Source organism: Streptomyces sp. NBC_00448, assembly GCF_036014115.1.
Classification (GTDB): Bacteria; Actinomycetota; Actinomycetes; order Streptomycetales; family Streptomycetaceae; genus Actinacidiphila.
This window is the reverse complement of the sequence record NZ_CP107913.1, coordinates 2,405,894-2,463,564: the sequence shown is the minus strand read 5'-3', so window position 1 is coordinate 2,463,564 and position 57,671 is coordinate 2,405,894. Positions and strand designations below refer to the sequence as shown.

41 protein-coding genes and 1 tRNA gene (2 of these 42 running past the window's edge) are annotated in these 57,671 nt (G+C 71.7%); 29 read left to right on the top strand and 13 right to left on the bottom strand.

Translation table 11 applies throughout. The features are described from left to right. Positions 1 to 2,065 carry the end of a glutamate synthase large subunit gene (gene gltB, locus OG370_RS10450; RefSeq protein ID WP_328462871.1) on the top strand. It extends 2,540 nt beyond the left edge of the window, so only the last 2,065 of its 4,605 coding nucleotides appear in the window; the start codon falls outside the window, past its left edge; its stop codon occupies positions 2,063 to 2,065. Next, a complete protein-coding gene (locus OG370_RS10445; protein WP_328462869.1) occupies positions 2,058 to 3,521 on the top strand; it encodes a glutamate synthase subunit beta in 1,464 nt (487 codons plus the stop codon). Before gltB ends, OG370_RS10445 begins: the two co-directional genes overlap by 8 nt. Before the next feature lie 189 nt (positions 3,522 to 3,710). Here OG370_RS10445 and OG370_RS10440 read toward each other — a convergent pair whose 3' ends face one another. After that, positions 3,711 to 4,637 (bottom strand): hypothetical protein, encoded by a 927-nt coding sequence (locus OG370_RS10440; protein ID WP_328462867.1) that lies wholly within the window; start codon positions 4,635 to 4,637, stop codon positions 3,711 to 3,713. Between the two features lie 140 nt (positions 4,638 to 4,777). On the opposite strand from OG370_RS10440, the gene pepN reads away from it, so the two are divergent. Further along, the gene (gene pepN, locus OG370_RS10435; RefSeq protein ID WP_328462865.1) at positions 4,778 to 7,282 is read left to right on the top strand and encodes an aminopeptidase N; all 2,505 of its coding nucleotides are present in this window, start codon (positions 4,778 to 4,780) and stop codon (positions 7,280 to 7,282) included. 116 nt (positions 7,283 to 7,398) lie between these two features. Here pepN and OG370_RS10430 read toward each other — a convergent pair whose 3' ends face one another. Then, a complete protein-coding gene (locus tag OG370_RS10430; protein WP_328462863.1) occupies positions 7,399 to 8,139 on the bottom strand; it encodes a hypothetical protein in 741 nt (246 codons plus the stop codon). 325 nt (positions 8,140 to 8,464) lie between these two features. Here OG370_RS10430 and OG370_RS10425 point away from each other — a divergent pair, with 325 nt between their 5' ends. Together OG370_RS10425 and OG370_RS10420 are read left to right on the top strand one after the other, a co-directional pair. After that, the gene (locus tag OG370_RS10425) at positions 8,465 to 9,850 is read left to right on the top strand and encodes a pyridoxal phosphate-dependent decarboxylase family protein (RefSeq protein WP_328462861.1); all 1,386 of its coding nucleotides are present in this window, start codon (positions 8,465 to 8,467) and stop codon (positions 9,848 to 9,850) included. Then, the gene (locus OG370_RS10420; RefSeq protein ID WP_328462859.1) at positions 9,847 to 11,283 is read left to right on the top strand and encodes a lysine N(6)-hydroxylase/L-ornithine N(5)-oxygenase family protein; all 1,437 of its coding nucleotides are present in this window, start codon (positions 9,847 to 9,849) and stop codon (positions 11,281 to 11,283) included. Before OG370_RS10425 ends, OG370_RS10420 begins: the two co-directional genes overlap by 4 nt. On the opposite strand, the gene OG370_RS10415 is transcribed toward OG370_RS10420, so the two are convergent. After that, positions 11,252 to 13,087, bottom strand: coding sequence for a bifunctional metallophosphatase/5'-nucleotidase (locus OG370_RS10415; protein ID WP_328462857.1), 1,836 nt, complete (start codon positions 13,085 to 13,087; stop codon positions 11,252 to 11,254). The genes OG370_RS10420 and OG370_RS10415 overlap by 32 nt on opposite strands. Positions 13,088 to 13,401: 314 nt before the next feature. On the opposite strand from OG370_RS10415, the gene pyk reads away from it, so the two are divergent. The 6 genes from pyk to OG370_RS10385 all read left to right on the top strand — a co-directional run bounded on the left by pyk (position 13,402) and on the right by OG370_RS10385 (position 21,389). Continuing rightward, a complete protein-coding gene (pyk, locus tag OG370_RS10410; RefSeq protein ID WP_328462855.1) occupies positions 13,402 to 14,838 on the top strand; it encodes a pyruvate kinase in 1,437 nt (478 codons plus the stop codon). Positions 14,839 to 15,373: 535 nt separating this feature from the next. Continuing rightward, the gene (locus OG370_RS10405; RefSeq protein ID WP_328462853.1) at positions 15,374 to 16,624 is read left to right on the top strand and encodes a branched-chain amino acid ABC transporter substrate-binding protein; all 1,251 of its coding nucleotides are present in this window, start codon (positions 15,374 to 15,376) and stop codon (positions 16,622 to 16,624) included. A 190-nt stretch (positions 16,625 to 16,814) separates the two neighbouring features. Further along, positions 16,815 to 17,744, top strand: a complete 930-nt coding sequence (locus OG370_RS10400) for a branched-chain amino acid ABC transporter permease (RefSeq protein WP_328462851.1) — start codon at positions 16,815 to 16,817, stop codon at positions 17,742 to 17,744. A gap of 5 nt (positions 17,745 to 17,749) precedes the next feature. Further along, on the top strand, positions 17,750 to 19,642 hold the full coding sequence (locus OG370_RS10395; RefSeq protein WP_328462849.1) for a branched-chain amino acid ABC transporter permease: 1,893 nt from the start codon (positions 17,750 to 17,752) through the stop codon (positions 19,640 to 19,642). Positions 19,643 to 19,650: 8 nt separating this feature from the next. Next, a complete protein-coding gene (locus OG370_RS10390) occupies positions 19,651 to 20,676 on the top strand; it encodes an ABC transporter ATP-binding protein (protein WP_328462847.1) in 1,026 nt (341 codons plus the stop codon). Then, positions 20,673 to 21,389 carry an ABC transporter ATP-binding protein gene (locus OG370_RS10385; RefSeq protein WP_328462845.1) on the top strand — a complete coding sequence of 239 codons (717 nt, stop codon included), beginning with the start codon at positions 20,673 to 20,675 and terminating at the stop codon, positions 21,387 to 21,389. The genes OG370_RS10390 and OG370_RS10385 overlap by 4 nt, the downstream gene beginning before the upstream one ends. A gap of 95 nt (positions 21,390 to 21,484) precedes the next feature. On the opposite strand, the gene OG370_RS10380 is transcribed toward OG370_RS10385, so the two are convergent. Next, positions 21,485 to 22,123 carry an ANTAR domain-containing response regulator gene (locus OG370_RS10380; RefSeq protein ID WP_328462843.1) on the bottom strand — a complete coding sequence of 213 codons (639 nt, stop codon included), beginning with the start codon at positions 22,121 to 22,123 and terminating at the stop codon, positions 21,485 to 21,487. A 104-nt stretch (positions 22,124 to 22,227) separates the two neighbouring features. Here OG370_RS10380 and OG370_RS10375 point away from each other — a divergent pair. Together OG370_RS10375 and OG370_RS10370 are read left to right on the top strand one after the other, a co-directional pair. Next, positions 22,228 to 22,302: transfer RNA gene (locus OG370_RS10375), tRNA-Leu, on the top strand. Positions 22,303 to 22,407: 105 nt separating this feature from the next. Continuing rightward, the gene (locus tag OG370_RS10370; RefSeq protein WP_328462841.1) at positions 22,408 to 23,157 is read left to right on the top strand and encodes a transcriptional regulator; all 750 of its coding nucleotides are present in this window, start codon (positions 22,408 to 22,410) and stop codon (positions 23,155 to 23,157) included. A 14-nt stretch (positions 23,158 to 23,171) separates the two neighbouring features. Here OG370_RS10370 and OG370_RS10365 read toward each other — a convergent pair whose 3' ends face one another. Continuing rightward, on the bottom strand, positions 23,172 to 23,651 hold the full coding sequence (locus OG370_RS10365) for a PaaI family thioesterase (RefSeq protein WP_328462839.1): 480 nt from the start codon (positions 23,649 to 23,651) through the stop codon (positions 23,172 to 23,174). Positions 23,652 to 23,767: 116 nt separating this feature from the next. Beyond that, on the bottom strand, positions 23,768 to 26,053 hold the full coding sequence (locus OG370_RS10360; RefSeq protein ID WP_328462837.1) for an FdhF/YdeP family oxidoreductase: 2,286 nt from the start codon (positions 26,051 to 26,053) through the stop codon (positions 23,768 to 23,770). 192 nt (positions 26,054 to 26,245) lie between these two features. On the opposite strand from OG370_RS10360, the gene polA reads away from it, so the two are divergent. Together polA and OG370_RS10350 are read left to right on the top strand one after the other, a co-directional pair. Further along, complete coding sequence (gene polA / locus OG370_RS10355) at positions 26,246 to 28,912, top strand: DNA polymerase I (RefSeq protein ID WP_328473964.1); 2,667 nt, start codon at positions 26,246 to 26,248, stop codon at positions 28,910 to 28,912. 375 nt (positions 28,913 to 29,287) lie between these two features. Beyond that, positions 29,288 to 30,544: a lytic transglycosylase domain-containing protein gene (locus OG370_RS10350; protein ID WP_328462835.1), complete on the top strand. Its 1,257-nt coding sequence runs from the start codon at positions 29,288 to 29,290 to the stop codon at positions 30,542 to 30,544. A gap of 143 nt (positions 30,545 to 30,687) precedes the next feature. Here the strand turns inward: OG370_RS10350 and OG370_RS10345 are convergent, their stop codons facing one another. Next, entirely contained in the window at positions 30,688 to 33,273 is a 2,586-nt protein-coding gene (locus tag OG370_RS10345; RefSeq protein WP_328462833.1) for an ATP-dependent RNA helicase, read from the bottom strand. Next, positions 33,270 to 34,103 carry a class I SAM-dependent methyltransferase gene (locus OG370_RS10340; protein ID WP_328462831.1) on the bottom strand — a complete coding sequence of 278 codons (834 nt, stop codon included), beginning with the start codon at positions 34,101 to 34,103 and terminating at the stop codon, positions 33,270 to 33,272. The genes OG370_RS10345 and OG370_RS10340 overlap by 4 nt, the downstream gene beginning before the upstream one ends. Before the next feature lie 296 nt (positions 34,104 to 34,399). Here OG370_RS10340 and rpsA point away from each other — a divergent pair, with 296 nt between their 5' ends. After that, positions 34,400 to 35,899: a 30S ribosomal protein S1 gene (gene rpsA, locus OG370_RS10335; RefSeq protein WP_328462829.1), complete on the top strand. Its 1,500-nt coding sequence runs from the start codon at positions 34,400 to 34,402 to the stop codon at positions 35,897 to 35,899. A gap of 79 nt (positions 35,900 to 35,978) precedes the next feature. Here rpsA and OG370_RS10330 read toward each other — a convergent pair whose 3' ends face one another. Beyond that, entirely contained in the window at positions 35,979 to 37,019 is a 1,041-nt protein-coding gene (locus tag OG370_RS10330) for a right-handed parallel beta-helix repeat-containing protein (protein ID WP_328462827.1), read from the bottom strand. A gap of 212 nt (positions 37,020 to 37,231) precedes the next feature. On the opposite strand from OG370_RS10330, the gene OG370_RS10325 reads away from it, so the two are divergent. The 4 genes from OG370_RS10325 (at position 37,232) to OG370_RS10310 (ending at position 40,376) form a co-directional block, all read left to right on the top strand. Further along, entirely contained in the window at positions 37,232 to 38,167 is a 936-nt protein-coding gene (locus OG370_RS10325) for a PAC2 family protein (RefSeq protein ID WP_328462825.1), read from the top strand. 43 nt (positions 38,168 to 38,210) lie between these two features. Then, complete coding sequence (coaE, locus tag OG370_RS10320; RefSeq protein ID WP_328462823.1) at positions 38,211 to 38,822, top strand: dephospho-CoA kinase; 612 nt, start codon at positions 38,211 to 38,213, stop codon at positions 38,820 to 38,822. Between the two features lie 185 nt (positions 38,823 to 39,007). Further along, entirely contained in the window at positions 39,008 to 39,373 is a 366-nt protein-coding gene (locus OG370_RS10315) for a tetratricopeptide repeat protein (RefSeq protein WP_328462821.1), read from the top strand. A gap of 28 nt (positions 39,374 to 39,401) precedes the next feature. Then, positions 39,402 to 40,376 (top strand): slipin family protein, encoded by a 975-nt coding sequence (locus OG370_RS10310; protein ID WP_328462819.1) that lies wholly within the window; start codon positions 39,402 to 39,404, stop codon positions 40,374 to 40,376. Between the two features lie 59 nt (positions 40,377 to 40,435). Here OG370_RS10310 and OG370_RS10305 read toward each other — a convergent pair whose 3' ends face one another. Together OG370_RS10305 and OG370_RS10300 are read right to left on the bottom strand one after the other, a co-directional pair. Beyond that, entirely contained in the window at positions 40,436 to 42,796 is a 2,361-nt protein-coding gene (locus OG370_RS10305) for an alpha-L-fucosidase (protein ID WP_328462817.1), read from the bottom strand. A 231-nt stretch (positions 42,797 to 43,027) separates the two neighbouring features. Next, complete coding sequence (locus OG370_RS10300) at positions 43,028 to 43,555, bottom strand: methylated-DNA--[protein]-cysteine S-methyltransferase (protein WP_328462815.1); 528 nt, start codon at positions 43,553 to 43,555, stop codon at positions 43,028 to 43,030. Between the two features lie 141 nt (positions 43,556 to 43,696). On the opposite strand from OG370_RS10300, the gene uvrB reads away from it, so the two are divergent. The 5 genes from uvrB (at position 43,697) to OG370_RS10275 (ending at position 51,249) form a co-directional block, all read left to right on the top strand. Continuing rightward, positions 43,697 to 45,793 carry an excinuclease ABC subunit UvrB gene (gene uvrB / locus OG370_RS10295; protein WP_328462813.1) on the top strand — a complete coding sequence of 699 codons (2,097 nt, stop codon included), beginning with the start codon at positions 43,697 to 43,699 and terminating at the stop codon, positions 45,791 to 45,793. Positions 45,794 to 46,010: 217 nt separating this feature from the next. Beyond that, positions 46,011 to 46,589, top strand: coding sequence for a TerD family protein (locus OG370_RS10290; RefSeq protein ID WP_328462811.1), 579 nt, complete (start codon positions 46,011 to 46,013; stop codon positions 46,587 to 46,589). A gap of 82 nt (positions 46,590 to 46,671) precedes the next feature. Next, positions 46,672 to 48,630, top strand: coding sequence for a TerD family protein (locus tag OG370_RS10285; protein ID WP_328462809.1), 1,959 nt, complete (start codon positions 46,672 to 46,674; stop codon positions 48,628 to 48,630). 256 nt (positions 48,631 to 48,886) lie between these two features. Further along, positions 48,887 to 49,990 carry a TerC family protein gene (locus OG370_RS10280; protein ID WP_328462807.1) on the top strand — a complete coding sequence of 368 codons (1,104 nt, stop codon included), beginning with the start codon at positions 48,887 to 48,889 and terminating at the stop codon, positions 49,988 to 49,990. A 149-nt stretch (positions 49,991 to 50,139) separates the two neighbouring features. Beyond that, entirely contained in the window at positions 50,140 to 51,249 is a 1,110-nt protein-coding gene (locus OG370_RS10275; protein WP_328462805.1) for a cytochrome c oxidase assembly protein, read from the top strand. A gap of 31 nt (positions 51,250 to 51,280) precedes the next feature. On the opposite strand, the gene OG370_RS10270 is transcribed toward OG370_RS10275, so the two are convergent. After that, positions 51,281 to 52,273 (bottom strand): helix-turn-helix transcriptional regulator, encoded by a 993-nt coding sequence (locus tag OG370_RS10270; RefSeq protein WP_328462803.1) that lies wholly within the window; start codon positions 52,271 to 52,273, stop codon positions 51,281 to 51,283. 39 nt (positions 52,274 to 52,312) lie between these two features. On the opposite strand from OG370_RS10270, the gene OG370_RS10265 reads away from it, so the two are divergent. Continuing rightward, entirely contained in the window at positions 52,313 to 52,792 is a 480-nt protein-coding gene (locus OG370_RS10265; protein WP_328462801.1) for a hypothetical protein, read from the top strand. Further along, positions 52,789 to 53,268, top strand: a complete 480-nt coding sequence (locus OG370_RS10260; protein ID WP_328462799.1) for a hypothetical protein — start codon at positions 52,789 to 52,791, stop codon at positions 53,266 to 53,268. The genes OG370_RS10265 and OG370_RS10260 overlap by 4 nt, the downstream gene beginning before the upstream one ends. Positions 53,269 to 53,321: 53 nt before the next feature. Here OG370_RS10260 and OG370_RS10255 read toward each other — a convergent pair whose 3' ends face one another. After that, positions 53,322 to 53,978 (bottom strand): MBL fold metallo-hydrolase, encoded by a 657-nt coding sequence (locus OG370_RS10255; protein WP_328462797.1) that lies wholly within the window; start codon positions 53,976 to 53,978, stop codon positions 53,322 to 53,324. Between the two features lie 246 nt (positions 53,979 to 54,224). Here OG370_RS10255 and uvrA point away from each other — a divergent pair, with 246 nt between their 5' ends. Next, entirely contained in the window at positions 54,225 to 57,194 is a 2,970-nt protein-coding gene (gene uvrA / locus OG370_RS10250) for an excinuclease ABC subunit UvrA (protein ID WP_328462795.1), read from the top strand. A 142-nt stretch (positions 57,195 to 57,336) separates the two neighbouring features. Continuing rightward, positions 57,337 to 57,671: the 5' portion of a Rieske (2Fe-2S) protein gene (locus OG370_RS10245; RefSeq protein WP_328462793.1), read on the top strand. 97 nt of this gene lie beyond the right edge of the window; the window shows 335 of its 432 coding nt (coding positions 1-335); the start codon lies at positions 57,337 to 57,339; its stop codon lies off the right edge, out of view.

The window sequence follows — 57,671 nt, the reverse complement described above, 5'->3', positions numbered from 1 at the left end:
CACCCGCACCCGGCGCTACGACATCTTCAAGCAGTACACCTCGCGGGTGAACGAGCAGTCCGAGCGGCTGATGACCCTGCGCGGCCTGTTCGGCCTCAAGCAGGACCGCCCGGCCGTCCCGATCGACGAGGTCGAGCCGGTCAGCGAGATCGTCAAGCGGTTCTCCACCGGCGCCATGTCGTACGGCTCGATCTCCCGCGAGGCGCACGAGACGCTCGCCATCGCGATGAACCAGCTCGGCGGCAAGTCCAACACCGGCGAGGGCGGCGAGGACCCGGAGCGGCTCTACGACCCGGCCCGGCGCAGCGCCATCAAGCAGGTCGCCTCCGGCCGGTTCGGCGTCACCTCCGAGTACCTGGTCAACGCCGACGACATCCAGATCAAGATGGCGCAGGGCGCCAAGCCCGGCGAGGGCGGCCAGCTGCCCGGCCACAAGGTCTACCCGTGGATCGCCGGCACCCGGCACTCCACCGCGGGCGTCGGCCTGATCTCGCCGCCGCCGCACCACGACATCTACTCCATCGAGGACCTCGCCCAGCTCATCCACGACCTGAAGAACGCCAACCCCAGGGCGCGGGTGCACGTCAAGCTGGTCTCCGAGGTCGGCGTCGGCACCGTCGCGGCGGGCGTGTCCAAGGCGCACGCCGACGTGGTGTTGATCTCCGGTCACGACGGCGGCACCGGTGCCTCCCCGCTCACCTCGCTGAAGCACGCCGGCGGTCCCTGGGAGCTCGGCCTCGCCGAGACCCAGCAGACGCTGCTGCTCAACGGGCTGCGGGACCGGATCGTGGTGCAGACCGACGGCCAGCTCAAGACCGGCCGGGACGTGGTGATCGCGGCGCTGCTCGGCGCCGAGGAGTTCGGCTTCGCCACCGCGCCGCTGGTCGTCTCCGGCTGCATCATGATGCGGGTGTGCCACCTGGACACCTGCCCGGTCGGCGTCGCCACCCAGAACCCGGTGCTGCGCGACCGGTTCTCCGGCAAGCCCGAGTTCGTGGTGAACTTCTTCGAGTTCATCGCCGAGGAGGTCCGTGAACTCCTCGCCGAGCTGGGCTTCCGCACCATCGAGGAGGCCGTCGGCCACGCCGAACTGATCGACGCCGGCCGCGCGGTGGACCACTGGAAGGCGCAGGGCCTGGACCTGGCCCCGCTGCTGTACGTGCCGGAGCTGCCCGAGGGCGCGGCGCTGCACCGCATCACCGGCCAGGACCACGGCCTGGACCGCGCGCTCGACAACGAGCTGATCCGGCTCGCCGCCGAGGCGCTGGAGTCCGGTGCGCCGGTCCGCGCGCAGGTGCCGATCCGCAACGTCAACCGCACGGTGGGCACCATGCTCGGCCACGAGGTGACGAAGAAGTACGGTGGCGCCGGCCTGCCCGAGGACACCGTCGACATCACCTTCACCGGCTCCGCGGGCCAGTCCTTCGGCGCGTTCCTGCCCAAGGGCATCACCCTGCGGCTGGAGGGCGACGCCAACGACTACGTCGGCAAGGGCCTGTCCGGCGGCCGCGTGATCGTCCGCCCGGACCGCGGCGCGGACCACCTCGCCGAGGAGTCCACCATCGCGGGCAACACCATCGCCTACGGTGCCACCGGCGGCGAGCTGTTCCTGCGCGGCCGCACCGGCGAGCGGTTCTGCGTGCGCAATTCCGGCGCGACCGTGGTGGCCGAGGGCGTCGGCGACCACGGCTGCGAGTACATGACCGGCGGCCGGGCGGTCGTGCTCGGCACCACCGGCCGGAACTTCGCGGCCGGCATGTCCGGCGGCATCGCCTACCTGCTGGACCTCGACCCGGACTGCGTCAACCCGGGCATGGTCGAGATCGAGCAGCTCACCGCCGACGACATCACGTGGCTGCACGACGTGGTGCGCCGCCACTTCGAGGAGACCGGCTCGACCGTCGCCGAGCGGCTGCTCGCCGACTGGGGCGGTGCCCTCACCCGCTTCGGCAAGGTCATGCCGAGGGACTACAAGGCAGTGCTCGCCGCCAAGAACGCCGCCGAGCAGGCCGGACTCTCGGAGTCCGAGACCACCGCGAAGATGATGGAGGCGGCAAATGGCTGACCCCAAGGGCTTCCTCACCACCCCGCGTGAGAACAACCCGACCCGCCCGGTCGAGGAGCGCAAGCAGGACTGGAAAGAGGTCTACGTCCCCGGTGGCCTGCTGCCGATCGTCAGCAAGCAGGCCGGCCGCTGCATGGACTGCGGTATCCCGTTCTGCCACCAGGGCTGTCCGCTCGGCAACCTCATCCCGGAGTGGAACGACTACGCCTACCGCGAGGACTGGACCGCCGCGTCCGAGCGGCTGCACGCCACCAACAACTTCCCGGAGTTCACCGGGCGGCTGTGCCCGGCGCCGTGCGAGACCGCGTGCGTGCTCGGCATCAACCAGCCGCCGGTGACGATCAAGAACGTCGAAGTCACCATCATCGACAAGGCCTGGGACAACGGGGACGTCACGCCGCAGCCGCCGGAGCGGCTGTCCGGCAAGACCGTCGCCGTCATCGGCTCGGGCCCGGCGGGCCTGGCCGCCGCCCAGCAGCTCACCCGGGCCGGCCACACCGTCGCGGTCTACGAGCGGGCCGACCGGATCGGAGGCCTGCTGCGGTACGGCATCCCCGAGTTCAAGATGGAGAAGCGGCACATCAACCGCCGGATCGAGCAGATGCGGGCGGAGGGCACCAAGTTCCGTACCGGTGTGCAGATCGGCACCGACCTGGACGGCGCGAAGCTCGCCCGGCGGTACGACGCCGTGGTCATCGCGGCCGGCGCCACCCAGTGGCGCGACCTGCCGGTCGAGGGCCGCGAACTGACCGGCGTGTACCAGGCGATGGAGTACCTGCCGCTGTCCAACAAGGTGCAGGAGGGCGACTTCGTCGCCCCGCCGATCACCGCCGAGGGCAAGCACGTGGTGGTCATCGGCGGCGGTGACACCGGCGCGGACTGCGTCGGCACCGCGCACCGGCAGGGCGCGCTGTCCGTCACCCAGCTGGAGATCATGCCGCGCCCGTCCGACGAGCGGCCCGCGCACCAGCCGTGGCCGACGATGCCGATGGTCTACAAGGTGACCTCCGCGCACGAGGAGGGCGGCGAGCGGGTCTACGCCGTCAACACCGTGAAGTTCACCGGCGACGCCGACGGGCATGTGCGGGAACTGCACCTGGTCGAGGTGGTCTTCCAGGACGGCAAGTTCGTGCCCCAGGAGGGCACCGAGCGGGTCATCCCGGCCGACCTGGTCACCCTCGCGATGGGGTTCACCGGCACCGACCAGAAGAACGGGCTGATCGAGCAGCTCGGCCTGGAACTGGACGCGCGCGGCAACATCGCGCGGGACGGCTCCTACGCGACCAACGTCGACGGGGTCTTCGTCGCCGGTGACGCCGGCCGCGGCCAGTCGCTGATCGTGTGGGCCATCGCCGAGGGGCGCTCTGCGGCGAAGTCCGTCGACGCGTACCTCACGGGGGTGCCGTCGGCTCTGCCCTCGCCGATCCGTCCGACCGACCGGCCGCTCACGGTCTGACCCGAACGGCTTCCGCCGTCCCCCGGCCGGGCTTCGCCCGGCCCCCGAGATGTCCCGCACAACGGTGTGCGGTACGCAGCAACACCCGCAGCGCTCGCCACTCCCCGACCAAGGAGGCGAGCGCTGCACCTTTCTGCGGCGCCCTCGCGGAGAGCGTCCCCCCGAAGGGGCGCCCCCGTGAGGCGGCTCTCACGTCTCGCACTCCAACTCCGTCCTGCACAGGGTGCACCGGGCGCGCAGGCGGCCCTTGCAGGGGAGGCGGATGCGCTGGAAACAGGCGGGGCAGGGGAAGGAGACGCGCAGCCGGTCCGGGGTGCCCTCGAAGGAGTAGTCGGCCGCGGCGGGGGCGATGCCGGCCCGGCGGTTCTTGGCGTAGAGGCGGCGGGCCACCCACGACGCGGCGGCCAGCGGCGGCCTGCGCAGGTCCTGGTGGGCGCGGGTGAGGCCGACCCGGTAGGCGTCGCGGGCCTGCGGGCTGCGGAACCACGGCTCGATGTCGTCGCCGAAGGCGGCCGCCCGCTTGGCCAGGACGTACCCGAACTCCTCGGGCGTGAGATACCCCAGCTTGTACGCGGACATCGTCATCCGGTCCCCGCGCATCGACGGCTCCTCGCGGTAGGCGTCCAGCAGCAGCCAGCCCGCACCGAGGTACGCGGTCGCGGTGTCCGTGAGGATCTCGTTGTCGCGGGTGCCGGGGAAGGACAGGCCGAGCCGGTGCAGGTAGACGTGCATCACCTCGTGGGCGAGCGCGGCCCCCACGTCCCGCCGGTCGGTCCGGAAACGGGAGTGCAGCTCCACGAAGTACTCCGGGCCCGCGGCCAGTTCGACGTTCCCGGCGTGCGCCATGTCGCGGAAACCCACCACCATCCGGGCGTCCGGCAGCCGCAGGTGCTGCACCATCACCCGGGCCACCCGCAGCGCGCCCAGATACGGGTCCTCGTCGTCGGGGAAGTCCACCAACTCCGGCCGCACGCTGGTCGCGAACCGGGCCACCCCGTCCGCCGACAGCCGCCGATGGATCGCGGTCAGCGCGCCGCGTACCGTCTCCAGGTGCGGAAACCCGTGCACGATCGGCCCCCCGGCGATTTCCCCGCCGCCCCCGGCTCCCTCGCCCATGACCACCTCCCCGCCCCTGCGAGCCTAGGCCACGCCCGCCCGCGGCGGGCGGGCCCGGGAACCGAATGTGTGCACCACCACCGCATTCATGATCGGCAAAGGCGTTCCACCAGCGGCTTTCGTGCGGCAGCATGAGGGGCATGCCTGCCCTCAACCGCGCCGAGGCCGAGACCCGCGCCCGTGACCTGGCCGTAGAGCACTACGCGATCGACCTCGACCTCACCAGGGGCGAGGAACGCTTCGGATCGACCACCGTCATCCGATTCGCGGCGCTCCGCGACTGCGACAGCTTCGCCGAGATCGAGCCCGCCGCCCTGCACCGGGTGCTGCTCGACGGCGCCCCGCTCGACCACGCGCTGGTCGACGGCAACCGGCTGCCGCTGCCCGGACTCACCGCGGGCCCGCACGAACTGCGGGTCGAGGCCGACATGAACTACTCGCACACCGGCGAGGGCCTGCACCGCTTCACCGACCCCGCCGACGGTGAGACGTACCTGTACACCCAGCTCTTCCTCGACGACGTGCGCCGGGTCTTCGCCGCCTTCGACCAGCCCGACCTGAAGGCCCGCTTCGACGTGGCGGTCACCGCGCCGGAGGACTGGGCGGTGCTCGGCAACGGCACCGCCACCCGCACCGCGCCCGGCCGCTGGCAGATGGCCACCACCCCGCCGCTGCCCACGTACGTCGTCGCGGTCGCCGCCGGGCCGTACCACACGGTGCGCGCCGAGCACGCCGGGCTGCCGTTCGCCCTGCACTGCCGCCGCTCGCTCGCCGAGCACCTGGACCGGGCCGCGCCCGACCTGTTCGCCTTCACCTTCGGCTGCTTCGACCGCTACCGCGAGATGTTCGCCGAGCCGTACCCGTTCGACTCCTACGACCAGGCGTTCGTGCCCGAATTCAACTTCGGCGCGATGGAGAACCCCGGTCTGGTCGTCCTGCGCGACGAGTACGTCTACCGCTCCGCCGCCACCCCCAGCGAACTGCTGGACCGCGCGGTGGTCATCGCCCACGAGATGGCCCACATGTGGTTCGGCGACCTGGTCACCCTGCGCTGGTGGGACGACATCTGGCTGAACGAGTCGTTCGCCGAGTACATGGGCTTCCAGATCGCCTCCGAGGCCCCCGGCTTCGACGGCGCCTGGACCGGCTACGGCGCCCACCGCAAGTTCCGCGGCTCCGACAGCGACCAGCGCCCCTCCACCCACCCGGTCGCGCCGCTGCCCGAGGACGTCCCCGACACCGCGTCCGCGCTGACCAACATCGACGGCATCTCCTACGCCAAGGGCGGCTCCGCACTGCGCCAGCTCGTCACGTGGATGGGCCGCGAGGACTTCCTGGCCGGCCTCAACGAGCACTTCGCCCGGCACCGCTTCGGCAACGCCCGCCTCGCCGACCTGATCGACTCGCTCGCCTCCGCCACCGACCGCGACGTGACGGCGTGGGCCGAGGCATGGCTGCGCACCACCGGCGTGGACACCCTCACCCCGGCCGCCTCGCCCGCGCCCGGCGGCTGGCGGCTGGAGATCGGCCACAGCGGCGAACGCCCGCACCGCATCGGCGTCGGACTGTACGACCGGGCCGACGGCGACCCGGCGCGGCTGGTGCTGCGCGAGCGCGCCACCGTCGACATCACGGCCACCGCCGCGGTCGAGCGCCGTACCTTCGACGGCCCCCGGCCCGACCTGGTGCTGCTCAACGACGGCGACCTCAGCTACGTCAAGGTCCGCTTCGACGACCGCTCGTGGGAGGCGGTCCGCGACGCCCTCGGCAGCATCCCCGACCCGCTGTCCCGCTCGGTGGCGTGGAACGCGGCCCGCGACCTGGTGCGCGACGCCCGGCTGGCGCCCGCGGAGTACCTGGCGCTGGTGGGCCGGCATCTGCCGGCCGAGTCCGACCCGGCGATCGTGCAGGGCGTGCTCACCTTCGCCCGCGCGACCGTCGCCGACCGCTACCTCGACCCGGCGCTGCGGCCCGACGCGCTCGCCGGCCTCGCCGGGACCGCCCGCGCGCTGCTCGCCGAGGGCCGGGCCGGCAACCGGCTCACCGCCACCCGCGCGCTGATCGCCTCCGCGCTGAGCGCCACCGACGCGGCCGAGCTGCGCGACTGGTACGACCGGGGCGTGCTCCCCGGCGACGGCACGCTGGACCAGGAGCTGCGCTGGCTGCTGCTGGCACGGCTGGCCGTGCTGGGTGCGGCCGGCGCCGCCGACATCGACGCGGAACTGGCCCGCGACACCAGCGCCACCGGCCACGAGTCCGCCGCCCGCTGCCGTGCGGCGCTGCCCGACAAGGACACCAAGTCCGCCGCCTGGCAGGCGATCTTCCATGACGACGCGAGCTCCAACCCGCTGCTCGGCGCGGCCGTGGAGGGCTTCTGGCAGCACGAGCAGCGGGCCCTGCTGGACGGCTACCTGCCCCGCTACTTCCCCGACGCCGTCGCGCTCGCCGCCCGCCGCGGGCCGGCCGTCGCGAACATGGTCGCCCGCAGCGGCTTCCCGTTCACCGAGATCACCGCGGAGACGCTCGCGTTGGGCCGGGCCGCCCTCGACGACCCCGCCGTGATCCCGGCGCTGCGCCGCACGTTCGACGACCAACTGGACGATCTGGCAAGGGCGTTGCGGGTCCGGCAAGTGTTCGGCGGCTGAACGGCGGCTGACCGCCGGCTGATCGGGGAGCCCGGAGAACCCAGGGGAGCCCGGGGCGGCCGGGGGAGATCCGGCCCGCGCGCGAGAGCGCGGGCCGGGCCCCGACGGCCGCCGGATCAGGGCTTGATCGGCATCGGCGCGGCGAACTTCCGTGTCTGCGCGATCAGTTCCGGCTCGGTGAGCTCCGACGAGCCCGCGTCGACGCACAGGATCACGTTGCCGGACCGCACCAGGATGTTGGTGCTGCTCTCGTAGTCGCCCTTCGGGGTGACCTTCAACGCGTACGCCTCGTCGCCCAGGTCCTTCACCGGCGTCAGCGTCGCGGTGGTCGTGACCTTCTTGCTGTCGCCGGTGTTCGCCTCGTAGGTCCCGCAACGCTTCACCACGGTCTTGATCGTCGTGATCAGCTTCTCCGCGTTGTCCCCCTCGAAGCCGGCGAACGCCACTTCCTGGGAGCTGCTCATCGGGTCCAGGATCGTCTCGTACGCGTCCGAGGCCCGGTAGTCCGTCAGCAGGTCGTCGGGTTCCACGACGGTGAGCGCGTTGTTGCAGGTGTCGGTCGGCAGCCGGGCGGGGTCGGGGTCGGCCAGGCCGTTGGCGCTGTCGGCCTCGCTGCCCTTCTCCACCGTCCAGCCCGACGGCAGCGTGGCGACGGTCGGCAGCGCCGCCTTGAGCTTGTCGCCGTCGGGCGTGGTGGGCGGCGGCGTCGTCGGCACCGGGGCCGGCGTCGCGGTGTCGGACGTGGAAGCCGGCGGCGTGGTGCTGTCGGCCGCGGGTGTGTCGTCGTTGCACGCCGTCAGCAGCAGAGCACAGGCCGCGAGCGCGCCCACGGACGCGGCAGCCTTCTTGATACGCACGGAAGTCCCCCCGGACAGATGGTCGAAAGTCTCAGCAAAACGGCCGCAATCGAACCGATGCGGCCCGCACGAACCTATCCGACCGCCCCACCCGAACCATCCGAACCCGAAACACCACGGCTTTGCTGTACGGGATCTCCACAACTGGACCGCATCCATTCCGGGTTCACGCCGTACATCCCGCCGGCGGCGGCCCGTGCGGTCCGAACAACCGCCGGAACGTACCCATTCGGGCCAATCGTCGTTGAGCAGGGCGCCCCTTGTCGTGCGCGCCGGCGGGCGCCGACGCGCACCGCGTCGCGCCGCCGCTGAGTGAGGAACGACCATGCCGATGCCCGGACTTGCCGGTGGACGTGGAGCCGCCGAGGCGCTGCGGCCCCTGGTGGACACCGTGTGCGGCGCCCTGGCGGAGGGCGCGCGCGACCGCGGCGGACCGATGCCGCGCGGCGGCCCCGAGGAAGTGGCCCGGCTCGTCGAGCGGGCCGTCCCCGACGTGCTGCCGCGCTCCGGCACCGGCGAGCACGAAGCACTCGCCACGCTGGTGCACCTGATGGCGGCGGGCGCCGCCGACCCCGCCGACGGGCTGTGCGCCGCGCACCTGCACTGCCCGCCGCTGGCCGTCGCCGCTGCCGCGGACCTGGCCGCCTCCGTGCTCAACCCGTCCATGGACTCCTGGGACCAGGCGCCGGCCGCCAGCGCCCTCGAAGCGCGGGTGACCGCCGCGCTGGCCGCCGTCGTCTACCCCGACCTGCCGGCCCCCGACGCCCTGGTGACCACCGGCGGCACCGAATCCAACCAGCTCGCGCTGCTGCTCGCCCGCGAGCGTGCCGCCGGCGGCCCCCGGGTCCAGGTCGTGTGCGGCGCCAACGCCCACCACAGCGTCCAGCGCTCCGCCTGGCTGCTCGGCCTGCCGCAGCCGATCGTGCTGGACACCCCCGCCGGCGTGCTCGATCCCGCGGCAGTGGACACCGCACTCGACCAACTGCCCGGCCGTCCCCTGGTGGTGGCCACCGCGGGCACCACCGACAGCGGCGCGATCGACCCGCTGCCCGCCATCGCCCACGCCACCGGAGCCCACGGCGCCGAACTGCACGTGGACGCCGCCTACGGCGGGCCGCTGCTGTTCAGCAGCCGCGAGGCCGCCAAGCTCGACGGCCTGCAGTCCGCGGTGTCGGTCACCCTCGACCTGCACAAACTCGGCTGGCAGCCGGTCGCCGCCGGCCTGCTCGCCGTGCCCGACGGCACCGCGCTGCGCCCGCTGACCCACCAGGCCGACTACCTCAACGCCGCCGACGACACCGAAGCCGGCCTGCCGGACCTGCTAGGCCGGTCCCTGCGCACCTCCCGCCGCCCCGACGTCCTCAAGATCGCCGTCTCGCTGCGCGCGCTGGGCCGCGAGGGCATCGCCGCCCTGGTGGACGCCGTCTGCGACCTCGCCACCGACCTCGCCGACCGGGTCCGGCGCCACCCCGCGCTCACCCTGCACGCACCCCCCGCGATCAGCACCGTCCTGTTCCGCCCGACCGCCGCGGACGACGAGGAGACCGCCGAACTGCGCCGCCGCCTGATGTACGAGGGCCGCGCCGTCCTCGGCCGGGCCCGCGCCGACGGCCGGCTGTGGCTGAAGGCCACCCTGCTCAACCCGCACCTGCGTTCCGACGACCTCGACACGCTGCTGAAGCTCACCACGGAAGGCACCACGGCACGATGAACCCCACTCCGGCCGGTACCGACGGCGCCCCCGACACCGCCGCGCCCGCGGACGAACCGTTCGACCTGCTCGGCATCGGCATCGGGCCGTTCAACCTCTCGCTGGCCGCGCTCGCCGACGGCCTCCCGGGTCTGACCGCCGCCTTCTACGACCAGTGCCCCGACTTCCGCTGGCACCCCGGACTGCTGATCGACGGCGCCACCTTGCAGGTGCCCTTCCTCGCCGACCTGGTCACCCTCGCCGACCCGGCCAACCGCTGGACCTTCCTGAACTGGCTGAAGAGCCGCGAGCGGCTCTTCCCGTTCTACTTCGCCGAGCGCTTCCACGTGCACCGCGCCGAGTACGACGCCTACTGCCGCTGGGTCGCGGAGTCGCTGCCCACCACCCACTTCGGCCAGCAGGTCGACAGCGTGCGGTGGAACCCGGCCCGCGCCCTGTTCGAGGTGGACCACACCCACGTCGACGCGCACGGCGAGGCCGAGGCGCTGGCCCGCACCTACGCCCGCCACCTGGTGCTCGGCATCGGCACCCAGCCGCACGTCCCCGAGCCGCTGCGGCCGCTGGCCGACACGCCAACAGTGCCGGTCGTGCACTCCTCGCGCTACGTGGAGGAGCGGGCCCGGCTGCTGGCCGCCGACCACATCACGGTGGTCGGCTCCGGCCAGTCCGGCGCCGAGGTCTTCCTCGACCTGCTGCGCAACCGGCCGGCCGGCCGGGAGCGGATCACCTGGCTGGCCCGTACCCCGGCGTTCGCGCCCATGGAGTACAGCAAGCTCGGCCTGGAGCACTTCACCCCCGACTACACCCGCTACTTCCACGGCCTGGCCGAGCCGGTCCGCGACCGGCTGGTGCCGCGGCAGTGGCAGCTGCACAAGGGCATCGACGCCGACACCATCGCCGCGATCCACGAGGAGCTGTATCGCCGCACCCTGGACGGCGGCTGGCCCGACGCGGTGCTCACCCCCGGCGTCGCCGTGCGCACCGCCGGCCGGCTCGGCACCCAGAGCGTCGAACTGCACCTGGAACACGCCGACCAGGGCACCCGCACCCGGCTGATCACCAGCGCCGTGGTGCTGGCCACCGGCTACGAGGAGCGCCCCCTCGACCGCCTGCTCGACCCGCTCGCGCCGTACATGGAGCGGGACGAGGGGGGGCGGCCGAGGATCGACGCCCGCTACCGGATGCGGCTGGACCGGTCGGTCTCCGGCCGGGTCTACGTGCAGAACGCCGAGCGCCACTCGCACGGCGTCGGCGCCCCCGACCTGGGCCTGGCGGCCTGGCGTTCCGCGCTGGTGCTCAACGACCTGACGGCGCTGCTGACCGGCGAGGAGCACTACCCCCTGCCGGCCAGGACCGCCTTCACCACCTTCGGACTCGACGGTGCCGCCGCGAGCGACGTACCTACCCGAACAGCGGCGCTCCGGCGCGGGTGAGCCGCCACTGGTCGGCGCCGAAGGTCGACGGGTCGATTGTGCCGCGCGCCTGCACCCACGCGATGATGGTGTTGCGGATCTCGTCGGAACTGGACCACACCGACTGCGCGGTCGCCACGTGCGGGTAGTTGCTGCCGCCGCTGGAGCGGTAGTTGTTCACCGCGAGCACGAACTGCGCGGCCGGGTCGATCGCCGCCCCGCCGTGGGTGAGGTTCACGATCCGGGAGCCGGCCGGCTGCGCGATGTCGATGTCGTACGACACCCCGCTGAGCACGTCGTAGCTGAAGTCGGGGGTGTTGTCGGCGTTGGTGATCTTGGTGACGTCGACCGGGGCGTCCGGCGCGGTCTGCACGAAGTACTCCGCGGACCACTCCAGGTAGTCCTTGACCTGGGCGCCGGTGAGGATCTTCGAGTCCAGGGTGTTCTCGTAGACGTACAGGCCCGCCACGTCGCGCAGCGAGACCTGCCCGGCGGGGATGGACGCGGTGCGGGAGAACGGCGACGCCTGGGAGAGCACCGGCAGGTCGGCGTACTGGGTGCCGGCCAGCGCGGCGGTGACGGTGTCGGACTGCACCTGGTTGATGAAGTCGATGATCGGGGTGTCCTTGTAGGTGGACTCCGCCGCGGACATCGCCTCGGTGCAGGTGCCGACGACCTGGTTGACGTAGGCCACGACCTTCTGGTGCTCGTCGCGCACCAGCTTGGCGACGACCGGGTCCTCGGCGACGGTGTTGGCGTTGCGCACCCCGGCCTGCACCGAGGTGACCTTCCACCGGCCGTGCTCCAGCTCCAGGTCGATGTCGAAGACGCTCAGCCGCATGCCCCACATCAGCGGCTCGGACAGCACCACGGTCTTGCCGGTCTGCTCGTTGACCACCAGCGTCTGCGGGCGCTCCACGTGGGTGTGGCCGACCAGGATCGCGTCGATGCCGGGCACCTGCGCGGCGACCAGCGAGGACGCGTTCTCCGGGTAGGGCACCGCGTCGCCGTAGGTGGTGCTGCCGTCCAGGCCGGAGTGGTCGGTGCAGAACACCACGTCGCAGCCGAGCGCGCGCAGCTTCGGGACGTAGATCTTCGCCTGCTCGACCAGGCCGGGGAAAGCCAGCTGCCCCTGCACGTTGGCCTTGTCCCACACCGCGATGCCGGGGTTGGTCAGGCCCAGGATGCCGACCTTGATGTTCGGGCCGCCCTTCACCCGCAACTCCTTGACCAGGTAGGGCGGGAAGGCCGGGCGCAGCGTCTTGGCGTCGACCGCGTTGGCGGCCAGCAGCGGGAAGTCGCACTGCTCCTGGAAGGCGCGCAGCAGCGGGATGCCGTAGTTGAACTCGTGGTTGCCGAGCGCGGCGGCGTCGTACTTCATCTGGTTCATCGCCAGCGCCATCGGGTGCTTGGGGCCCTTGACGGGGCCGGTGATCGGCTCGACGCGGGCGTAGTAGTACGACAGCTGGGTGCCCTGGATGATGTCGCCGGCGTCGACCAGCAGGGTGCGGTCGTGGCCCTTCTCGGCGCGGGCGTCCTCGATCAGGGTGGCGAGCTTGGCCATGCCGACGTCGTTGTGGTCGGCGTCGTCGTACTCGGCGTCGGTGAAGTAGTCCCAGTTCAGGGCGTGGCCGTGCACGTCGGTGGTGCCCAGCACGCGCAGGCTGTACGTCGTGGGCCGGTGGCCCGGCCCGTGGCCGTGCCCGGGGCGCTTGTCGGACGCCTGCGCGGGGGTCGCCGCCACCGCGCCGGCCGCCCCGGTGAGCGCGACACCCGCACCTGTCGCGGCGGATCGGTTGATGAAGTCCCTGCGGTTGAGCGGCATCTGGGTTCTCCCTGCGGGATGAGCGGCACGTGGGGCCGGGTTCGAAACTGCAACGCGCGTAGATTCTGGACCACGCGAAGCCGCTTGCAACACCCCCGGCGGGTGAACGGACCATCGCTCGTACACGATCCGCCCATGATCGGACGGCGGCCGGTGCAGGTAAGGCGCGCGGACCGCCACCGAGGGTGACAAACGCGCTCATCGGAGCGGGCCCCTGCACACTTCGATACTTGTCAACAACCGTTAATCCGAACGTCGTTGGGCTGTTGACGTCACCGGGCTCCCTACCAACGAGTAAGTCATACGCTCGACACATGCGCCGAGCCAAAATTGTCTGCACCCTGGGCCCCGCCACCGAGTCCTACGACCAGATCAAAGCACTGGTCGAGGCCGGGATGGACGTCGCCCGCCTGAACCTGAGCCATGGCGGATACGCCGAGCACGAGGACCGCTACCGACGCGTGCGCAAGGCCGCCGACGAGACCGGGCGCAGCGTCGGCATCCTCGCCGACCTTCAGGGTCCGAAGATCAGGCTGGGACGTTTCGCCGAAGGCCCCGTACTGCTTGAACGCGGCGACGAGTTCACCATCACCGTCGATGACATCGAGGGTGACCAGCTGATCTGCGGCACCACCTACAAGGGACTGACGGCCGATGTCGCCCGCGGTGAGCGCATCCTCGTGGACGACGGCCGGGTCACCCTGGAGGTGACCGACGTCGAAGGCCCCCGCGTGCACACCATGGTGATCGAGGGCGGCATGGTCTCCGACCACAAGGGCCTCAACCTGCCCGGCGTCGCGGTCTCCGTGCCGGCCCTGTCCGACAAGGACATCCGCGACCTGCGCTGGGCGCTGCGCACCGGCGCCGACGTCATCGCGCTGTCCTTCGTGCGCAGCGGCCGCGACATGGACGACGTGCTGCGGATCATGGCGGAGGAGGGCCGCCGGGTCCCGGTGATCGCCAAGATCGAGAAGCCGCAGGCGGTGGAGAACCTCGAGGACATCGTCGACGCCTTCGACGGGATCATGGTCGCGCGTGGCGACCTGGGCGTCGAGATGCCGCTGGAGGCGGTGCCGATCGTCCAGAAGCGCGCGGTCAAGCTCGCCCGGCGCAACGCGAAACCGGTCATCGTCGCCACCCAGATGCTCGACTCGATGATCGACAACTCCCGCCCCACCCGCGCCGAGGCCAGCGACGTGGCCAACGCGGTGATCGACGGCACCGACGCGGTGATGCTCTCCGGCGAGACCAGCGTCGGCAAGTACCCGATCGAGACGGTGAAGGTGATGTCCCGGATCGTGGCCGCCGCCGAGGAGGACATCCTCGCCGCCGGCCTGCCGCCGCTCACCGACAGCAACAAGCCGCGCACCCAGGGCGGCGCCGTGGCCCGCGCCGCGGCCGAGATGGGCGACTTCCTCGGCGCCGCGTACCTGGTGGCCTTCACCCAGTCCGGCGACACCGTGCGCCGGCTGTCCCGCTACCGCTCGCCGATCCCGGTGCTCGCCTTCACCCCCGAGCAGGACACCCGCTCCCAACTCAACCTGACCTGGGGCGTGGAGACCTTCCTCGGCCCGATGGTGCAGACCACCGACGAGATGGTGCAGCAGGTGGACGAGCAGTTGCTGCGGATCGGCCGCTGCAAGAAGGGCGACGTCGTGGTGATCACGGCCGGCTCGCCGCCCGGAATGCCCGGCACCACCAACATGGTCCGGGTACATCACATCGGTGAGGACGACTCCCCGAAGAAGTAATGCGTTATCGCGGACGTTGGTGCTGACTTCGCCGGGCGGAGCGGCCGGCGCCCCTCCTCCAATACCGGGCCCCGCGGGACGACCAGTCCCGCGGGGCCCGTCGATTTTCGGTCAGTGGCGGAAACGTCAAAGCACCGCTATTAACGCTGTGTTACATGCTGGCAATATCCAATCGGGCCCGGACCGGGCGGGCCGCCGCCGCCCGCGGGCACCCGGGTAATCCCCTTGCGGTGTTCTGGTCCGAAATGACGGCGTACCGCCGTCGCCGCCCGGTCGCGCCCACTGGAAGTGCGGGTTCTCACCATGCGGACCTTGCGCAAAGCACCCAAACGACTCGGCAAACCTCAACGGAAGCTCAAGTAAGGGCGTTTGGCATAACAAGACAGTCACACTCTTCGCCGTACCGCTCCCCGATGTCGCGTCACGCGCCTAGAGTCACCGCCAGTCACCGCGCTTCCGAATTAGCGACCTCGGACTGCCGCACGTGACTTCGGCCGTCCATGAGGACCGGTCGGGCCAGGGGAAAGGACCGCTTGTGCGACACCGCTCTTTGCTGCTGCTCACCTCCGTATTGACCACAGGAGCCCTCACACTGACCGCTTGCGGCTCGCGCAGCGACGACAGCAAGAAGAGCAGTGGTGACGGCGGTGGCGGCAGCAACATCACCCTCACCATCGGCGTCGACGCGCCGCTCACCGGCCAGAACTCCGCCACCGGCCTCGGCCTGCAGTACGGCACGCAGATCGCGGTGGACGACGCCAACGCCCAGAAGCTCGTCCCCGGCGTGACCTTCAAGGTCAAGGCGTTCGACGACAAGGCGCTGCCGGCCACCGGCCAGCAGAACGCCACCGCCCTGGTGCAGAACAACAACGTCATCGGCGTCGTCGGCCCGCTCAACTCCGGCGTCGCCCAGTCGATGCAGCAGGTCTTCGCCACCGCGAACCTGGTGGAGATCTCGCCCGCCAACACCGACCCGACCCTCACCCAGGGCAAGAACTGGGCGAGCGGCAAGAAGGTCCGCCCCTTCAAGACCTACTTCCGCACCGCCACCACCGACGCCAACCAGGGCGGCTTCGCGGCGGACTACGCCTACAACACCCTGAAGAAGAAGAACGTCTTCGTCGTCGACGACAAGCAGGCGTACGGCGCCGGCCTGGCCGCGATCTTCAAGGGCAAGCTCTCCTCCCTGGGCGGCAAGATCGCCGGCACCGACCACGTCAACACCGGTGACACCGACTACTCGGCCCTGGTCACCAAGATCAAGCAGTCGCACGCCGACATGCTCTACTACGGCGGCCAGTACGACGAGTCGGAGCTGATCACCAAGCAGCTCAAGGCCGGCGGCGTGAACATCCCGCTGATGGGCGGCGACGGCATGTACTCCGACACGTACATCAAGACCGCGGGTGCGGCCGCCACCGGTGACCTCGCCACCTCCGTCGGCGTCCCGGTCGCCACCCTCCCGGCCGCCCAGACCTTCATCAAGACCTACAAGGCCAAGGGCTACCCGGGCGACTACGGCACCTACGGCGGCTACTCCTACGACGCCGCGACCGCCATCATCCGCGCCGTCAAGGCCGTGATGGACGCCAACGGCGGCAAGCTGCCGGCCATGAACGACGCCCGCTCCAAGGTCGTCGACGCCGTCCAGAAGACGGACTTCCAGGGCATCGCCGGTCACGTCTCCTTCGACCAGTACGGCGACACCACCAACAAGCAGCTGACCGTGTACCAGGTCAAGAACGGCAAGTGGACCTCCGTGAAGACCGGCGTCTACTCGGGCTGACCGGACCCCGCACCACCCGAGGGCCGCGCGGCCGGTCACCCCGGCCGCGCGGCCCGCCGTTTGTCGTACCACCCCCGGACCCCGCAGCACTCCCCGGACCCCGCACCACCGCACCACCGCTCCGCGCGCCCCGGGGGACCGCGCCCACCGTCCCCGACTCACCTGCTCCCAGCGACATGGAGGCCATGCGGTGCACACCCTGCCGCAACAGCTGGCCAACGGGCTGTTCCTCGGCTCGATGTACGGGCTCATCGCCATCGGCTACACGATGGTGTACGGCATCGTCCAGCTCATCAACTTCGCCCACGGCGAGATCTTCATGACCGGCGCCTTCGGCGCGCTCACCGTATGGAACATCCTGCCCAGCGGCATGAACATCTGGGCCGCGCTGCCCCTGATGCTCGTCGGTGGCGCCATCGTCTCCATGCTGATCGCGGTAGGCGCCGAACGGTTCGCCTACCGGCCGCTGCGCGGCGCACCCAGACTCGCGCCCCTCATCACCGCCATCGGCCTCTCCCTCGCCCTCCAGCAGGCGATCTTCGTGTGGTACCCCGGTGCCGACAACGCCAAGGACTTCCCCCAACTCGGCACGCACCCCTACCACCTGGGCTCCATCAGCATCCAGCGCAACGACATCTTCCTCGTCGTCGCCGCCGCGATCTGCATGATCGGCCTGGCCGCCTTCGTCCGCAGCAGCCGCACCGGCCGCGCGATGCAGGCCACCGCACAGGACCCGGACACCGCCCAGCTCATGGGCATCGACACCAACCGCATCATCGTGATCGCCTTCGCCATCGGCGGCCTGTTCGCCGCCGTCGCCGGCGTCGCCTACGGCCTGAAGTACGGCCAGGTCACCTACAACATGGGCTTCCAGGCCGGCCTGAAAGCCTTCACCGCGGCGGTCCTCGGCGGCATCGGCAACATCTACGGCGCCATGCTCGGCGGACTCGTCCTCGGCATCGCCGAAGCCTGCGCCACCGCCTACATCGCCAACATCCCCGGCATGCACCAACTCGGCGGCCAAGGCTGGGCCAACGTATGGGCCTTCGTCCTGCTCATCGTGGTCCTGCTGGTCAGACCACAGGGCCTGCTGGGTGAACGCGTAGCGGACAGGGCGTGATCCCGATGACAGACATCCCCACCACCGCGGCCCTCCAGCCCGTCCCGCTCGGCACCACCAACCCCGACGCACCGCGCGCCGACTCCTTCGTCACCCTGCCGCCCGGCGTCGCCCGCATCGCGACCCTCGTCGGCGTCGTGGGCACCGTGGTGTCCACCTTCATGTCCTGGACCTACACCTCCGACTTCCCCGGCGACCTCACCGTCAACGGCTACCCCGGCGGCCTGCAGGTCCTCACCCTCATCGGCGCCATCCTCACCGGCCTGGTGGCCCTCGGGGCCTTCGGGGTCAAGGGCCTGACCTGGCTGGTGCCCAACCGGTCGCCCAACGCCGTCCTGCTGCTCGCCGCCGGCACCTTCGCCACCACCTGGTACGCCGTCATCGCCATCGCGCAGGAACTCGGCGGCCTGGCCAACCTCAACCCCGGCGGCTTCGTCGCCGCCGTCGCCTCGCTGGTCCTGCTCGTCGGCGCCCTGGGCCTGCCCATCGACCGCCGGCCCCTGGACGACTCCGACGCCGAGTACTACGAACTCGGCCGCCTCAGCGAGAACGGCGCGACCCGCGGCACCTACCGCTGGCTGCGCTCGGCCCGGCTCAACCACCGCGAGCTGCCGGTCTCCGACCCCGCCAAGGCGCCGCTGTGGGTGCAGTACCTCATCGTCGTCGTGGTCGCCGTCGCCGGCGTGAAAGTCCTCACCTACGGGCTGGCCACCGGCTACACCGAACTCTTCGTCGGCTACCTGATCCTGCTCGTCTTCGCCCTCCTGGCGTTCAGCGCCGCCGGACTCACCCGGCAGTTCTCCAAGATCACCGGCGATCACCGGCCGTTCTCGATGTCGGTCGGCATCCTCGCCGCCATCGCCTACCCGTTCGTCCAGAACAACGAGCACTGGGCGAACCTCGGCGTCAACATCCTCATCTTCGGCACCGTCGCCCTGGGCCTGAACATCGTCGTCGGCCTCACCGGCCTGCTCGACCTCGGCTACGTCGCCTTCCTCGGTGTCGGCGCCTACGCCGCGGCCCTCGTCTCCGGCTCCCAGTACTCCATCTGGTCCGGCGTCCAGTTCCCCTTCTGGGCCGCCGCCCTCACCGGCATGGCCGCCTCCCTGGTCTTCGGCGTCCTCATCGGCGCCCCCACCCTGCGGCTGCGCGGCGACTACCTGGCCATCGTCACCCTCGGCTTCGGAGAGATCTTCCGCATCGCCGTCAACAACCTCGACGGCGTCTCAGGACCCAAGGTCACCAACGGGCCGAACGGCATCCCGAACATCCCCGACCTGTCGGTCTTCGGCTACAACCTCGGCAACCCGCACCAGATCGGCTCCATCACCCTCGGCCGGTTCGCCAACTACTACCTGCTGATGCTCGTCATCACGGTGATCGTGGTGCTCGTCTTCACCCGCGCCTCCGACTCCCGCATCGGCCGGTCCTGGATCGCCATCCGCGAGGACGAGACCGCCGCCACCGCCATGGGCATCAACGGCTTCCGGGTCAAGCTCATCGCGTTCGCGCTCGGCGCCTCCCTGGCCGGCCTGGCCGGCACCGTCAGCGCCCACGTCACCTACAGCGTCGTGCCCAATCCCTACCAGTTCTCCGGCGCCGCACCGCCCAACTCCGCGTTCCTGCTCGCCGCCGTCGTCCTTGGCGGCATGGGCACCGTCAGCGGACCCATCCTCGGCGCCGCGCTCCTCTACATCGTCCCCGAGAAGCTGGGCTTCCTGCAGCGCTACGAACTCTTCGCCTTCGGTGTCACGCTCATCCTGATCATGCGCCTTCGGCCCGAGGGCATCATCCCCAACCGGCGCCGCAAGCTCGAGTTCCACGAGGAAGAAGCCCTGCTACCCACGCAACGACCGCTCGGCGACGACACCATCGCCGTCGGCGAGGCAGGGGCGTGAAGGACACCATGACCACGACGACCAGCACCGCCGCCGCCCCGGCGGCCACCCCCGGCAGCACCCCGCTGCTCCAGGCCAGCGGCGTCATCATGCGGTTCGGCGGCCTCACCGCCGTCCGCGACGTCAGCCTCACCGTCAACAGCGGCGAGATCGTCGGCCTGATCGGCCCCAACGGCGCCGGCAAGACCACCTTCTTCAACTGCCTCACCGGGCTGTACGTCCCCACCGAGGGCTCCGTCAGCTACAAGGGCACCGTCCTGCCGCCCAAGCCCCACCTCGTCACCAAGGCAGGCGTCGCCCGCACCTTCCAGAACATCCGGCTGTTCGCCAACATGACCGTGCTGGAGAACGTCCTGGTCGGCCGGCACACCCGCACCCGCGAGGGCCTGCTCTCCGCCCTCATCCGCGGCCCCGGCTACCACAAGGCCGAAGCCCGCTCCCGCGAACGCGCCATGGAACTGCTCCAGTTCACCGGCCTCGCGGAGAAGGCCGACCACCTCGCCCGCAACCTCCCCTACGGCGAGCAGCGCAAGCTGGAGATCGCCCGCGCACTCGCCAGCGAACCCGGGCTGCTGCTGCTCGACGAGCCCACCGCCGGCATGAACCCGCAGGAGACCCGCGCCACCGAGGAACTGGTCTTCGCCATCCGCGACCAGGGCATCGCCGTGCTGGTCATCGAGCACGACATGCGGTTCATCTTCAACCTCTGCGACCGCGTCGCCGTCCTGGTCCAGGGCCAGAAGCTGGTGGAGGGCAGCTCCGAGGTCGTCCAGAGCGACGAACGCGTCATCGCCGCCTATCTGGGCGAGCCGTTCGAGGCGGAGGGGACCCCGCAGTCGGCGGCGCCCGAGGCCGAGGCGGAGCCGGAACCGGAACCGCCGGTCGAGCCGGAACCGCCGGTCGAACCCCCGGTCGAGCCGGAACCCGCGGCTGAGCAGGAGCAGGAGCAGGAGCAGGAGCCGCAGCCGGAGCCCCCGACCGAGCCGGACCCCGAGCCCGGCACCGGCGCGCACGAGCAGGAGAACGACCGATGACCGCACTGCTCGAAGTAGAGGACCTCCGGGTCGCCTACGGCAAGATCGAAGCCGTCAAGGGCATCTCCTTCTCGGTCGAAGCCGGCCAGGTCGTCACCCTCATCGGCACCAACGGCGCCGGCAAGACCACCACCCTGCGCACCCTCAGCGGCCTGCTCAAGCCCATCGGCGGACGGGTGACCTTCGACGGCAAGGTGCTCAGCCGGGTACCCCCGCACAAGATCGTCGCCCTCGGCCTGGCCCACTCCCCGGAAGGCCGGCACATCTTCCCCCGGCTCAGCATCGAGCAGAACCTGCTGCTCGGCGCCTTCCTGCGCAGGGACACCGCCGGCATCACCAAGGACGTCGAGCGCGCCTACGAGCTCTTCCCGATCCTCGGCGAACGCCGCAAACAGGCCGCGGGCACCCTCTCCGGCGGCGAGCAGCAGATGCTCGCCATGGGCCGCGCCCTGATGTCGCAGCCCAAACTGCTCATGCTCGACGAACCCTCCATGGGCCTCTCGCCGATCATGATGCAGAAGATCATGTCCACCATCGTCGAGCTGAAGTCCCAGGGCACCACCATCCTGCTCGTCGAGCAGAACGCCCAGGCGGCCCTCTCCCTCGCCGACCAGGCCCACGTCATGGAGATCGGCAGCATCAAGATCTCCGGCACCGGCCAGGACCTGCTCCACGACGAGGGCGTCCGCAAGACCTACCTCGGCGAGGACTGAGCATCAGGCAACACCGGTAGCACCCCATGAGTAAGGCCCGCACTCCAGGAGTGCGGGCCTTACCGGTGCCCGGCCGGCGCCTTGGCGGAGTCCGGTCAGTCCTTCTCCGTCACCTCGTCGATGACCGCCTGCGCCACCGCCTGCATCGACATCCGGCGGTCCATCGACGTCTTCTGGATCCACCGGAACGCCGCCGGTTCGCTCAGCCCGTACTTCGTCTGCAGCACGCTCTTCGCCCGGTCCACCAGCTTGCGCGTCTCCAGCCGCAGCGACAGATCGGCGATCTCCAGCTCCAGGGCGCGGAGCTCCTGGAACCGGCTCACCGCCATCTCGATCGCCGGCACCAGGTCGCTCTTGGTGAACGGCTTCACCAGGTACGCCATCGCGCCCGCGTCCCTGGCCCGCTCCACCAACTCCCGCTGCGAGAAGGCGGTCAGCATCAGCACCGGTGCCAGCTTCTCCCCGGCGATCTGCTCCGCCGCGCTGATGCCGTCCAGCACGGGCATCTTCACGTCCAGGATCACCAGGTCGGGGTGGAGTTCCTGCGCGAGCTTCACCGCCACCTCGCCGTCGCCGGCCTCCCCGACCACGGAGTAGCCCTCCTCCTCCAGCATCTCCTTCAGGTCCAGCCGGATCAGCGCCTCGTCCTCGGCGATGACGACACGCGTGGTCACGGGCGGCACATGCGCGGAAGCGTCGTCCTGCGCGGGGGTGGGCTCGTCGGGGGCGCTCACGGTGCGGTGCTCCTCGGGTCATGGCGTCGAATCCTGCTACCTGAGCCTACCCAGCTCGGGTAGAGTTTGAATACGGAGGTGGTAAGCTGACCTCTGTTTTGAAGGCCCCGGTAGCCCAATTGGCAGCAGGCAATGGATTCAAAACCCATACAGTGTCGGTTCGAGTCCGACTCGGGGCACTTTACCTTCGATTCGAAGGCTGGCGCCTTTTCGGCGTACGCCGATCGGGTGAATCTCCCCGGCGTCCCCTTCCGTGATCCAATCACGCGTCGATCATGGCTCATATGTACGATTCCGCGACTCGACGCCATGCGCTGGCGCAGGTGGCCACCGGTCGCAGCCTGAACTCGGTGAGCCGGTCCACCGGCATATCGCGCGCCGCGCTCAGGAGTTGGCGCGACCACGGCATCAAGCCGGTCCGCCGGGGAGCGACGCCGCTGCGGACGGACGGCCCCGCGTATCCGTACCTGCTCGGCCTCTACCTCGGTGACGGCTGCATCAGCGCCCACCGGCGCGGGGTGCATGCGCTGCGGATCGCCTGCGGCAACGCCTGGCCCGGACTCATCGACGCCTGCGAGGAGGCGATCCGCGCGGTCCGTCCGGGCGGTGCCGTCTTCCGAGTGGCCCAACAAGGCTGTGTGCAGGTCACGTCGATGAGCAAGCAGTGGCCGGCGGTCTTCCCCCAGCACGGTCCCGGGCGGAAACACGAGCGGAAGATCACACTGGAGCCCTGGCAGCAGGAGATCGTGGCCGCGTACCCGTGGGAGTTCATCTGCGGGCTGATCCACTCCGACGGCTGCCGGGTCACCAACTGGACCGTGCGGACGGTCGGAGGGCTGCCGAAGCGCTACGAATACCCGCGGTACTTCTTCACCAACACCTCGGCCGACATCCGGGGACTGTTCACGGCCGCGCTCGACCGCGTCGGCGTGGTGTGGACCGAGACCCGTAGACGCGGTGAGGCGCGGAACATCTCCGTCGCCCGGCGTGCCTGTGTCGCGGTGATGGACCTGCACGTGGGCCCCAAGTACTGAGGCCCGTCGGCGGGTCAGGCGGTTGTGGGGGCGGGCGGGGAGGCGGGGCGGAGCATGCAGGTGAGGCGGGCGGTGCAGACGCGCTTGCCGGTGGCGTCGTCGGTGATGACGATCTCGTAGCTGGCCGAGGAGCGCCCGCGGTGGACCGGAGTGGCGGTCCCGGTCACCGTGCCGGTGCGCACGCTGCGGTGGTGCGTCGCGTTGAGGTCGACGCCGACCGCGATCTTGTTGGGCCCGCCGTGCAGCATCGCCCCGACCGACCCGAGGGTCTCCGCCAGGACCGCGGAGGCGCCGCCGTGCAGCAGCCCGTACGGCTGGGTGTTGCCCTCGACGGGCATGGTGCCCACCACCTTGTCGGCCGCGGCCTCGGTGATCCGGATGCCCATCCGGCTGCCGAGCGGGCCGGCCGAGAACAGCGCGGGCAGGTCGATGCCGAGTCCGGCGTACTGCGCCAGCGTCTGCGGGGAGAACTGGGTGGGGGTCTGCTCGCCCATGCGGGTCGGCTCCGTTCTGCGGTTGTGCCACCGGTTCGTGCAGGTCGAGGGTAAGGGGCCGGGCGGGAGTGCGGGCCGGTCGGGGTCCGGTCGGGCCGGGTCGGGGTCGGCCGGAGTCAGGGCCTGCCGGGGCCGTGGGGTTCGAGCCGGATCACCACGGACTTCGACGCGGGGGTGTTGCTGGTGTCGGCGGTGTGGTCGAGCGGCACCAGCACGTTGGTCTCGGGGAAGTACGCGGCGGCGCAGCCGCGGGGGGTGGGGTAGTGCACGACGCGGAAGCCGTCGGCGCGGCGTTCGGTGCCGTCGGTCCACTCGCTGACGAGGTCGGCGTAGTCGCCGTCGGCGAGGCCGGCCGCGGTGGCGTCGTCGGGGTGGACGAGGACGACGCGGCGGCCGCCCTTGATGCCGCGGTAGCGGTCGTCGAGGCCGTAGATGGTGGTGTTGTACTGGTCGTGCGAGCGGAGGGTCTGGAGCAGCAGCCGTCCGGCCGGGACTTCGGGGTATTCCAGGGGCGCGGCGGTGAAGTTGGCCTTGCCGGTGGCGGTGGGGAAGGTACGGCTGTCGCGGGGGGCGTGCGGGAGGGTGAAGCCGCCGGGGTGGCGGACGCGGGTGTTGAAGTCGTCGAAGCCGGGGACGACGCGGGCGATGCGGTCGCGCACCCGGTCGTAGTCGGCTTCGAAGTCGGCCCAGGGGATGGCGTGGCGGGGGCCGAGCACGGCGCGGGCGAGGCGGCTGACGATGGCCGGTTCGGAGAGCAGGTGGGGGGAGGCGGGGGCGAGGTTGCCGCGGGAGGCGTGCACCATGCCCATGGAGTCCTCGACGGTGACGAACTGGTCGCCGCCGGCCTGCCGGTCCTTCTCGGTGCGGCCGAGGGTGGGCAGGATCAGGGCGCGGGCGCCGGTGACGGCGTGGGAGCGGTTGAGCTTGGTGGAGACGTGGACGGTCAACCGTGCCGTGCGGACGGCGGCTTCGGTGACGTCGGTGTCGGGGGAGGCGGAGACGAAGTTGCCGCCCATGGCGAGGAAGACCTTGGCGGTGCCGTCGCGCAGGGCGCGGATGGCGCGCACGACGTCGTAGCCGTGGTGGCGGGGCGGTGCGAAGCCGAACTCCTTCTCCAGGGCGTCGAGGAAGGCGGGGGCGGGGCGTTCGAAGATGCCCATGGTGCGGTCGCCTTGGACGTTGGAGTGGCCGCGGACGGGGCAGACGCCGGCGCCGGGGCGGCCGACGTTCCCGCCGAGCAGCAGGAAGTTGACGACTTCGCGGATGGTGGGGACGGCGTGCTTGTGCTGGGTGAGGCCCATGGCCCAGCAGACGACGACGCTCTTGGCGTCGAGGACGAGGGCGTGCAGTTCGTGGATCTCGGCGCGGGTGAGGCCGGTGGCGCGTTCGACCTCGGTCCAGTCGGTGGCGCGGGCGGCGGCTTCGTACTGCTGGTAGCCGTGGGTGTGGGTGGTGAGGAAGTCGTGGTCGAGGGCGTCGGCTTCTATGAGGAGGCGGCCCAGGGCGCGGAAGAGGGCCTGGTCGCCGCCGAGCCGGATGGGCAGGTGCAGGTCGGACAGCGCGGTGCCGCGGCCGGCCAGGCCGATGGCGGTCTGCGGGTTCTTGAACCGTTCGGTGCCGGCTTCGGCGAGCGGGTTGACGGTGACGATGCGGGCGCCGCCGCGTTTCGCCTTCTCCAGGGCGGAGAGCATCCGCGGGTGGTTGGTGCCGGGGTTCTGGCCCGCGACGATGATCAGTTCGGCGCGGTGGAGGTCTTCCAGCAGGACGCTGCCCTTGCCGACGCCGAGGGTCTCGGTGAGGGCGGAGCCGGAGGACTCGTGGCACATGTTGGAGCAGTCGGGGAGGTTGTTGGTGCCGAAGGCGCGGGCGAAGAGCTGGAGGAGGAAGGCGGCTTCGTTGCTGGTGCGGCCCGAGGTGTAGAAGACGGCTTCGTCGGGGCTGTCCAGGGCGCCCAGTTCGCCGGCGATGATCTCGAACGCCCGCTCCCAGGGCACGGCTTCGTAGTGGTCGGCGCCTTCGGGCAGGTACATCGGCTGGGTGATGCGGCCTTGCTGGCCGAGCCAGTATCCGCTGCGGCGGGCCAGGTCGGAGACGGGGTGCGCGGCGAAGAAGTCGGGGGTGACCCGACGCAGTGTCGCTTCCTCCGCGACGGCTTTCGCGCCGTTCTCGCAGAACTCGAACGTGTGGCGGTGGTCGCCTTCGGGCCAGGCACAACCGGGGCAGTCGAAGCCGCTCTTCTGGTTGACCTTCAGCAGGGTCAGCGCGGTTCTTCTGGCGCCCATCTGGGCTTCGGCGATCTTCATGCTCCGAGCGACCGCGGGCAGCCCCGCGGCGGCGTGCTTCGGCGCGCCGACGTGCGGCGCGTCCTGGACAGGGTCACCGGTGGGGGGCTTCTTCGCCATACGGCCACTGTATTGCCGCCGGCTCGCCTCCGGGCCCTTCGGTCCCCGAGTGGGCACGAACACCCTCCCGGCCCACCCGTGGTAGCCGGCGGGCCGGCGGCGAAAGAAGGGAGTGTCGGTGGGGCGTGGGAGGATCGGATCGTGGCTGAGAAAGTATCCGGATCGAAGAAGACGACCGACCGACCGCGGCTGATGCTGCTCGACGGGCATTCGCTGGCGTACCGGGCGTTCTACGCGCTGCCCGTGGAGAACTTCAACACGGTCACGGGCCAGCCGACGAACGCGGTGTACGGGTTCGCGTCGATGCTGGCGAACACGTTGCGTGACGAGCAGCCGACGCACCTGGCGGTGGCGTTCGACGTGTCGCGCAAGACGTGGCGGTTCGACGAGTTCCCGGAGTACAAGGCGACGCGGTCGAAGACCCCCGACGAGTTCAGCTCGCAGGTCGGGCTGATCGGGGAGTTGCTGGACGCGATGCTGGTGCCGCGGTTCGCGGTGGAGGGCTTCGAGGCCGACGACATCATCGCCACCTTGGCCACGCAGGCGGAGGCGCTGGGTTACGAGGTGCTGATCGTCACCGGTGACCGGGACTCGTTCCAGCTGGTGTCGGACCATGTCACGGTGCTGTACCCCACCAAGGGCGTATCGGAGCTGACGCGGTACACCCCGGCGAAGGTCGAGGAGCGGTACGGCCTGACGCCGAGGCAGTATCCGGACTTCGCGGCGCTGCGCGGTGACCCGTCGGACAACCTGCCGGGTATCCCGGGGGTGGGGGAGAAGACCGCGGCGAAGTGGATCACCCAGTTCGGTTCGTTCGCGGAGCTGTGCGAGCGGGTCGACGAGGTGAAGGGCAAGGCGGGCGAGAACCTGCGGGCCCATCTGGACGCGGTGAAGCTGAACCGGCGGCTGACCGAGATGGTGCGGGACGTGGCGTTGCCCGCGGGTGCCGAGAAGTTGGGCCGGGAGCCGTACGACCGCGAGGCACTGGGCCAGGTGCTGGACGCGCTGGAGTTCCGCAATCCGAACTTCCGGGAGCGGCTGTTCGCCGCCGATCCGGGTGCGGCCGCGGAGGAGGCGGAGATCGCCGAGGGGGTGGCGGTCGAGGGCGAGGTGCTGTCGGCCGGCGAGCTGCCGGGCTGGCTGGAGTCGCATGCCGAGGGCCCGGTGGGGCTGGCGAGCGTGGACACCTGGGCGCTGGGTTCGGGCGGTGTCACCCAGGTCGCGCTGGCCGCGGGCGAGGACGCGGCGTGGTTCGACCCGGCGCAGCTGGACGGGGCGGACGAGAAGGCGTTCGCGGCGTGGCTGGCCGATGCCGAGCGGCCCAAGGTGGTGCACAACGCGAAGAACGTGATGCGGGTCTTCGCCGAGCACGGCTGGCGGGTGGAGGGCGTCGGGATGGACACGGCGCTGGCGGCGTACCTGATCAAGCCGGGCCGCCGGTCGTTCGCGCTGGACGTGCTGTCGGTGGAGTACCTGGGGCGTGAGCTGGCGCCGGCGGCTTCGGACAGCGGCCAGTTGGCGTTCGGCGAGGAGGACGACGGAGAGGCGGCCGCCGCCGAGGCGCTGATGGTGCAGGCGCGGACCGTGCTGGACCTGGGCGAGGTGTTCGGGCAGCGGCTGCCGGAGGTGGGCGCGGCCGAGTTGCTGCATGACGTGGAGCTGCCGACGTCGGCGCTGCTGGCGAAGATGGAGCGGGCCGGGATCGCGGCGGACCGGGCGCATCTGGAGGGGCTGGAGGAGCAGTTCGCGGGCGCGGTGCGGCACGCGGTGGAGGAGGCGCATGCCTCGGTGGGCCACGAGTTCAACCTCGGCTCGCCCAAGCAGCTCCAGGAGGTGCTCTTCGGCGAGCTGGGCCTGCCCAGGACGAAGAAGACGAAGACCGGTTACACCACGGACGCCGACGCGTTGGCCTGGCTGGCCGGGCAGACCGACCACGAGCTGCCGGTGATCATGCTGCGCCACCGTGAGCAGGCGAAGCTGCGGGTCACCGTGGAGGGCCTGGTCAAGACGATCGCGCCCGAGGGCCGTATCCACACCACGTTCAGCCAGACCGTCGCGGCCACCGGGCGGCTGTCCTCCACCGACCCCAACCTGCAGAACGTCCCGGTGCGCACCGACGAGGGCCGGGCGATCCGCCGCGGTTTCGTCGTCGGCGAGGGGTACGAGTCGCTGCTCACCGCGGACTACAGCCAGATCGAACTGCGGGTGATGGCGCACCTGTCGGAGGACGACGGCCTGATCGCCGCGTTCACCTCCGGTGAGGACCTGCACACCACGGTCGGCTCCCAGGTGTTCTCCGTCGAGCGGGACAAGGTCGACGCGGAGATGCGCCGCAAGATCAAGGCGATGTCGTACGGCTTGGCGTACGGCCTGTCGGCGTTCGGGCTGTCGCAGCAGTTGGGGATCGAGGCGGCCGAGGCGCGTGCCTTGATGGAGACGTACTTCGAGCGGTTCGGCGGGGTGCGGGACTATCTGCACCGCGCCGTCGAGGAGGCCCGCGGCACCGGGTACACCGAGACGCTGCTCGGCCGCCGCCGCTATCTCCCTGACCTGAACAGCGACAACCGGCAGCGCCGGGAGATGGCCGAGCGGATGGCGCTCAACGCGCCGATCCAGGGGTCGGCCGCGGACATCGTGAAGATCGCGATGCTCCGGGTCGACGAGGCGCTGACCGAGCAGCAGCTCGACTCGCGGATGCTGCTCCAGGTGCACGACGAAATCGTGCTGGAGGTCGCCCCGGGCGAGCGTGAGCAGGTGGAGGCGCTGGTCCGCCGCGAGATGTCCACGGCGTACCCGCTGCGTGCTCCGCTCGATGTGTCCGTGGGTGCGGGTCCTGACTGGGAGTCCGCGGCGCATTAGTCAACGGGACCCTCCGGGGTGGGTGGTTCCGTCGGTTCAGGGACCGCCTGCCGGTGGGTGGGTGACGCTCTTCTCGCGGAGGAGCCGCACAAACCAGGGGGCGCGTGGGGGTACCTCCCAGGCGAAGCTCTGGGGGGAGAACTGCGTGCGCAACGGTCCACCGGCAGGTGGTCCCTGAACCGGCAGAAGGGGGCAGCCCGGTGGGTCCCGCACCCAACGGACCACATCCGTACCCTGTGGATTCATCGGGACCCTGTAGTCGGGGGGCTGAAGTTGCCGTAGGGTCATCCGAGTTGCGGAGCCGGGACGGGCCCGTATCTCGCTTTGGGGAGGGACGCCGATATGGCAGCGCGGCGCTTCGGTAAGAGCAAGAGGGTGCGCAGGACAGCGGCGGGCACCGCGGTGGCCGCCGCGGCGATGGCCGCGTTGGGAGCCTCACAGGCTCCCGGCCTCCTCCCGGTCGCTCATGCCGCCACGCAGGAGCAGCAGTCGCAGGCCCAGGCGGGCGCGACGCCCGACGGCTCCATCGACGGCGACTCCCCGTACGTCACCCAACTTCCCCCGCTCAACACGCCGCAGGGCCCGGTCGCCTCGACCCCCGGCAGCGGCAGCGGGACGACCGTGACGGTGCCCGGCGGCGGCGCGAGCCTGCCGACGACGGTGCTCGCGGCGTACGAGCGCGCACAGGAGTCGGTCGCGCAGTCCGACCCGGGCTGCCACCTGCCGTGGCAGTTGCTGGCCGCGATCGGGCAGGTCGAGTCCGGGCAGGCCCGCGGTGGCGCCGTCGACGCGAACGGCACCACGTACAAGCCGATCCTCGGCCCGGTGCTGAACGGCAAGGGCTTCGCGAACATCACCGACACCGACAACGGCCGGTACGACGGCGACCCGGTGCACGACCGGGCGGTCGGGCCGATGCAGTTCATCCCGTCCACCTGGCGCACGTGGGGCGCGGACGGCAACGGCGACGGGGTGAGCGACCCGAACAACATCTTCGACGCCGCTCTCGCCGCCGCGCACTACCTGTGCGCCGACGGCCGGAACCTGGCGGTGCCGGGCGACATGGACCGGGCGATCCTCGGCTACAACCACTCGCAGGACTACCTGAACCTGGTGATGGCCTGGTACGAGCACTTCCGGCAGGGCGGCACGGTCTCCGTGCCGGACCGTCCGGGCTCGTCCGGCCCCGCGATCAAGGCGCCGGCTCCGGTGACGTCCTCCCCGAAGCCGTCGCCCTCGGGCACCGCGTCGCCGTCTCCGTCGCCGACGAAGAGTGTGGGCGGCACCGTGGCGCCGACCTCGCCGGGTTCGTCCAGCCCGACGGGCAGCCCGACCGGCGGCCAGCCCAGCACGCCGCCCACCGGGGACCCGACGGACCCGCCCACCACGCCGCCCACCGGGGACCCGACCGACCCGGGCTGCCCCACGGACTCCACGACGCCCACTCCCACGGACTCCGGCACCGCCACGCCGACGGCCACGCCGACGCCGACGGACTCCGGCACGGCCACGCCGACGCCGGACCCCTGCGGAACCGACGGCGCGGGCAGCGGTGACGGCAGCGACGGTACGGGGACCCCCGACCCCACCAACACCGCTGGCGCGGCTACCGGGGCAGCGCTCAAGCCGTAACCGGGGCCAGGTGACATGACCCTCCGGGGCGGGTGGTTCTGTCGGTTCAGGGATCACCTGCCGGTGGATGGTCGGGCGCGCAGTTCTCCCCCAGAGCTTCGCCTGGGTGGAACCCCCACGCGCCCCTTGGTGTGTGCGGCTCCCTACTTTCGGGGGCGTACCGCGCGGGTGGGTTGGGCGGTGGAGGGGTCCTCGGGCCATGGGTGGCGCGGGTAGCGCCCGCGCAGCTCGGCTCGGACCGCCCGGTACCCCTCGCGCCAGAAGGACGCGAGGTCGGCCGTGACGGCGGCCGGGCGCCCGGCGGGGGAGAGCAGGTGGATGACGACCGGCACCCCGGCCACGGTCGGGGTGTCCCGCAGCCCGAACAACTCCTGGAGCTTGACGGCGAGTACGGGCTGCTCGCCGCTGTAGTCCACCCGGACCCGGGACCCGGTCGGGACCTTGATCCGTTCGGGTACCACAGCGGCGAAGCGGGCCGCCTCGCCGGTCGACCAGGGCAGCAGGCGGTTCAACGCGGCGCCGGCGTCGGCGCGTTCGAGGTCGGCGCGGCGCCGGGCGGCGGCCAGCTCGGGCCCCAGCCACTCGGGGGCCCGCGCCAGCAGCGCCTCCTCGGCGACGTCCGGCCACGCCCCGCCCAGCATCCGGTGCGCGAACGCCATCCGCTGCCGTAGCTCGCCCGCCTCGCGCGACCAGCGCAGCAGCCCGGTGCCCTCGGCCCGCAGGCCCTCCAGGAGCGCGGCGCGCAACGCGGACGGGTCGGGGCGGCGCAGCGGCGCGGTGCCCAACTCGACCGCGCCCAGCCGCTCCACGCGGCGCGCGACCACGTCGCCGTCCCGCCAGCGCACCTCTTCGTACGACTCCAGGGCGTCGCCGGCCGCCTGCCGGGCGATGCCCTCGTCGACGACGGCCGCCACCCGCACCCGGGCGCCGGCCCGGCCCGCGCTCCGGTCGGCGACCGCGACCGCGATCCACTCCGCCTCGCCGATGCCGCCGGCGACCTCCGCCGCGGTACCGCCGACCATGAGGTACGCGCCCGGCCCGCGCCGCCGCGCCACCCGCTCCGGGAAGGCCAGCGCGGCGACCAGCCCGGCCACCGCGTCGTCCGTGAGCCCACCCGCGCCGGCAGCCGTACCGCCGCCCCTGCCCGTACCGCCGCCCCTGCCCGTGCCGGCACCCTTGCCCGTACCGGCACCCTTGACGGTTCCGCGGCCCGTACCCCTGCCGGTGCCTGCCGGGGACGAGGCGCGCAGGGCGCCCTCCAAGCGGCGGGCCTCGGAACGCCAGCGGGCGCCGTACGGGTCACCGCCGCGTCGGGCCCGGTGCCAGGCGCCGGTCAGGTCGGAGCCGTAGGAGCCGGGAAGCTCCTCCGACAGCAGGGCGGTCACTTCCGCGGCGCGGGCGGCGCCCGCCTCGGGGGCGGCGTCCAGCAGGGCGCGGGCGAGTCGGGGGTGCAGGCCGAGCAGCGCGAGCCGCTTGCCGCGGTCGGTGGCGCGCCCGGCGGTGTCGGTGGCGCCGAGCCCGCGCAGCGTGGCCTGCGCGGCGGCCAGGGCGCCGGGCGGGGGAGCGTCGAGCAGCGCGAGCCCGGTGGTGTCCGGCTCGCCCCAGCAGGCGGCCTGGAGCGCGAACGCGGTGAGGTCGGCGAGTGCGATCTCGGGCGCGGGCAGCCTGGCCAGCCGGGCGTGCTCGGCCTCGGCCCAGCAGCGGTAGACGGTGCCGGGCGCCTCCCGGCCCGCGCGGCCGGCCCGCTGGTCGGCGGCGGCCCGGGAGACCCGCACCGTGGTCAGCGCGCCGAGGCCGCGTGCGTGGTCCATCCGCGGTTCGCGGGCGAGCCCGCAGTCCACCACGACCCGCACTCCGGGCACGGTCAGGCTCGACTCGGCCACGGACGTCGCCAGCAGCACCCGGCGGCGCTGCCCGGCGGCGAGCGCGGCGTCCTGCACGGCGGCGGGCGCCCGCCCGTGCACTTGCAGGACGTCGATGCCGAGTCCGCCGAGCATCCCGGCCACCCGGGCGATCTCGCCGGCGCCGGGCAGGAAGCACAGCACGTCGCCGTCCTGCTCGCCCAGCGCGCGGCGCACGGTGGCCGCCACGTGGTCCAGCAGCGCCGGGTCCACCAGCATGCCGTGCGGAGGGCGTACCGGGCGGGGCGGCGGCGCCCACCGCACCGTCACCGGGTGCAGCACTCCCTCGGCCTCGACGACCGGGCCGTCCAGCAGCGCCGCCCACGCCGCGGTGTCGGTCGTCGCGGAGGCCGCCAGCAGCCGCAACTCCGGCCGCAGCACGGACCGTACGTCCAGCAGGAAGGCCGTCGCGGTGTCGGCGTCGAGGTGCCGTTCGTGGCACTCGTCGAGCATCACCGTGCCCACGCCGCCCAGTTCGGGGTCGCGCTGCAGCCGCTGGAGCAGCACCCCGGTGGTGACCACCTCCACGGCGGTGGCCGCAGACACCCGCCGCTCGCCGCGCACCGTGAAGCCGACGATGCCGCCGACCTCCTCGCCGAGCAGCCAGGCCATCCGCCGGGCGGCGGCCCGCGCGGCCATCCGCCGGGGCTCGGCGACCAGCACCCGCCCGCCGAACTCGGCGGCCAGCAGCAGCGGTACCAGCGTGGTCTTGCCGGTCCCGGGCGGCGCGGCCAGCACCGCGCGGCCGCGTTCCCGCAGCGCGGCCAGCAGCGCGGGCACCACCGGTGCGACCGGCAGCGCCAGGCCCTCGGGCCGCGGCCGGATCACGGGGCGAGGCAGACGAAGATCGCGGTGCCCGGCAGCAGCCGTCCGCGCAGCGGGGACCAGCCGCCCCACTCCTGGTCGTTCCACGCCGGCCACTCCGGCTCGACCACGTCGACCAGCCGCAGCCCGGCCGCGGCGATCTCCCGCACCCGGTCGCCCAGGGTGCGGTGGTGCTCGACGTAGACGGCCAGTCCGCGGTCGTCCTGCTCGACGTAGGGGGTCCGGTCGAAGTAGGAGGAGACGGCGGTCAGGCCCTCGGGGCCGGGCTCGTCGGGGAAGGCCCAGCGCACCGGGTGCGTCACGGAGAACACCCACCGGCCGCCGGGCCGCAGCACCCGCGCCACCTCGCGGTGCACGCGTGCGGTGTCCGCGATGAAGGGCAGCGCGCCGTAGGCGGAGCAGGCCAGGTCGAAGGAGGCGTCGGCGAAGGGCAGGGTGCCGGCGTCGGCCTGCACCAGGGCGGGCGCGTTCCCGTTCGCCGGGCCGGCGTCGTCGTCCAGGTCGATCCGCCGGGCGTGCTGGAGCTGGCGGTGGGACAGGTCGAGGGCGACCGGGCGGGCGCCGCGCGCGGCGAGCCAGCGGGAGCACTGGGCGGCGCCGGCGCCGATCTCCAGGACGTCCAGGTCCTTGAGCCCGCCGACCGGGCCGAGCAGCCCGGCCTCCGCCTCGTCGAGCCCCTCCGGGCCCCACACGAAGCGGTCGTCGCCGAGGAAGTCGCCGTGCTCGCGCTGGTACTCGTCGGCGTTGCGGTCCCACCACCGGCGGTTCGCCCGGCTGCTCTCCGTGGTCCCCGCGGTGCGCCGGGTCGCTTCGGGTTCGGGTCCTTGGATCATCGCGGCAGTCGTCGTACTCTCTGAGAAGACCAGCGGGTGGTGGGGTTGGGTCGGTTCGGTCCGTTATGCGCCTGCTGTGCCTCTTCGCGCATTGACCGTGCCCGGCTGCCCCCGTATGCTACAAGTTGCGCTGCGAGCCTGCGCGCCTCAGACGGAGCAGGCCACGCTCGAACTGTTGCAGAACCCTCGGCCTAGCGGCTTCGGGCCCCCACGAGTCGGTGGGGGCGGCAGGTAGAAAAAGGCTCCCGGCGTAGCAGTACCTACGACTTACTGTCCGTACCGGAGTCCTTTCCCTAATGACGAGCAGCACCGAGGCCCCTCGCACCACCCCGCAGGTGGCGGTCAACGACATCGGCAACGAGGAAGCCTTCCTCGCCGCGATCGACGAGACGATCAAGTACTTCAACGACGGCGACATCGTCGACGGCGTCATCGTGAAGGTCGACCGGGACGAGGTCCTGCTCGACATCGGTTACAAGACCGAAGGTGTCATCCCCTCCCGGGAACTCTCCATCAAGCACGACGTCGACCCCAACGAGGTCGTCGCCGTGGGCGATGAGATCGAGGCCCTTGTTCTCCAGAAGGAGGACAAGGAAGGCCGCCTGATCCTCTCGAAGAAGCGCGCGCAGTACGAACGCGCGTGGGGCACCATCGAGAAGATCAAGGAAGAGGACGGCATCGTCACCGGTACCGTCATCGAGGTCGTCAAGGGCGGCCTCATCCTCGACATCGGCCTGCGCGGCTTCCTGCCCGCCTCGCTCGTCGAGATGCGCCGGGTCCGCGACCTCCAGCCGTACGTCGGCAAGGAGCTCGAGGCGAAGATCATCGAGCTGGACAAGAACCGCAACAACGTGGTCCTGTCCCGCCGTGCCTGGCTGGAGCAGACCCAGAGCGAGGTCCGCCAGACCTTCCTCACCACCCTGCAGAAGGGCCAGGTGCGCTCCGGCGTCGTCTCCTCGATCGTCAACTTCGGTGCGTTCGTGGACCTCGGCGGGGTCGACGGCCTGGTGCACGTCTCCGAGCTGTCCTGGAAGCACATCGACCACCCCTCCGAGGTCGTCGAGGTCGGCCAGGAGGTCACGGTCGAGGTCCTGGACGTCGACATGGACCGCGAGCGCGTCTCCCTGTCGCTGAAGGCGACCCAGGAGGACCCGTGGCAGCAGTTCGCCCGGACCCACCAGATCGGGCAGGTCGTGCCCGGGAAGGTCACCAAGCTCGTTCCGTTCGGTGCGTTCGTCCGCGTGGACGAGGGCATCGAGGGTCTGGTGCACATCTCCGAGCTGGCCGAGCGCCACGTGGAGATCCCCGAGCAGGTCGTCCAGGTCAACGACGAGATCTTCGTCAAGGTCATCGACATCGACCTGGAGCGTCGCCGGATCTCGCTGTCCCTCAAGCAGGCCAACGAGTCCTTCGGCGCCGACCCGGCCTCGGTCGAGTTCGACCCGACCCTGTACGGCATGGCCGCGTCCTACGACGACCAGGGCAACTACATCTACCCCGAGGGCTTCGACCCCGAGACCAACGACTGGCTCGAGGGGTACGACAAGCAGCGCGAGGAGTGGGAGGGCCAGTACGCCACGGCCCAGGCCCGCTTCGAGCAGCACCAGGCGCAGGTCATCAAGTCCCGCGAGGCCGACGAGCAGGCGGCGGCCGAGGCCGGCTCCGCTTCCCCGGCGGCGGCTGCGGGCACCGGTGGCGGCTCGTACTCCTCGGAGTCCGACGACAGCAGCGGCGCCCTCGCCTCCGACGAGGCGCTCGCCGCACTGCGCGAGAAGCTCGCGGGCGGCCAGAGCTGACGCTCTCCGCTCCAAGGCTCCACGGTGGGCCCGCACCTCTCTTCCCGAGAGGTGCGGGCCCACCGCCGTTTCCGCCGGCCTACGGGGTGACCGCGATGTCGGTCAGGCCCTTGCCGCCGGTGACGGTGTTGGAGCCGTAGACGGTGGTGGGGCAGTCGGCCGACGCGTTGGTGACGTCGATCGCGAGCTGGTTCGCGCCGGTCGAGCCGGTGAGGTCGGAGTCGTTGTCGCGGAAGACGGTGCCGCAGCCCCAGCCGGGCTGCTGGGTGTGGGTCTGGTAGCCGTCGTTGATGGTGCGGCTGCCGTGGTTGCCGGTGATCGTGTAGTCGTTGCCCTTGACGTCGACCCACGAGTCGTCGTAGTTCGTCATGCTCAGGCCGCTGCCGTCGAAGGTATTGCCGGAGACGACGCCGCCGGTGGTGCCCTCCTTGAGGTCGATGTTCTCGGCGCCGACGTTCGGGCCGATGACGTTGTCGAGGATCTGCACCCGGTCGCTCTTGTCGTCCAGGGTGTTGGCGGTGCCGACGTACACGCCCTCGCCGTAACCGGGGCGCTGCAGGCCGGTGTTGTAGATCCGGGAGTTCCGGATCACGTCGTCCGTGCTGGAGGTGCGGAAGTGCACGCCCTCCATCTGCAGGTCGTGCACGGTCACCGAGTCGATCACCACGTGGTCGGCCGTGTCGGTGACGATGCCCTTCTGGCCGCCGGTGATGGTCAGCCCGTCCACGTTCCAGTAGCTCGCGCCGTCCAGGTAGAGGCCGTAGCCGCCGGAGGAGCTGAGGATCGCGGCGGAGGAGCCGGTGAGCGTGATCGGGGCGTCCGCGGTGCCCGGGGTGTACGCCTTGAAGTTGCCGGTGTACGTGCCGTCGGCGAGGTGGATGGTCTGGCCGGGCGCGGCCGCGGTGAGCGCGGCCTTGAGCTCCTTGGCGGTGGTGACCTCGACGGTGTCGGCAGGTGCCGCGGCGCCGGCGGTGGTGGCCGTGGTGCCCGCCGTGGCGGAGGCGGGTGCCGCGGTGGCGGTGGCGGCCGGGAGCAGGCAGCCGACGGCCAGCAGCGCGCCGGTCGCGGACAGCGCGAGGAACGGGTGGGGGAGCGCGTGGGGGAGCGCAGGGGTTCGCATCCGAACACCTTTCGGATTCAGGCACGTGTCAGGTATGTGGACGATGGCCGCCATCATGAACAACGGCGGCGTGTCGCGACCGTAGGGGCGGTCCGGTGGCCGGTCAAGGGTGGGAACCGGCCCCGGCCGGAAACCGGTTGGCCCGCGTGCGCGGGAATGGCAGGCGGATACGGTTCGTTGTGGCTGACGAGGACCGAGGGAGGACGATCACCGTGGGCGATCCGCAGGGGCTGTACGCGTACGAACCGGGCGGTGCCGAAGCCGTTGACGAAGCGGTCGGCGACGCCGGGCCCGTCCTGCTCTACTACTTCGAGGGCTACATGGACGCCGGCGAGACCGGCCAGCAGATCGCGCAGCACCTGCTGGACCGGCTCGACAACCAGCTCGTCGTGCGCTTCGACGCCGACCGCCTGGTCGACTACCGCGCGCGCCGCCCGCTGATGACCTTCGAGCGCGACCACTGGTCGTCGTACGAAGCGCCCTGCATCGACCTCTACCTGGTGCGGGACACCACCGGCACGCCGTTCCTGCTGCTCACCGGCTCCGAGCCGGACGTGGAGTGGGAACGCTTCAGTGCCGCCGTGCTCCAGGTGATCGAGCGGCTCGGCGTCCGACTGGCCATCAACTTCCACGGCATCCCGATGGGCGTGCCGCACACCCGCCCGGTCGGCCTGACCCCGCACGGCAACCGGGTGGACCTGATGCCCGGCCACCGCGCCTGGTTCGACGAGGCGCAGGTCCCCGGCAGTGCCGCCAGCCTGGTCGAGTTGCGGCTCGCCGAAGCTGGCCGCGACGTCCTCGGCGTCGCCGCCCACGTGCCGCACTACCTCGCGCGCTCGCCCTACCCCGACGCCGCGCTCGCCGTCCTGGAGACCATCACCGCCGCGACCGGGCTGGTGCTGCCCGACGTGGCGCACGCGCTGCGCCGCGAGGCCCACACCGTCCGCGTCGAGATCGACCGCCAGGTCGCCGAAGGTGACGGCGAACTCGTCTCCGTCGTCCGCGGCTTGGAGAGCCAGTACGACGCGGTGGCCGGTTCGCAGAACCGCGAGAGCCTGATCGCCGAACCCGTGGACCTGCCCTCCGCGGACGACCTGGCCGCCGAGTTCGAGCGGTTCCTCGCCGACCAGGAAGACGACGGGCGCTGAGCCGGCAGCCCGCGCGCCGGAGCCGTCCCGTTAAGCTCTGCACATGCTGAACGTGGGGCTGACCGGGGGCATCGGTGCCGGCAAGAGCGAGGTGACGCGCCTGCTCGGGTCGTACGGCGCGACCGTGGTGGACGCCGACCGCATCGCGCGGGAGGTGGTCGAGCCCGGCACGCCCGGACTGGCCGCGGTGGTCGAGGAGTTCGGCCCGGGCGTACTGAGCGAGACCGGCGGCTTGGACCGCCCGAAGCTCGGCGCGATCGTCTTCGCCGACGAGGAGCGCCGCAAGGCGCTCAACGCGATCGTGCACCCGCTGGTCGCGGAGCGCTCCGCCGAACTCCAGCAGGCCGCGGGCCCGGACGCGATCGTGGTGCACGACGTCCCCCTGCTCACCGAGAACGGCCTCGCCCCGCGCTACGACCTGGTGGTCGTCGTGGACGCCGCCCCCGCCACGCAACTCGACCGGCTGGTCCGGCAGCGCGGCATGGCCGAACCGGAGGCCCGCGCCCGGATGGCCGCGCAGGCCACCCGCGAGGAGCGACTGGCGATCGCGGACCTGGTGATCGACAACGACGGGCCGCTGGAGGACCTCGAACCGCAGGTGCGGGAGGTCTGGCGGAAGCTGCGGGAACGCGCGGGTGGGTCCGCGGGGGCGTAGGGCCTTACGGGGCGGGCGCGGCGGGGCAAGGGTCATAGGGACCGGGCCGAGCCGGCGGAGCGGGCAGGTGAGGGCGGGGCCGAGCAGGGCGGGATGCCGTCGGGAATGCGGTTGCCGCTGGTTGTGTTGGGTATGTCTGACCAGACGATCACTCGTCACCCGTGCCCGATTCCAGGGAGGCGGCCTTGCAAGAGCGGTCCCCGGAAACCCTCGTCATCGACTACCGCGCCGCGGAGCAGCTGCTGTCCGCCCGCGACCCGCGCGGTGCCGTCAAGCTCCTCGACCCCGTGATCGCCGCCCACCCGGAGAACACCGCGGCCCGCCTGCTGCGCGCCCGCGCCTTCTTCGCCGCGGCCCAACTGCGCCCGGCCGAGCTGGAGTTCCAGATCGTTCTCGAACGGGAACCCGACAACGCCTTCGCGCACTTCGCGCTCGCCCGTACCCTGGAGCGCGCCAACCGCTCCGCCGAGGCCCAGCGACACTTCCGGCTCGCCGCCGCGCTCGACCCGCGCCCCGACTACCTGGCCGCTGCCCGCTTCGACGCGAACTGACCTACTGCCCTGCGAGAGGGGCCCGGGCATGGAAGCCGTCGTCGTCCTTGTGATCATCCTCGCCGTCATCGGCGTGATCGGGCTGATGAGCAGCGTCAAGGTGGTGAAGCAGTACGAACGCGGGGTGATCTACCGCTTCGGTCGGGTCAACGCGCTGCCCAAGGAGCCGGGCCCGCGCATGCTGGTGCCGTTCATGGACCGCATGACGAAGGTCAACATGCAGGTCGTCACCATGCCGGTGCCCGCGCAGGACGGCATCACCCGCGACAACGTGTCGGTGCGGGTCGACGCCGTGCTGTACTTCCGGGTGATCGACCCGATCCGGGCCACGGTCGACGTGCAGAACTACCAGTTCGCGATGCTTCAGGTCGCGCAGACCTCGCTGCGTTCGATCATCGGCAAGAGCGACCTGGACGACCTGCTGTCGGGGCGGGAGCGGCTGCACGAGGGGCTGGAGTTGATGCTGTCCACCCCTGCCACCGGGTGGGGCGTGCACATCGACCGGGTCGAGATCAAGGATGTGGCGCTGCCGGAGTCCATGAAGCGGTCCATGGCCCGGCAGGCCGAGGCCGACCGGGAGCGGCGGGCGCGCATCATCACCGCCGACGGTGAGCTCCAGGCGTCGCAGAAGCTGTCCGAGGCGGCCAAGACCATGGACGCCAACCCGTCAGCCCTGCAACTGCGGCTGCTGCAGACCGTGGTGGAGGTCGCTGCGGAGAAGAACTCCACGCTGGTCATGCCGTTCCCGGTGGAGATGCTGCGCTTCTTCGACCGGGCGGCGGGCGGCACCGGGGGCACCGGCGGTACGGGCGGCGCCGAGCAGGGGGCGCCGGCCGAGGCGGAGGCCGGGTCGGCCGGCGAGCAGGTCGCCGGAGCCGGCCCGAAGGCCGATCCCCAGGCCGAGCGCGCCGCGCTCACCGAACCCGACGCACCCGCCCCGGCCGAACTGCCCCGGGCCGCGGGCCGCCCGCAGATCCCCGACCCGCGCAGCTCCGAGGAGTGAGCGGGGGCCGGGGACGGGAGCCGGGGACGTAGCCGCCCCGGGACCGCGGCGCGCCGCGGTCAGCGCGACCAGTGGACCTTGAACACCCAGGCGTACCTCCCGGCCGCGCGGGCCGCGGCCGGGACCTGCACGGTGAGCGTGCCGCCGTCGAACTCCCAGTCCAGCGGCCGGTCATGGCCCAGCATGGTCACCTTGTCGCCCTTGCGGATCGGCACCGGTGCCCGCACCACCAGCTTGCTGCCCGGGTCGCCGAGCGAGGAGATGTAGAACGCCTCGCCCTGCTTCACGCTGAACCGCAACTCGTCGAGCTGCGCCATCGCCGACCAGTACGTCGTGCCGTAGACCGACTCGCCGTTGACCCGCAGCCACCGGCCGGTCTCGCGCAGCCGCTGCTCCATGACCGACGGGATGGTGCCGTCCGCCTTGGGCCCGATGTCGAGCAGGAAGTTGCCGTTCTTGCTGACGATGTCGACGAGCGTCTGCACGACCTGTTCGGCGGTCATGTACTGGTCGTCGGGGGTCGCACGGTTGTAGCCGTAGCTGTGCGGGTCCAGGCCCCGGCTGGCCTCCCACTTCGCCACCACCGTGTTGGCGTAGGTGGTGTACTCCGGCGTGGTGAAGTCGTGCGGCGCGATGCCGGAGCGGTCGTTGACCGTCACGTCCTTCGGACGCGCCCGGTTCTTGGCGTGGTTGAAGTAGTCGGCGAGCACATGGTCGCTGTCGTTGGCGCCGCCGATGTCGCACCAGATGACGTCGGGGTCGTAGCCCTCGATCAACTCCCGCATCTGCGGGGCCTGGTAGTCCGCGACGAAGTCCTTGCCCGCGGTGTAGCCGGTGTACGGCACCGGCTCCAGGGTGTACGGGTTGCGCGGGGCGTGGCCCATCCACGGGTTGTCCGGGTTGAACCACTCGGGCATCGAGAAGTACAGGCCGTTGTGCAGCCGCGGGGTGTACGTGCGCGACGCGGTGAACAGCGCGTCGACCAGGTCGCGGTGGGGTCCCATCCGGACCGCGTTGCGGTCGGAGACCTTGGTGTCCCACAGCGCGAAGCCCTCGTGGTGCTTGGAGGTCAGCACGTAGTACTCGGCGCCCGCGTCCTGGAACAGCTCCACCCAGGAACGGGGGTTGAACCGGCTCGCGGTGAACATCGGGATGAAGTCGTCGTACGCGAAGTCCTCGCCGTAGGTCTGCGCGTGGTAGGCGTTCACCGGGTCGCCGCTGGTCTGCATCGAGTTCCAGTACCACTCGGCGTACGAGCCGCCGACCGGCGACCAGGCCGGCACCGAGTAGACGCCCCAGTGGATGAAGATGCCGAACTTGGCGTCGCTGAACCAGTACGGGGCCTGGTGGGTGTCGAGCGACGCGTCGGTGGGCTGGTAGTCGGGGGTGCCGAGGATCAGCGGGGTGCTGCGGGCGGCGGCGGTCCCGCCGCGGCCGGTGACCCGCACGGTGCCCGTGGCCGAGGTGCCGGGCGCGGTCCCCGGCGAGTTGCGGATACCGATCCGCAGCCGGGCCTGCTCGCCGGGCCCGAGGAACGGCACCGCGGCGGGGGCGATCGTACGGGCGCCGGCGGAGCCGCTGTCGACCGCGACGTCCACCGAGAGCGCGTCGGTGGGCCGGACCCACACGGTGCCTGCGTTGAGCACGGTGGCCTCGACGCTCTGGGTGCCGTGCGGGCCGGTCAGCGAGTTGGTGGAGGCGGCCGAGCGGATGGTCAGCGCGCGGCCGGTGGCGGCCGGCTGCAGGGAGAGCGCGAAGACGTGCAGCGCGGAGGTGCCGGCCTGGGCCGGCCCGGTGGACGGCAGGGTGACACCGACCGCCTGCCGCGTCGGGTCCGTCCACAGCTCGCTGACGCTCATGGAGACCGGGTGCGGGTCGGTGCCGTCGGGGGAGTAGCGGAAGGTCGTGGTCAACGCGCCGCCGCCGGAGTACCAGTCGCCGCCGCCGAGCGCGGCGGTGGACGTGCTGCCGTCCGCGTAGTGCACGGTCGCGGTGCCCGAGGTCGCGCCGTAGCTGCACGAGACGAGGAACGAGGCGAACAGATATCCGCCGGGCGGGAGGTCGACGCGCTGCCCGTTCGCCACGATGTTGTTCTTGGCGCCGGCGGCGGACGAGGGAAAGCGAAAGCTCACCCCTCCGACGACTGCTGTCCCTGACGGCAGCTCCTCGCCGGGGAAGGAGTAGCCGGAGCCGTCGAAGTCCCCGCCGCGGGCGGCCGCGGTGTCGATGCCGTCGTTGTCGAACCAGGCGTCCAGCGGGACCTGTACCGCGTCCGGCACGGTCCCCCACGTATTCGAAGTGGCCTGCGATGCTGCGGTGTCGGCGGTGTCGGCCGCCGCGCTTCCTGTGGAGATCAGTGTGGTGCCCACGGCTGCGCCCGCTGCCATTCCGAGTACCTGGCGTCGTGGGAACGTGGTCATGCGCCCTCCTCAGTGCCCTGGGGATTGGCCCATCGCGAATGGGTATACATCCGATGAGTGATCCTGGGGAGGAGGCGGGAGCATGTCAATAGATCGGACCGAACGGGCCGTTCCCGGGCACGCCTCGCCCGGCGGGCGCACCAGGACGCACCGGCGCTCGGCCCGCGGGGCCCGGTCCGCCGCCCCGCCGGGAGGGGGCAGCGCGCGCACCCATCGACCGCCGGGAGGCCGTCAGAACAGCGGAGCGGGCAGCACCCCTTCCAGCGCCAGCAGCGTCCGCTTGATCTCCAGGCCGCCGCCGAAGCCGCCTATGCCGCCGTCGCTCTCCACCACCCGATGGCAGGGCACCACCACCGGCAGCGGATTCGCCCCCATCGCCGCGCCCACCGCCCGCGCCGCGCCCGGCTCGCCCACCCGGTCGGCGAGATCCTGATAGCCCACCACCGCGCCGTACGGCACGCCCGTCGCCAGCTCCCGCAGCACCCGCCGGTTGAAACCGGTGGTCAGCGACCAGTCCAGCGCGAGATCGAACTCCTTCAGCTCCCCCGCGAAGTACGCGTCCAGCTGCTCCGTCACCGGCGCAAGCCGCTCCGGGTCCTCCACCACGGCGCACCCCAGCCGCCGCTCCAGCGCGCCCACCTCCCGCGCCACCGTCGCCGGCCCCGCCCTGAACGCCACCAGCACCAGCCCCTGACCGCTCCACGCCGCCATCAGCGGCCCCACCGCCGTGTCCCGCACCACCCACGCCACCTCGTCCATGCCCACCACGCTAGACGCAGGGTCCGACAACGCCCCCGCCTCACCGCCGCCACCATGAAAACCGCAGGTCAAAGCCACTTCGTGAGGTGGGCGGGGGCGAGCGGGACCCTGATTGTCACAGGGGCGCCGTACGGTGGTGTCATGCGGCCCGTTTCAGACATCGAACGCACTGTGGCGCCTTTCGAGGTCGTCAGCCCCTTCCAGCCCAGCGGCGACCAGCCGGCGGCGATCGAGGACCTCGAGCGCCGTATCCGCGCCGACGAACAGGACGTGGTGCTGCTCGGCGCCACCGGCACGGGCAAGTCGGCGACCACCGCGTGGATGATCGAGCGGCTCCAGCGCCCCACCCTGGTGATGGCCCCAAACAAGACGCTGGCCGCCCAGCTCGCCAACGAGTTCCGCGAGCTCCTGCCGAACAACGCGGTCGAGTACTTCGTGTCGTACTACGACTACTACCAGCCCGAGGCGTACGTCCCGCAGACGGACACCTACATCGAGAAGGACTCGTCGATCAACGAGGAGGTGGAGCGGCTGCGCCACTCGGCGACGAACTCGCTGCTCACCCGCAGGGACGTCGTCGTGGTCGCCTCCGTCTCGTGCATCTACGGCCTGGGCACCCCGCAGGAGTACATCGACCGGATGGTCCGGCTCAAGGTCGGCGACGTGATCGACCGCGACCGGCTGCTGCGCAAGTTCGTCGACATCCAGTACACGCGCAACGACCTGGCGTTCACCCGCGGCACCTTCCGGGTCCGCGGCGACACCGTCGAGATCTTCCCGGTCTACGAGCAGCTGGCCGTCCGCATCGAGATGTTCGGCGACGAGATCGAGGCGCTCTACACGCTGCACCCGCTCACCGGCGAGGTCATCACCGAGGACGAGCAGGTCTACGTCTTCCCCGCGACGCACTACGTCGCGGGACCCGAGCGCATGGAGCGGGCCATCGCCGGGATCGAGCAGGAGCTGGAGGGCCAGCTCGCCTTGCTGGAGAAGCAGGGCAAGCTCCTGGAGGCCCAGCGGCTGCGGATGCGCACCACGTACGACATCGAGATGATGCGGCAGATCGGCACCTGCTCCGGCATCGAGAACTACTCCCGGCACATCGACGGCCGTGGCCCCGGCTCCGCCCCGGACACCCTCATCGACTACTTCCCCGAGGACTTCCTGCTGGTCATCGACGAGTCGCACAACACGGTGCCGCAGATCGGCGCGATGTACGAAGGCGACGCGTCCCGCAAGCGCACCCTCGTCGACCACGGCTTCCGGCTGCCCTCCGCGCTGGACAACCGCCCGCTGAAGTGGGAGGAGTTCCTGACCCGGGTCGGCCAGAAGGTCTATCTGTCGGCGACCCCCGGGCCGTACGAACTCTCCCGCGGCGACGGCGTGGTGGAGCAGATCATCCGGCCGACCGGGCTGATCGACCCCGAGGTCGTGGTCAAGCCCACCGAGGGCCAGATCGACGACCTGGTGCACGAGATCCGGGTGCGCGCGGAGAAGGACGAGCGGGTGCTGGTCACCACCCTCACCAAGAAGATGGCCGAGGACCTCACCGACTACCTGCTGGAGCTGGGCGTGCAGGTGCGGTACCTGCACAGCGACATCGACACGCTGCGCCGGATGGAGCTGCTCCAGGAGCTGCGCGCCGGCGAGTTCGACGTCCTGGTCGGCATCAACCTGCTGCGTGAGGGCCTGGACCTGCCCGAGGTCTCGCTCGTGGCGATCCTCGACGCGGACAAGGAGGGCTTCCTGCGGTCGGGCACCTCCCTCATCCAGACCATCGGCCGCGCCGCCCGTAACGTCTCCGGCCAGGTGCACATGTACGCCGACCGGATCACCCCGGCGATGGCGAAGGCCATCGACGAGACCAATCGCCGCCGGGAGAAGCAGATCGCGTACAACACCGAGCGCGGCATCGACCCGCAGCCGTTGCGCAAGAAGATCGCCGGCATCCTGGACGCCTACGCCCGCGAGGAGGCCGACACGCAGGAGCTGCTGGGCTCCGGGCGGCAGCGCTCGCGCGGCAAGGCGCCGGTGCCGGCGCTGGCCGGCAAGGCAGGGGAGAAGCGGACGGGGGCGGCGCTGCCCGCCGAGGAACTCGCCGACCTCATCGCCCAACTCACCGAGCAGATGCACACCGCGGCCGGCGAGCTGAAGTTCGAGGTGGCCGCCCGGCTCAGGGACGAGCTGGGCGACCTGAAGAAGGAGCTGCGGCAGATGCGCGAGGCGGGCATCGCGTAACGCCGGCCGCGCCCACGGATGTTGCGTCGCGGTAGCCCCGGGCGGGCAAGCGCGTCAGCACCGTGGGCGGGCAGGCGGACAATCGGAATTCCGCGCTGACGAACCGGGATACCGTCCGGCGGCGTCTTGTTAGGGTGCGGGCACGGCTTTTCCGTGCCAGAGCCGCGGATGAAGCGCACGAAGCAGTCGGAACACAACGGGTGAGAGGGGACAGCGCGTGACGGTCAACATGACCAAGGGGCAGAAGATCAGCCTGAGCAAGGCCGACGGGGGGACGCTGACCGCGGTCAGGATGGGGCTGGGCTGGCAGGCTGCGCCGCGCCGGGGTCTGTTCGGCAGCCGCACGCGGGAGATCGACCTCGACGCCTCCGCGGTCCTCTTCGCCGACAAGCAGCCGGTCGACGTGGTGTTCTTCCGCCACCTCACCAGTGACGACGGCTCGGTCCGGCACACCGGCGACAACCTCGTCGGCGGCGCGGGCCAGGGCGGCGACGACGAGTCGATCATCGTCGACCTCCAGCGGGTCCCGGTGCATGTCGACCAGATCGTCTTCACGGTGAACTCCTTCACCGGCCAGACCTTCGCCGAGGTGCAGAACGCGTTCTGCCGCCTGGTGGACGAGAGCAACGGCCAGGAGCTGGCCCGCTACACCCTCACCGGTGGTGGCCCGTACACCGCGCAGATCATGGCCAAGGTGCAGCGGGGAACCACCGGTTGGTCGATGACCGCGATCGGCACCGCGGCCAACGGCCGGACGTTCCAGGACCTGATCCCGGCGATACTGCCCGCCCTGTAGCAGGGTGGGGCCGTGGCCCGGGCGACCGGGCCACGGCGCGCAGACGGACACGCACGACAACGAAAAGCAGGGGGCGGCTGGCATGACGGCCGAACTGGTCCGGGGGCAGAACCATCCGCTGCCCGGCAACCGGCTGGAGATCCGGGTGTCGGCGGGGACCCCGGTGGTGGCCGCGGTCACCCTGGGCGACGCAGAGGGCCGGGCCTTCGGGCCGGACAGCGGCGACGGCCGGTCGGGCCCGGCGGCCGGGCGGGAGTGGCTGGCCCACCCCGGCGCGCCGCAGCTTCCGGGTGTCGAGGTGCCGAGGCAGGCCGCCGCCGAGCACCGCCTCGCCGTGGACCTGGGCGCCATGCCGCAGGACGTGCACCGCGTCCACGTCCTGCTGGCGCTGCCCGTCGGCCGCGCCGGCGCCCCCGCGGACTTCGGTGCCGCGCCGGCCCCGCACGTGGCCGTGACCGACCCCGACGGCACCGCCATCGCCGGCTACACCCTCACCGGCCTGGGCAGCGAGACCGCCCTGCTCGCCGTCGAGCTCTACCGGCGCCAGGGCACCTGGAAGGTCCGCGCGGTCGGCCAGGGGTACGACGGCGGGCTGCCCGCGCTGCTGCTCGACCAGGGCGTGCCCGACGCCCGCGCGGTCGCGCAGGAGATCCACGACGCGGTGGAGCGCGAGCAGTCCCGTTCGGTGGACGCGCCCCCAGCGCTCGCAACGCCCACGTCGCCCGCAGCGCCCGCGGCACACACGACCTCCGCAGCGCCCACCGTGCCCGCCCCCGCCGAAGCGCCGCCGGCCGGCCCGGTGGACTACCGCCACCCGCGCCGCCGCACTGTACCGGCCGCGCCGCAGCCCGAGCCGGCGTCCGCGTCGAGCGCCCCGCCGATGCCGCCGCCCCCGCCGCAGTACGCCCCGGCCGCCGCGGCACCCGCCTCCGCGGACGGCCCGCCCGTCCCGGTCGCCGGGGACGCCGGCGGCTGGACCTTGGAGGAGCGGCTGCACAACCAGATCTGGGGCATGTTCGAGGACCTGGCCCGCACCGTCGCCGCGTACCGCAGCGCCGAGGATTTCGCGCAGTCGCGGTACGACCAGGAGCTGGACGCGCTGCTCGCCGACCCGCGCACCCGCGGCGGAGCGCAGGCCGAGGCGGCCCGCGACCAGGCGATGACGAAGCAGGTCGCGCTGGTCGACCAGGCCAGGGCCGTGCTCGACCGCGACCTCGCCCAACTCGCCGCCGAGGCCGAGGTGGTCGAGCCCGCGCTGCCGCCCGCGTTCGCCGGCTGGGAGAACCCGGCCTGGCACGCGTACGAAGTGCCCGAGCAGCCGGCGCTCGCCGTGCGGCTCGGCGGCCTCACCGTGCCCGAGGCGCCCGAACTGCAGATCCCGCTGCTGGTCCGGCTGCCGCTGGAGCGCGGGCTGTGGATCGACAGCGCCGACGACCGCGGCGTCGCGATGGAGGCCGCCGTCGCGATCGCCGCCCGGCTGCTGGCCTGCCACCCGGCGGGCGGCTTCGCCATGCACGCGCTGGACCCGGCCGGCTCGGCCGCCACCGCGTTCGCCCCGCTGTACTCCGGTGGCGCGCTGGCGCTGCCGCAGCCGGCCGCGGGCGCCGCCGGTGTCAACGAGGTGCTGGGCCGCCTCACCGCGCGGGTCGACCTGCTCCAGATGGCCATGCGCGGCGGGGCGGCCGACTCGCTGCCGCCCGGGTTCGACCAGGCCGAGCAGTTGCTGATCGTCAACGAGTTCCCGTACGGCTTCGACGACCGCGCCGTCAACCAGCTGCGCTACCTCGCCGACGAAGGGCCCGCCGCGGGCGTCCACCTGCTGCTGGTCGCCGATCGCGACGACGCCTCGGCGTACGGCCCGGTGCTCGACCCGCTGTGGCGCTCGATGCTGCGGCTCACCCCGCTGCCCAGCGACCACCTCGCCGACCCGTGGGTGGGCCACGCGTGGACGTACGAACCCGCGCTGGTGCCGCCGGGCAGCCAGGTGGTGGCGCAGGTGCTGCGCAGGCTGGCCGCGGCCCGCCCGGCGTACGGGAGGTGAGGGCGGCCCGGCCGTACCGCGCCCGCCCCGGCCGCCGCGGCTGACGCCGCCCCCGTTCCCCGCCCGATCAGACGCGGCGTCCGCACGGCCCGAAGCCGCCCGCTCGGCTCCGTACGGACTGCCCGCGAGCACGCATGACCCACCCGGCGCGCCGCTGCCGCCCGGAGCGCGACACGCCGCCACATTCAGCATCTCTTTACCATTTCTTGGGCATTCGTGTACGGTTGTTTGACCGACCGCTACAGCCGGAGATCCCGTGGATGTCTCGCTCACCCTCTGGGCGCTCACCATCGCAGGACTGTTCGCCCTCATCGGCGCCGACTTTCTGATCGGCCGCAACCCCCACGACGTGTCCGTCCGCGAGGCCGGGATCTGGACCGCGGTCTGGGTCGTCCTCGCCGGACTGTTCGGCGTCGGCCTGCTGGTCTTCGCCGGCGGCCGCCCCGCCGGCGAGTTCTTCGCCGGATACATCACCGAGAAGTCGCTCAGCGTCGACAACCTCTTCGTCTTCGTGCTGATCATGGCGAAGTTCGCGGTGCCCACGCGGTACCAGCAGCGCGTCCTGCTGATCGGCGTGCTCATCGCGCTCCTGCTGCGCGCGGTGTTCATCGCGGCCGGCGCCACCATCGTGGCGAGCTTCTCCTGGGTCTTCTTCATCTTCGGCGCGTTCCTGATCTGGACCGCGTGGAAGCTGGTCAAGGAGGCGATGGCCGGACCCCAGCAGGACGAGGAGTTCGAGGAGAACCGGGTGCTCAAGGCGGTGCGCAAGCGCGTCCCGTCCACCCGGAGCTACCACGGCACGCTGCTGTTCGTCACCGAGAACGGCAAGCGGCTGATGACCCCGATGCTCGTGGTGATGCTCGCCATCGGTACCACCGACGTGCTCTTCGCGCTCGACTCGATCCCGGCGATCTTCGGCCTCACCCAGGACCCGTACATCGTCTTCACCGCCAACGCGTTCGCGCTGATGGGCCTGCGCCAGCTCTACTTCCTGATCGGCGGCCTGCTGAAGAGGCTGGTGCACCTGTCGTACGGGCTCTCGGTGATCCTCGGGTTCATCGGCGTCAAGCTGGTGCTGCACGCCCTGCACGAGGCCGGGGCGCACGTCCCCGAGATCTCCATCCCCGTCTCCCTGGGGGTGATCGTGGCCGTGCTCGCGGTGACGACCGCGACGAGCCTGGCCGTCAGCCGCGGGGGCGCCGCGGCCGACGGCACCACGCCCGCGCCCGCCGGGGAACACCCCGCCGAGGACACCGCGGGGAACACCGCCGAGGACGCCTCCGACCAGGGCGAACCCGCCCCGGGGTCCGGCTCCCACCGGCTCGACCGGCAGCCGGCCCAGCGCCGCCAGAGGTTCTGACGCACCCCTGACGGCCGTCCGGCAGCGCCCCGGGCGCCCCACGGCGTTTGACGACACCCCGGCCCCGGGCCGCCCCCCTGCGTACGGGCCGCCCGGCCCGGGGACTAGCGTGGCTCCGTCGGCCCAGGACCCACGCGAAAGGCACAGATGTGGCGACCACGGCAGCCGCGCCCGGCTTCCAGGCACTGCCCGAGCTGACCGGGAGCCGCTTCCTCGGCACCTGGCAACTCGACGGCGTCGCCCTGGCCGCCGTGCTCCTGCTCGGCGCGGTGTACGGATACGGCGTACGGCGCAGGCTCGCCTCCGGTGGCCGCTGGCCGCTCTGGCGGGTCGCCGTCTTCTACGTCTTCGGCCTCGGCACCCTGGTGTTCGCGACCATGTCGGCGCTCGCCGTCTACAACCGGGTGCTGTTCTGGCCCGCGGCCGTGCAGAACATCCTGCTCGACCTGTTCGCCCCGCTCGGCCTCGCGCTCGGCGACCCGATCGGCCTCGCCGCCCCCGGCAGCCGGCTGCGCCGCGCGTTCTCCTCCCGCCCGGTGCGCGTGCTCACCTACCCGCTGATCAGCTCGGTCCTGGTGCTCGTCTCCGAACTGACCATCTACTTCACGCCGTACTTCCCGCACGCGCTCGCCCACGACTCCGTACGGCAGCTGATGCACCTGCAACTGCTGCTCACCGGATGCCTGTTCGTGCTGCCCATGCTCAGCCGCCAGGAGCTGCTGCCGCGCTGGTGCAACCACCCGGTGCGCGCGGTCCTGGTCTTCCTCGACGGGCTCTTCGACTCCGTGCCCGGCATCGTCGTGATGACCAGCGGCACCCTGGTCGCCGGCCACTGGTACCACACGCACACCCGCGACTGGGGTCCCTCCGTCAAGCGCGACCAGATGCTCGGCGGCGGCCTCATGCTCGCCCTCGCCGAACTCGTCGGGCTGCCCTTCCTCCTGCTGGTCTTCATGGAGTGGTGGCGCGCCGACCGCGACAAGACCGCCGCTCTCGATGCCGCCCTCGACCGCGAGGCCGTGCTGTCGGCCCGGGCCGGGCAGCAGGTGCCTTCCGGGGCTTCGGTGGCCGCCGGCTCTCCCGCGGGCGCTTCGGGCGGGGCTTCCGGTGGCGCTTCGGGCGGCGACGCGCCCTCCGCCGCGGTGCCCGCCCCCTCGGCCCCCGCCGCGCCCGCTCAGGCCGAGGTGCCCGTGTCCACCCGCCCCTGGTGGGAGACGGACGAGGGCGAGGTCGGCGAGCGGATGCGCCGCCGCCGCTGAGCGCCACCGCCGCCCGGCGCCCGGAGGCGGGTCAGGGCGCGGCGGCCTCGGGCGGTTCCGCCTCCGGCGCGGGCCCGGCGTAGCGGACCGCCAGCGCGGCCGCGGTCGCGGCCAGCCGCGCGCGCAGCGCGGCCGGGCTCAGCACCTCGGCCTCGGCGCCCAGCGACAGGAAGAAGGCGTGCGCCTGGTCCGCGGACTCCACGGGCAGCACCGCGCGGGTCCAGCCGTCCGGTTCCGCGCTGCCGGTGGCCGCGAGCGCCCGGGCCGCCGCCCCGGTCAGCCGCGCCGCCGCCGCGGGGGAGAGCCGTACCGCGGCCTCCTCCTGGTGCAGGCGGGCGTGGAAGTCCGCCTGGTGGCGCTGCCAGTAGTCCGCCAGGTCGAAGTCCGGCGGCGGCTGGAAGCCCTCCGCCGTGGGCGTCAGCGCGAGGATCTGGTCCACGCGGTACGTACGCGGCCCCGGGCCCGCCACCGCGTACCAGCGGCCGGCCTTGAGCACCAGGCCGTACGGTTCGAGCCGGCGGTCGACGTCGGTGGGCTCCTTCCAGCGGCGGTACCGGACCTCGATCGCCCTGCTGTGCCAGACCGCGTCCGCGACCTGCCGCAGGAACCGCAGATCGGCGTCCTCGGTGTACCAGCCCGGCGCGTCGAGGTGGAATCGGGCGGCGATCCTGGTCGCCTGGGCGCGCAGCTCCGCGGGAAGGGCCGCCTGCAGTTTCAGCTGGGCCGCCGCCAGGGAGGGGCCGAGCCCCAGGTCCGCGGCCGGGCCCGGCGCGCCGGACAGGAACAGCGCGTCGGCCTCGGTGGAGGTGAGCCCCGTCAGCCGGGTCCGGTAGCCGTCGAGCAGCTGGTAGCCGCCGGCGTGGCCGGCGTCGCCGTAGAGCGGGACACCGGCGGCGTGCAGGGCCTCCACGTCGCGGTAGACGGTGCGGACCGAGACCTCCAGCTCCGCGGCGATCTGGGCGGCGGTCAGCCGGCCCCTGTTCTGGAGCAGCAGCAGGATCGACAGCAGCCGGCTGGACTTCACTGACACAGGGTGTCAGTGAAGCCGTTCTAGCGTCCAGCCATGCCTTTCACCGAGAAGCTGCTGACCGCGCGCCCGCTGCTGGAGGTCGGCGGTCGCCGCCTCAAGCGGTACCACGTCACCGCCGACCCCGCGGGGATCGCGCCGGAGGTCGAGGCGGCCGCGTACGCGCTCCTGCCCGACCTGCTGCCCGAACCCGACGGGACGCCCGGCGCGGGCTTCGTCGTCCTCCACAGGGGAGGGGACGACGGCGCCTACCTCAACGCCTACACCTGGGCCTGGGACAACGCCCTGCACTTCGCGGGAGCGGCGGCCGGGCAGCCGGCGCTCGGCTGCCCCGACGACGACCCGACCCGCTTCGTCCGGATCGAGCGGTCGCTGATCGGCTGCGTCTGGGAGCTGCCGCCGCTGCTGCACGAGCGGGACGCCTGGGTGCGGCACGTCCTGGCCGCCGACCCGCCCGACCTGGACGCCTACCTCCTGGACACCCTTCCCGACGGCACTACCGGAGACCGCCCGTGACCAGCACCCCGACCAGCACCGTGCACGACTTCGACTTCCTCGTCGGCACCTGGGACGTCGCCAACCGGCGGCGCACCGACTTCCTCGACCCGCAGTCGCCCTGGGAGGAGTTCCCCGGCGTGAGCCGCGCCTCCGGCCACTTCGGGGGGAACGCCAACTTCGACGAGGTGACCTTCCCCACCAAGGGCTCCGCCGGCCTGACCCTGCGGCTCTACGACCCTGTCCGCCAGGAGTGGTCCCTGTACTGGGCGAGCGAGCGCACCGGCACCCTGTTCCCACCGGTCGTCGGCCGCTTCACCGACGGCGTCGGCGAGTTCCACGGCGACGACCGCCACGAGGGCCGCGACGTGCGGGTCCGGTTCCTGTGGAGCGGCGTCACCGCCGACGCCGCCCGGTGGGAGCAGGCGTTCTCCACCGACGGCGGCGCCACCTGGCTGACCAACTGGACGATGCGCATGACCCGTCGCCGGAACTGAGCCGTACCGGACCGTACGGCCCGACCGGCCCGCCCGCCTCCGCCCTGCCCCGCTCACCAGCCGCGTGCGCGCCACTCCGCGAGGTGGGGGCGCTCGGCGCCGATGGTCGTGTCGTCGCCGTGGCCCGGGTAGACCCAGGTCTCGTCGGGGAGGACGTCGAAGAGCTTGGCCGACACGCCGTCGATGAGGCTGGTGAACGCGGCGGGGTCGTCGTGCGTGTTGCCCACGCCGCCGGGGAACAGGCAGTCGCCGGTGAACACGTGCGGGTGACCGTGCGGGTCGTCGTAGATGACGGCGACGCTGCCGGGGGTGTGGCCCACGAGGTGGCGGACGGTGAGGCGCAGCGGGCCGAGCGGGACGGTGTCGCCGTCGTCGAGCAGGGTGCCGGTGGGCACGGGGATGCCCGGGGCGTCCTCGCGCCCGGCGTAGGTGGCGGCCCCGGTGGCCGTCACCACGTCCTGGAGCGCCTGCCAGTGGTCGCCATGCTGATGGGTGGTGACCACGGAGGTGAGACCATCGGTACCGACGACCTCCAGCAGGGTCCCCGCGTCGTTGGCCGCGTCGATCAGCAGCTGCTCGCCGGTGGCCCGGCAGCGCAGCAGGTACGCGTTGTTGTTCATGGGGCCGACCGCGACCTTCGTGATGATCAGGTCTTCCAGCTCGTGCACGTCGGGCGTGCCGCCGACCGTGACCTCTCCCGTATACGCCATGCGCCCCAGCCTATGGCCTGTCACGCCGGGGACGCATGCACCACACGATCGGGTGAAAGGGGCAGTGGAAGACCGGAAATCGAATGTGCGTGCTATAGGGTCGTGAGTGTCGCGACGGCCGGGCCAGACGGCGGCGACAGGACCGGCAAGAGGTCCGAGAGGAAGAAATGTCGACCGCTCCCCGTTTAGGCTGACCGGGGGGTGTTGACCGTTCACCGTCCCCCTACTACGGAAAGGTGCACTGGCGTGGCCGACCGACTCACCGTCCGCGGCGCTCGCGAGCACAATCTCCGGAACGTCTCGCTGGACCTGCCCCGGGACTCGCTCATCGTGTTCACCGGGCTGTCCGGTTCCGGGAAGTCCTCGCTCGCTTTCGACACGATCTTCGCGGAGGGCCAGCGCCGGTACGTCGAGTCGCTCTCGTCCTACGCCAGGCAGTTCCTCGGGCAGATGGACAAGCCCGACGTGGACTTCATCGAGGGCCTGTCACCGGCCGTCTCCATCGACCAGAAGTCCACCTCCCGCAACCCGCGCTCGACCGTCGGCACCATCACCGAGGTCTACGACTACCTGCGGCTGCTCTTCGCCCGGATCGGCAAGCCGCACTGCCCCGAGTGCGGCCGTCCGATCGCCCGGCAGTCCCCGCAGGCGATCGTGGACCGGGTGCTGGAGCTGGAGGAGGGCGTCCGTTTCCAGGTGCTCTCCCCGCTGGTGCGCGAGCGCAAGGGCGAGTTCGTCGACCTCTTCTCCGACCTCCAGACCAAGGGGTACAGCCGGGCCCGGGTCGACGGCGCCACCGTCCAGCTCACCGACCCGCCCAAGCTGAAGAAGCAGGAGAAGCACACCATCGAGGTGGTCGTCGACCGCCTCACCGTCAAGGACAGCGCCAAGCGCCGCCTCACCGACTCGGTGGAGACCGCGCTCGGCCTCTCCGGCGGCATGGTCATCCTCGACTTCGTCGACCTGCCCGAGGACGACCCGCAGCGCGAGCGGATGTTCTCCGAGCACCTCTACTGCCCTTACGACGACCTGTCGTTCGAGGAACTGGAGCCGCGCTCCTTCTCCTTCAACTCGCCCTTCGGCGCCTGCCCGGACTGCACCGGCATCGGCTCCCGGATGGAGATCGACCCCGAGCTGATCGTGCCCGACGAGCAGAAGTCGCTCGACGAGGGCGCCCTGTCGCCGTGGTCCAGCGGCATGTCCAAGGGGTACTTCGACAAGCTGGTGCAGAGCGTCGCCAAGGAGGTCGGCTTCCGCACCGACATCCCGTACGCGGGCCTGCCCGCGCGCGCCAAGAAGGCGCTGCTCTACGGGCACAAGTCCGAGGTCCGGGTGGCGTACAAGACCCGGTTCGGCCGCGAGCGCTCGTACACCACGCACTTCGAGGGCGTGATCCCCTACGTCCGCCGCCGGCACAACGAGTCGGAGAGCGACTCCAGCCGCGAGCGCTTCGAGGGGTACATGCGGGCGGTGCCCTGCCCCACCTGTGAGGGCAGGCGGCTGAAGCCGATCGTGCTGGCGGTCACCGTGCAGGACAGGTCGATCGCCGACGTCGCCGCGATGTCGATCAGCGACTGCGCCGAGTTCCTGGCCGGGATGAAGCTCGCGGCCCGCGACAAGAAGATCGCCGAGCGCGTCCTCAAGGAGGTCAACGAGCGACTGCGGTTCCTGGTCGACGTCGGCCTGGACTACCTCTCGCTCAACCGCGCCGCGGGCACCCTGTCCGGCGGCGAGGCGCAGCGGATCAGGCTGGCCACCCAGATCGGCTCCGGTCTGGTCGGCGTGCTCTACGTCCTGGACGAACCCTCCATCGGCCTGCACCAGCGCGACAACCACCGGCTGATCGAGACCCTGGTCCGGCTGCGTGACCTGGGCAACACCCTGATCGTCGTCGAGCACGACGAGGACACCATCAAGACCGCCGACTGGGTGGTGGACATCGGCCCCGGCGCCGGCGAGCACGGCGGCAAGGTCGTCCACTCCGGCTCCCTGAAGGAGCTGCTGGTCAACGAGGAGTCGCTGACCGGGCAGTACCTCTCCGGCAAGCGCTCCATCCCGACCCCGGCCGACCGCCGCCCGATCGACCGTGCGCGCCGGCTGACGGTGCACGGCGCCCGCGAGCACAACCTCCAGGACATCGACGTGTCCTTCCCGCTGGGCGTGCTCACCGCGGTCACCGGTGTCTCCGGCTCCGGCAAGTCCACCCTGGTCAACGACATCCTGTACACCCACCTCGCCCGCGAGCTGAACGGCGCCCGCAGCGTCCCCGGCCGCCACACCCGGGTGGACGGCGACGACCTGGTGGACAAGGTGGTGCACGTCGACCAGTCGCCGATCGGCCGTACCCCGCGGTCCAACCCGGCCACGTACACCGGCGTCTTCGACAACGTCCGCAAGCTGTTCGCCGAGACGATGGAGGCGAAGGTCCGCGGTTATCTGCCCGGCCGCTTCTCCTTCAACGTCAAGGGCGGCCGCTGCGAGAACTGCTCGGGCGACGGCACCATCAAGATCGAGATGAACTTCCTCCCGGATGTCTACGTCCCCTGCGAGGTCTGCCACGGCGCGCGGTACAACCGGGAGACCCTTGAGGTGCACTACAAGGGCAAGTCCATCGCCGAGGTGCTGGACATGCCGATCGAGGAGGCGCTGGACTTCTTCGAGGCGGTGCCCGCCATCGCCCGCCACCTGCGCACCCTCAACGAAGTCGGTCTGGGGTACGTCCGGCTCGGCCAGCCCGCGCCGACCCTCTCCGGCGGCGAGGCGCAGCGGGTGAAGCTCGCTTCCGAGCTGCAGCGGCGCGCCACCGGCAGCACCGTCTACGTGCTGGACGAGCCCACCACCGGTCTGCACTTCGAGGACATCAGCAAGCTGATCAAGGTGCTCTCCGGGCTGGTCGACAAGGGGAACACCGTGATCGTCATCGAGCACAACCTCGATGTGATCAAGACCGCCGACTGGGTGGTGGACATGGGCCCCGAGGGCGGCAACGGCGGCGGGCTGGTGGTCGCCGAGGGCACCCCCGAGCAGATCGCGGGCGTCCCGGCCAGCCACACCGGCAAGTTCCTGCGGGACATCCTCAGCCCGGACGCGGTCAGCGACGCGGCCGTGCCCGCGCCCAGGAAGCGGGCTCCGGCGAAGAAGGCAACCGCGGCGGCGAAGACGGCGAAGACGGCGAAGAAGGCCGTGGCTCCGCGCAAGCGCGCCGCGAAGGCGTAGCCGGCGGGCACCCCGGACGGCAGGCGTCCCCGGCTCCGCGCGGGCCGGGGACGCCGTCGCGGTATGCCGTCGCAAAGGCGTCCAGGTGCGGGACGTAAGGTACGGACCGCAAGACCGGTCACATCCCGCACCAGGAGCGCCCATGTCCACCGAACTGCCCGCCACCCGTCGGACCGTCCTTCGCGGCGCGGCCCTGGCCGGCGCCGTCGGAGCCGCCGGAGTCGGCCTCAGCGCGTGCGGCGGCAAGAAGAACGGCTCCGCGGACGGCCCGACCAAGCCGGTGGACCTCGGCGCGTCCTCCGCGGTGCCGGTCGGCGGCGCCAAGCTCTTCCGCGACGACAAGGTGCTGGTGTCGCAGCCGACCCAGGGCACCTTCAAGGCGTTCAGCGCGGTCTGCACCCATGAGGGCTGCGTGCTCGACACAGTGGACGGCACCACCGCGTCCTGCCCGTGCCACGGCAGCGAGTTCAACGCCGA

Excerpts from the sequence above, each read along its gene's own strand:
- OG370_RS10445 (WP_328462869.1), top strand. The coding sequence starts at position 2,058 with ATGGCTGACCCCAAGGGCTTCCTCACCACCCCGCGTGAGAACAACCCG.
- OG370_RS10440 (WP_328462867.1), bottom strand. The coding sequence starts at position 4,637 with ATGGGCGAGGGAGCCGGGGGCGGCGGGGAAATCGCCGGGGGGCCGATC.
- pepN (WP_328462865.1), top strand. The coding sequence starts at position 4,778 with ATGCCTGCCCTCAACCGCGCCGAGGCCGAGACCCGCGCCCGTGACCTG.
- OG370_RS10425 (WP_328462861.1), top strand. The coding sequence starts at position 8,465 with ATGCCGATGCCCGGACTTGCCGGTGGACGTGGAGCCGCCGAGGCGCTG.
- OG370_RS10420 (WP_328462859.1), top strand. The coding sequence starts at position 9,847 with ATGAACCCCACTCCGGCCGGTACCGACGGCGCCCCCGACACCGCCGCG.
- OG370_RS10415 (WP_328462857.1), bottom strand. The coding sequence starts at position 13,087 with ATGCCGCTCAACCGCAGGGACTTCATCAACCGATCCGCCGCGACAGGT.
- pyk (WP_328462855.1), top strand. The coding sequence starts at position 13,402 with ATGCGCCGAGCCAAAATTGTCTGCACCCTGGGCCCCGCCACCGAGTCC.
- OG370_RS10395 (WP_328462849.1), top strand. The coding sequence starts at position 17,750 with ATGACAGACATCCCCACCACCGCGGCCCTCCAGCCCGTCCCGCTCGGC.
- OG370_RS10390 (WP_328462847.1), top strand. The coding sequence starts at position 19,651 with ATGACCACGACGACCAGCACCGCCGCCGCCCCGGCGGCCACCCCCGGC.
- OG370_RS10385 (WP_328462845.1), top strand. The coding sequence starts at position 20,673 with ATGACCGCACTGCTCGAAGTAGAGGACCTCCGGGTCGCCTACGGCAAG.
- OG370_RS10370 (WP_328462841.1), top strand. The coding sequence starts at position 22,408 with ATGTACGATTCCGCGACTCGACGCCATGCGCTGGCGCAGGTGGCCACC.
- OG370_RS10365 (WP_328462839.1), bottom strand. The coding sequence starts at position 23,651 with ATGGGCGAGCAGACCCCCACCCAGTTCTCCCCGCAGACGCTGGCGCAG.
- OG370_RS10360 (WP_328462837.1), bottom strand. The coding sequence starts at position 26,053 with ATGGCGAAGAAGCCCCCCACCGGTGACCCTGTCCAGGACGCGCCGCAC.
- polA (WP_328473964.1), top strand. The coding sequence starts at position 26,246 with ATGCTGCTCGACGGGCATTCGCTGGCGTACCGGGCGTTCTACGCGCTG.
- OG370_RS10340 (WP_328462831.1), bottom strand. The coding sequence starts at position 34,103 with ATGATCCAAGGACCCGAACCCGAAGCGACCCGGCGCACCGCGGGGACC.
- rpsA (WP_328462829.1), top strand. The coding sequence starts at position 34,400 with ATGACGAGCAGCACCGAGGCCCCTCGCACCACCCCGCAGGTGGCGGTC.
- OG370_RS10330 (WP_328462827.1), bottom strand. The coding sequence starts at position 37,019 with ATGCGAACCCCTGCGCTCCCCCACGCGCTCCCCCACCCGTTCCTCGCG.
- coaE (WP_328462823.1), top strand. The coding sequence starts at position 38,211 with ATGCTGAACGTGGGGCTGACCGGGGGCATCGGTGCCGGCAAGAGCGAG.
- OG370_RS10310 (WP_328462819.1), top strand. The coding sequence starts at position 39,402 with ATGGAAGCCGTCGTCGTCCTTGTGATCATCCTCGCCGTCATCGGCGTG.
- OG370_RS10305 (WP_328462817.1), bottom strand. The coding sequence starts at position 42,796 with ATGACCACGTTCCCACGACGCCAGGTACTCGGAATGGCAGCGGGCGCA.
- OG370_RS10300 (WP_328462815.1), bottom strand. The coding sequence starts at position 43,555 with ATGGACGAGGTGGCGTGGGTGGTGCGGGACACGGCGGTGGGGCCGCTG.
- uvrB (WP_328462813.1), top strand. The coding sequence starts at position 43,697 with ATGCGGCCCGTTTCAGACATCGAACGCACTGTGGCGCCTTTCGAGGTC.
- OG370_RS10285 (WP_328462809.1), top strand. The coding sequence starts at position 46,672 with ATGACGGCCGAACTGGTCCGGGGGCAGAACCATCCGCTGCCCGGCAAC.
- OG370_RS10265 (WP_328462801.1), top strand. The coding sequence starts at position 52,313 with ATGCCTTTCACCGAGAAGCTGCTGACCGCGCGCCCGCTGCTGGAGGTC.
- OG370_RS10255 (WP_328462797.1), bottom strand. The coding sequence starts at position 53,978 with ATGGCGTATACGGGAGAGGTCACGGTCGGCGGCACGCCCGACGTGCAC.